This window comes from Bradyrhizobium sp. 164 (genome assembly GCF_023073715.1).
In the GTDB taxonomy this organism is placed as follows: domain Bacteria; phylum Pseudomonadota; class Alphaproteobacteria; order Rhizobiales; family Xanthobacteraceae; genus Bradyrhizobium.
The window spans coordinates 1-54,223 of record NZ_JADPKA010000108.1; the positions used below are offsets into that span (position 1 = coordinate 1).

Annotated in this window: 60 protein-coding genes, 1 tRNA gene and 1 pseudogene (1 of these 62 cut by a window edge); 35 read left to right on the forward strand and 27 right to left on the reverse strand. The window is 64.3% G+C overall.

The genetic code is table 11. The features are described from left to right. Positions 1-260 precede the first annotated feature (260 nt). The 5 genes from IVB01_RS32455 to rpmH form a co-directional block, all read right to left on the reverse strand. Positions 261-626 carry a DUF423 domain-containing protein gene (locus IVB01_RS32455; protein WP_247281526.1) on the reverse strand — a complete coding sequence of 122 codons (366 nt, stop codon included), beginning with the start codon at positions 624-626 and terminating at the stop codon, positions 261-263. Next, entirely contained in the window at positions 626-1,279 is a 654-nt protein-coding gene (gene yihA, locus IVB01_RS32460) for a ribosome biogenesis GTP-binding protein YihA/YsxC (protein WP_247281525.1), read from the reverse strand. The genes IVB01_RS32455 and yihA overlap by 1 nt, the downstream gene beginning before the upstream one ends. A gap of 140 nt (positions 1,280-1,419) precedes the next feature. Beyond that, a complete protein-coding gene (gene yidC, locus IVB01_RS32465) occupies positions 1,420-3,288 on the reverse strand; it encodes a membrane protein insertase YidC (RefSeq protein ID WP_247281532.1) in 1,869 nt (622 codons plus the stop codon). Beyond that, on the reverse strand, positions 3,288-3,680 hold the full coding sequence (gene rnpA, locus IVB01_RS32470; RefSeq protein ID WP_247281524.1) for a ribonuclease P protein component: 393 nt from the start codon (positions 3,678-3,680) through the stop codon (positions 3,288-3,290). Before rnpA ends, yidC begins: the two co-directional genes overlap by 1 nt. Positions 3,681-3,708: 28 nt before the next feature. Beyond that, complete coding sequence (rpmH, locus tag IVB01_RS32475; RefSeq protein WP_212501943.1) at positions 3,709-3,843, reverse strand: 50S ribosomal protein L34; 135 nt, start codon at positions 3,841-3,843, stop codon at positions 3,709-3,711. Between the two features lie 407 nt (positions 3,844-4,250). On the opposite strand from rpmH, the gene IVB01_RS32480 reads away from it, so the two are divergent. From IVB01_RS32480 to queD, 3 genes are all read left to right on the forward strand, one after another. Beyond that, positions 4,251-5,696 (forward strand): HAMP domain-containing sensor histidine kinase, encoded by a 1,446-nt coding sequence (locus IVB01_RS32480; RefSeq protein WP_247281531.1) that lies wholly within the window; start codon positions 4,251-4,253, stop codon positions 5,694-5,696. A gap of 264 nt (positions 5,697-5,960) precedes the next feature. Further along, positions 5,961-6,037: transfer RNA gene (locus IVB01_RS32485), tRNA-Arg, on the forward strand. A gap of 4 nt (positions 6,038-6,041) precedes the next feature. Next, positions 6,042-6,461 carry a 6-carboxytetrahydropterin synthase QueD gene (gene queD, locus IVB01_RS32490; protein WP_247281523.1) on the forward strand — a complete coding sequence of 140 codons (420 nt, stop codon included), beginning with the start codon at positions 6,042-6,044 and terminating at the stop codon, positions 6,459-6,461. An 84-nt stretch (positions 6,462-6,545) separates the two neighbouring features. Here queD and IVB01_RS32495 read toward each other — a convergent pair whose 3' ends face one another. Further along, the gene (locus tag IVB01_RS32495) at positions 6,546-6,872 is read right to left on the reverse strand and encodes a hypothetical protein (protein ID WP_247281522.1); all 327 of its coding nucleotides are present in this window, start codon (positions 6,870-6,872) and stop codon (positions 6,546-6,548) included. 244 nt (positions 6,873-7,116) lie between these two features. Here IVB01_RS32495 and IVB01_RS32500 point away from each other — a divergent pair, with 244 nt between their 5' ends. The 3 genes from IVB01_RS32500 (at position 7,117) to IVB01_RS32510 (ending at position 8,226) form a co-directional block, all read left to right on the forward strand. Continuing rightward, positions 7,117-7,275, forward strand: coding sequence for a hypothetical protein (locus IVB01_RS32500; RefSeq protein WP_247281521.1), 159 nt, complete (start codon positions 7,117-7,119; stop codon positions 7,273-7,275). A 266-nt stretch (positions 7,276-7,541) separates the two neighbouring features. After that, on the forward strand, positions 7,542-7,760 hold the full coding sequence (locus IVB01_RS32505; RefSeq protein WP_247281520.1) for a hypothetical protein: 219 nt from the start codon (positions 7,542-7,544) through the stop codon (positions 7,758-7,760). Positions 7,761-7,770: 10 nt separating this feature from the next. Then, the gene (locus IVB01_RS32510; RefSeq protein WP_247281519.1) at positions 7,771-8,226 is read left to right on the forward strand and encodes a hypothetical protein; all 456 of its coding nucleotides are present in this window, start codon (positions 7,771-7,773) and stop codon (positions 8,224-8,226) included. A 167-nt stretch (positions 8,227-8,393) separates the two neighbouring features. Here IVB01_RS32510 and IVB01_RS32515 read toward each other — a convergent pair whose 3' ends face one another. The 7 genes from IVB01_RS32515 to IVB01_RS32545 all read right to left on the reverse strand — a co-directional run bounded on the left by IVB01_RS32515 (position 8,394) and on the right by IVB01_RS32545 (position 13,022). After that, the gene (locus tag IVB01_RS32515; protein ID WP_247281518.1) at positions 8,394-8,822 is read right to left on the reverse strand and encodes a hypothetical protein; all 429 of its coding nucleotides are present in this window, start codon (positions 8,820-8,822) and stop codon (positions 8,394-8,396) included. 18 nt (positions 8,823-8,840) lie between these two features. Next, complete coding sequence (locus tag IVB01_RS32520) at positions 8,841-9,194, reverse strand: hypothetical protein (RefSeq protein ID WP_247281517.1); 354 nt, start codon at positions 9,192-9,194, stop codon at positions 8,841-8,843. Between the two features lie 58 nt (positions 9,195-9,252). Then, positions 9,253-9,759, reverse strand: coding sequence for a hypothetical protein (locus IVB01_RS32525; RefSeq protein WP_247281516.1), 507 nt, complete (start codon positions 9,757-9,759; stop codon positions 9,253-9,255). A 232-nt stretch (positions 9,760-9,991) separates the two neighbouring features. Then, positions 9,992-10,351 carry a hypothetical protein gene (locus IVB01_RS32530; RefSeq protein WP_247281515.1) on the reverse strand — a complete coding sequence of 120 codons (360 nt, stop codon included), beginning with the start codon at positions 10,349-10,351 and terminating at the stop codon, positions 9,992-9,994. 114 nt (positions 10,352-10,465) lie between these two features. After that, positions 10,466-10,810: a DUF1236 domain-containing protein gene (locus tag IVB01_RS32535; protein WP_247281514.1), complete on the reverse strand. Its 345-nt coding sequence runs from the start codon at positions 10,808-10,810 to the stop codon at positions 10,466-10,468. Positions 10,811-11,157: 347 nt separating this feature from the next. Beyond that, positions 11,158-12,180: an LLM class flavin-dependent oxidoreductase gene (locus tag IVB01_RS32540; protein WP_247281513.1), complete on the reverse strand. Its 1,023-nt coding sequence runs from the start codon at positions 12,178-12,180 to the stop codon at positions 11,158-11,160. Positions 12,181-12,836: 656 nt separating this feature from the next. Then, complete coding sequence (locus IVB01_RS32545; protein WP_247281512.1) at positions 12,837-13,022, reverse strand: hypothetical protein; 186 nt, start codon at positions 13,020-13,022, stop codon at positions 12,837-12,839. Between the two features lie 152 nt (positions 13,023-13,174). On the opposite strand from IVB01_RS32545, the gene IVB01_RS35825 reads away from it, so the two are divergent. Next, positions 13,175-13,330, forward strand: coding sequence for a GreA/GreB family elongation factor (locus IVB01_RS35825; protein ID WP_346015511.1), 156 nt, complete (start codon positions 13,175-13,177; stop codon positions 13,328-13,330). 316 nt (positions 13,331-13,646) lie between these two features. After that, positions 13,647-13,874: a hypothetical protein gene (locus IVB01_RS32550; protein WP_247281511.1), complete on the forward strand. Its 228-nt coding sequence runs from the start codon at positions 13,647-13,649 to the stop codon at positions 13,872-13,874. A gap of 271 nt (positions 13,875-14,145) precedes the next feature. Here IVB01_RS32550 and IVB01_RS32555 read toward each other — a convergent pair whose 3' ends face one another. Continuing rightward, complete coding sequence (locus tag IVB01_RS32555) at positions 14,146-14,658, reverse strand: PRC-barrel domain-containing protein (RefSeq protein WP_247281510.1); 513 nt, start codon at positions 14,656-14,658, stop codon at positions 14,146-14,148. 501 nt (positions 14,659-15,159) lie between these two features. Between IVB01_RS32555 and IVB01_RS32560 the strand changes: the two genes are divergently transcribed. Next, complete coding sequence (locus IVB01_RS32560) at positions 15,160-15,972, forward strand: helix-turn-helix domain-containing protein (RefSeq protein ID WP_247281509.1); 813 nt, start codon at positions 15,160-15,162, stop codon at positions 15,970-15,972. Between the two features lie 70 nt (positions 15,973-16,042). Further along, positions 16,043-17,074 carry an MBL fold metallo-hydrolase gene (locus IVB01_RS32565; RefSeq protein ID WP_247281508.1) on the forward strand — a complete coding sequence of 344 codons (1,032 nt, stop codon included), beginning with the start codon at positions 16,043-16,045 and terminating at the stop codon, positions 17,072-17,074. Between the two features lie 297 nt (positions 17,075-17,371). On the opposite strand, the gene IVB01_RS32570 is transcribed toward IVB01_RS32565, so the two are convergent. From IVB01_RS32570 to IVB01_RS32580, 3 genes are all read right to left on the reverse strand, one after another. Continuing rightward, positions 17,372-17,695: a hypothetical protein gene (locus tag IVB01_RS32570; protein WP_247495183.1), complete on the reverse strand. Its 324-nt coding sequence runs from the start codon at positions 17,693-17,695 to the stop codon at positions 17,372-17,374. Positions 17,696-17,865: 170 nt separating this feature from the next. Continuing rightward, complete coding sequence (locus IVB01_RS32575; protein ID WP_027547784.1) at positions 17,866-18,066, reverse strand: DUF6494 family protein; 201 nt, start codon at positions 18,064-18,066, stop codon at positions 17,866-17,868. A 713-nt stretch (positions 18,067-18,779) separates the two neighbouring features. Then, positions 18,780-20,801: a YgiQ family radical SAM protein gene (locus IVB01_RS32580; RefSeq protein ID WP_247281530.1), complete on the reverse strand. Its 2,022-nt coding sequence runs from the start codon at positions 20,799-20,801 to the stop codon at positions 18,780-18,782. A gap of 26 nt (positions 20,802-20,827) precedes the next feature. Between IVB01_RS32580 and IVB01_RS32585 the strand changes: the two genes are divergently transcribed. Further along, positions 20,828-21,067, forward strand: a complete 240-nt coding sequence (locus tag IVB01_RS32585; protein WP_247459098.1) for a hypothetical protein — start codon at positions 20,828-20,830, stop codon at positions 21,065-21,067. Between the two features lie 23 nt (positions 21,068-21,090). After that, entirely contained in the window at positions 21,091-21,228 is a 138-nt protein-coding gene (locus IVB01_RS32590; protein ID WP_247281505.1) for a hypothetical protein, read from the forward strand. Positions 21,229-21,234: 6 nt separating this feature from the next. Here the strand turns inward: IVB01_RS32590 and IVB01_RS32595 are convergent, their stop codons facing one another. Together IVB01_RS32595 and IVB01_RS32600 are read right to left on the reverse strand one after the other, a co-directional pair. Beyond that, positions 21,235-21,951 carry a GntR family transcriptional regulator gene (locus IVB01_RS32595; RefSeq protein WP_247281504.1) on the reverse strand — a complete coding sequence of 239 codons (717 nt, stop codon included), beginning with the start codon at positions 21,949-21,951 and terminating at the stop codon, positions 21,235-21,237. 8 nt (positions 21,952-21,959) lie between these two features. Beyond that, on the reverse strand, positions 21,960-23,372 hold the full coding sequence (locus IVB01_RS32600) for an FAD-binding oxidoreductase (RefSeq protein WP_247281503.1): 1,413 nt from the start codon (positions 23,370-23,372) through the stop codon (positions 21,960-21,962). Between the two features lie 155 nt (positions 23,373-23,527). On the opposite strand from IVB01_RS32600, the gene IVB01_RS32605 reads away from it, so the two are divergent. The 4 genes and pseudogenes from IVB01_RS32605 to IVB01_RS32625 all read left to right on the forward strand — a co-directional run bounded on the left by IVB01_RS32605 (position 23,528) and on the right by IVB01_RS32625 (position 29,072). Further along, a complete protein-coding gene (locus tag IVB01_RS32605; protein ID WP_247281502.1) occupies positions 23,528-24,412 on the forward strand; it encodes a dihydrodipicolinate synthase family protein in 885 nt (294 codons plus the stop codon). Positions 24,413-24,710: 298 nt separating this feature from the next. Beyond that, positions 24,711-25,943, forward strand: a complete 1,233-nt coding sequence (locus tag IVB01_RS32615) for a rhodanese-like domain-containing protein (protein WP_247281501.1) — start codon at positions 24,711-24,713, stop codon at positions 25,941-25,943. 141 nt (positions 25,944-26,084) lie between these two features. Next, a complete protein-coding gene (gene serA, locus IVB01_RS32620) occupies positions 26,085-27,329 on the forward strand; it encodes a phosphoglycerate dehydrogenase (protein ID WP_247281500.1) in 1,245 nt (414 codons plus the stop codon). Positions 27,330-27,411: 82 nt separating this feature from the next. Continuing rightward, positions 27,412-29,072, forward strand: a pseudogene (locus IVB01_RS32625) (tannase/feruloyl esterase family alpha/beta hydrolase). Positions 29,073-29,109: 37 nt separating this feature from the next. Here IVB01_RS32625 and IVB01_RS32630 read toward each other — a convergent pair. Continuing rightward, entirely contained in the window at positions 29,110-30,837 is a 1,728-nt protein-coding gene (locus IVB01_RS32630) for an ATP-dependent Clp protease adaptor ClpS (RefSeq protein ID WP_247416895.1), read from the reverse strand. 234 nt (positions 30,838-31,071) lie between these two features. On the opposite strand from IVB01_RS32630, the gene IVB01_RS32635 reads away from it, so the two are divergent. The 6 genes from IVB01_RS32635 (at position 31,072) to IVB01_RS32660 (ending at position 37,936) form a co-directional block, all read left to right on the forward strand. Next, the gene (locus IVB01_RS32635) at positions 31,072-31,521 is read left to right on the forward strand and encodes a MarR family winged helix-turn-helix transcriptional regulator (RefSeq protein ID WP_247281498.1); all 450 of its coding nucleotides are present in this window, start codon (positions 31,072-31,074) and stop codon (positions 31,519-31,521) included. Beyond that, positions 31,518-32,288: an enoyl-CoA hydratase gene (locus IVB01_RS32640; RefSeq protein WP_247281497.1), complete on the forward strand. Its 771-nt coding sequence runs from the start codon at positions 31,518-31,520 to the stop codon at positions 32,286-32,288. The genes IVB01_RS32635 and IVB01_RS32640 overlap by 4 nt, the downstream gene beginning before the upstream one ends. Before the next feature lie 118 nt (positions 32,289-32,406). Then, the gene (locus IVB01_RS32645) at positions 32,407-34,488 is read left to right on the forward strand and encodes a methyl-accepting chemotaxis protein (protein WP_247448911.1); all 2,082 of its coding nucleotides are present in this window, start codon (positions 32,407-32,409) and stop codon (positions 34,486-34,488) included. 131 nt (positions 34,489-34,619) lie between these two features. Continuing rightward, the gene (locus IVB01_RS32650) at positions 34,620-35,558 is read left to right on the forward strand and encodes a dihydrodipicolinate synthase family protein (protein WP_247281495.1); all 939 of its coding nucleotides are present in this window, start codon (positions 34,620-34,622) and stop codon (positions 35,556-35,558) included. Positions 35,559-35,843: 285 nt separating this feature from the next. Further along, the gene (locus tag IVB01_RS32655) at positions 35,844-37,244 is read left to right on the forward strand and encodes a selenium-binding family protein (protein ID WP_247281494.1); all 1,401 of its coding nucleotides are present in this window, start codon (positions 35,844-35,846) and stop codon (positions 37,242-37,244) included. An 83-nt stretch (positions 37,245-37,327) separates the two neighbouring features. Then, entirely contained in the window at positions 37,328-37,936 is a 609-nt protein-coding gene (locus IVB01_RS32660) for a hypothetical protein (RefSeq protein WP_247281529.1), read from the forward strand. A gap of 3 nt (positions 37,937-37,939) precedes the next feature. Here the strand turns inward: IVB01_RS32660 and IVB01_RS32665 are convergent, their stop codons facing one another. The 3 genes from IVB01_RS32665 to IVB01_RS32675 are packed head-to-tail and all read right to left on the reverse strand — an operon-like array spanning position 37,940 to position 40,521. Beyond that, positions 37,940-38,638 (reverse strand): DUF1045 domain-containing protein, encoded by a 699-nt coding sequence (locus tag IVB01_RS32665; protein WP_247416890.1) that lies wholly within the window; start codon positions 38,636-38,638, stop codon positions 37,940-37,942. Between the two features lie 18 nt (positions 38,639-38,656). Beyond that, complete coding sequence (locus tag IVB01_RS32670; RefSeq protein WP_247281492.1) at positions 38,657-39,853, reverse strand: alpha-D-ribose 1-methylphosphonate 5-triphosphate diphosphatase; 1,197 nt, start codon at positions 39,851-39,853, stop codon at positions 38,657-38,659. Then, on the reverse strand, positions 39,850-40,521 hold the full coding sequence (locus IVB01_RS32675) for a chloramphenicol acetyltransferase (protein WP_247281491.1): 672 nt from the start codon (positions 40,519-40,521) through the stop codon (positions 39,850-39,852). Before IVB01_RS32675 ends, IVB01_RS32670 begins: the two co-directional genes overlap by 4 nt. A gap of 187 nt (positions 40,522-40,708) precedes the next feature. On the opposite strand from IVB01_RS32675, the gene phnC reads away from it, so the two are divergent. The 4 genes from phnC to phnE (IVB01_RS32695) all read left to right on the forward strand — a co-directional run bounded on the left by phnC (position 40,709) and on the right by phnE (IVB01_RS32695) (position 44,321). After that, entirely contained in the window at positions 40,709-41,518 is an 810-nt protein-coding gene (phnC, locus tag IVB01_RS32680; protein WP_247281490.1) for a phosphonate ABC transporter ATP-binding protein, read from the forward strand. A gap of 61 nt (positions 41,519-41,579) precedes the next feature. After that, positions 41,580-42,515: a phosphonate ABC transporter substrate-binding protein gene (phnD, locus tag IVB01_RS32685; RefSeq protein ID WP_247281489.1), complete on the forward strand. Its 936-nt coding sequence runs from the start codon at positions 41,580-41,582 to the stop codon at positions 42,513-42,515. Between the two features lie 76 nt (positions 42,516-42,591). Further along, on the forward strand, positions 42,592-43,476 hold the full coding sequence (gene phnE, locus IVB01_RS32690; protein WP_247281488.1) for a phosphonate ABC transporter, permease protein PhnE: 885 nt from the start codon (positions 42,592-42,594) through the stop codon (positions 43,474-43,476). After that, positions 43,473-44,321 carry a phosphonate ABC transporter, permease protein PhnE gene (gene phnE, locus IVB01_RS32695; RefSeq protein ID WP_247495184.1) on the forward strand — a complete coding sequence of 283 codons (849 nt, stop codon included), beginning with the start codon at positions 43,473-43,475 and terminating at the stop codon, positions 44,319-44,321. Before phnE (IVB01_RS32690) ends, phnE (IVB01_RS32695) begins: the two co-directional genes overlap by 4 nt. Positions 44,322-44,498: 177 nt before the next feature. Here phnE (IVB01_RS32695) and phnF read toward each other — a convergent pair whose 3' ends face one another. Beyond that, positions 44,499-45,230, reverse strand: coding sequence for a phosphonate metabolism transcriptional regulator PhnF (gene phnF, locus IVB01_RS32700; RefSeq protein WP_247281486.1), 732 nt, complete (start codon positions 45,228-45,230; stop codon positions 44,499-44,501). Between the two features lie 158 nt (positions 45,231-45,388). Between phnF and phnG the strand changes: the two genes are divergently transcribed. The 9 genes from phnG to IVB01_RS32745 are packed head-to-tail and all read left to right on the forward strand — an operon-like array spanning position 45,389 to position 52,323. Next, positions 45,389-45,802 (forward strand): phosphonate C-P lyase system protein PhnG, encoded by a 414-nt coding sequence (gene phnG / locus IVB01_RS32705; RefSeq protein ID WP_247448914.1) that lies wholly within the window; start codon positions 45,389-45,391, stop codon positions 45,800-45,802. Between the two features lie 4 nt (positions 45,803-45,806). Further along, a complete protein-coding gene (gene phnH / locus IVB01_RS32710) occupies positions 45,807-46,415 on the forward strand; it encodes a phosphonate C-P lyase system protein PhnH (RefSeq protein ID WP_247281484.1) in 609 nt (202 codons plus the stop codon). Positions 46,416-46,419: 4 nt separating this feature from the next. Beyond that, positions 46,420-47,523 (forward strand): carbon-phosphorus lyase complex subunit PhnI, encoded by a 1,104-nt coding sequence (locus IVB01_RS32715; protein ID WP_247281483.1) that lies wholly within the window; start codon positions 46,420-46,422, stop codon positions 47,521-47,523. Continuing rightward, positions 47,520-48,410, forward strand: coding sequence for an alpha-D-ribose 1-methylphosphonate 5-phosphate C-P-lyase PhnJ (locus IVB01_RS32720; RefSeq protein ID WP_247281482.1), 891 nt, complete (start codon positions 47,520-47,522; stop codon positions 48,408-48,410). The genes IVB01_RS32715 and IVB01_RS32720 overlap by 4 nt, the downstream gene beginning before the upstream one ends. Beyond that, positions 48,403-49,200 (forward strand): phosphonate C-P lyase system protein PhnK, encoded by a 798-nt coding sequence (gene phnK, locus IVB01_RS32725; protein WP_247281481.1) that lies wholly within the window; start codon positions 48,403-48,405, stop codon positions 49,198-49,200. Before IVB01_RS32720 ends, phnK begins: the two co-directional genes overlap by 8 nt. Before the next feature lie 22 nt (positions 49,201-49,222). Continuing rightward, positions 49,223-49,921, forward strand: a complete 699-nt coding sequence (gene phnL, locus IVB01_RS32730) for a phosphonate C-P lyase system protein PhnL (RefSeq protein ID WP_247281480.1) — start codon at positions 49,223-49,225, stop codon at positions 49,919-49,921. 11 nt (positions 49,922-49,932) lie between these two features. Then, positions 49,933-51,090, forward strand: coding sequence for an alpha-D-ribose 1-methylphosphonate 5-triphosphate diphosphatase (locus IVB01_RS32735; RefSeq protein WP_247281479.1), 1,158 nt, complete (start codon positions 49,933-49,935; stop codon positions 51,088-51,090). Continuing rightward, positions 51,087-51,683 carry a phosphonate metabolism protein/1,5-bisphosphokinase (PRPP-forming) PhnN gene (phnN, locus tag IVB01_RS32740; protein WP_247281478.1) on the forward strand — a complete coding sequence of 199 codons (597 nt, stop codon included), beginning with the start codon at positions 51,087-51,089 and terminating at the stop codon, positions 51,681-51,683. The genes IVB01_RS32735 and phnN overlap by 4 nt, the downstream gene beginning before the upstream one ends. A gap of 28 nt (positions 51,684-51,711) precedes the next feature. Continuing rightward, positions 51,712-52,323, forward strand: coding sequence for a pyridoxamine 5'-phosphate oxidase family protein (locus tag IVB01_RS32745; protein WP_247281477.1), 612 nt, complete (start codon positions 51,712-51,714; stop codon positions 52,321-52,323). A gap of 240 nt (positions 52,324-52,563) precedes the next feature. Here IVB01_RS32745 and IVB01_RS32750 read toward each other — a convergent pair whose 3' ends face one another. The 3 genes from IVB01_RS32750 to IVB01_RS32760 all read right to left on the reverse strand — a co-directional run. Further along, the gene (locus IVB01_RS32750; protein ID WP_247416879.1) at positions 52,564-53,295 is read right to left on the reverse strand and encodes a 3-oxoacyl-ACP reductase family protein; all 732 of its coding nucleotides are present in this window, start codon (positions 53,293-53,295) and stop codon (positions 52,564-52,566) included. A gap of 78 nt (positions 53,296-53,373) precedes the next feature. Further along, complete coding sequence (locus IVB01_RS32755) at positions 53,374-53,877, reverse strand: DUF6496 domain-containing protein (RefSeq protein ID WP_247281475.1); 504 nt, start codon at positions 53,875-53,877, stop codon at positions 53,374-53,376. A 68-nt stretch (positions 53,878-53,945) separates the two neighbouring features. Then, positions 53,946-54,223: the 3' portion of an alpha/beta hydrolase gene (locus tag IVB01_RS32760; RefSeq protein ID WP_247281474.1), read on the reverse strand. 505 nt of this gene lie beyond the right edge of the window; the window shows 278 of its 783 coding nt (coding positions 506-783); the start codon falls outside the window, past its right edge — the gene reads right to left on this strand; its stop codon occupies positions 53,946-53,948.

Sequence of the window (54,223 nt, forward strand, 5' to 3'; positions counted from 1 at the left end):
CATCGGCCGCTCCTTCCAACTCAGGAGCCACCTTCAGAATCGATTTCTGCCCAATTCGCAATGCCTTACAGAGAACGCTCACATGCGATTCCCCTGCCCTGGAGGGGGAGGGTCGATCACGCGCAGCGCGAGCGGGGTAGGGTGATCTCTCCACACGGGCGCCGCTTCTGTGGAGAGACTGTCACCCCACCCCCGCGACGCATTTCGTTTCGCTGCATGCGTAGCGACCCTCCCCTCCCAGGGGGAGCGTAAGAAAGAAGCTACGTCTTCACCACCAGCGCCGCCATGCTCACCGCCAGCCAGCCCAACATCATCACCGTTCCACCCGTCGGCGCTGCATACGGAAATAGCCCAGGTCCCGCATATTGCCGCCAGGTGAGATCGCCCGCGAACAGCGCGGCGCCCGCTGCAAGGCCGAACGCGGCAACGAGGCCAATTCCGCCATGCAGAAGGCCGCGCGCGAGCAAGGCGACGGTTGCAAGTATGGCAGTTGCATGAAACAGCAGCATGGCGCTGGCAGATGCCAGCCGGCTCGCATCGCCGCCATGCGCGGAGGCGGCCGCCAGCGCAACGCCGGCGGCGCCCATCAAGCCGGCCAGCCCAATCAGCAGGCGTTGTGCCGTCATCAGGCGGTCCGCTCTTCCAAGAGCTTCGCCATGGCGGCGCGCAGCTCGGCCATGCCGGTCGAACTCCGCGACGAGGTCGCGAGCACGTTCGGGAATGCAGCCGGATGCTTGGCCAGCGCGGCCTCGGTCTCGGCGATGCGCGATTGCAGCTCGGACGCCTTCACCTGGTCGGCCTTGGTCAGCACGATCTGGTAGCTGACGGCGGAGCGGTCGAGTGTCTTCAGAACCTCGAGATCGACGTCCTTGAGACCATGTCGCGCGTCGATGAGCACGTAGACGCGCGCGAGTGAGGCACGTCCCAGCAGAAATTTGTGGATCAACTCGGTCCAGGACGCGACCTGGCTCTTGGGCGCCTTGGCGTAGCCGTAGCCGGGCATGTCGACGAGGCGCAGGTCACTCTTTCCCGGGACCTCGAAAAAGATCAGCTCCTGGGTGCGGCCCGGCGTATGCGAGGTGCGCGCCAGCGCGTTGCGCCCCGTGAGCGCGTTGATCAGGCTGGACTTGCCGACGTTCGAGCGGCCGGCAAAGGCGATCTCCAGCCCCGCCATCGGCGGCAACGTGGCAATCGAGGGCGAAGCCCAGATGAACTGCCAGTCGCGCGCGAACAGCTTGCGCCCGGCCTCGATCAGCTTCGCATCTTTGTCGTCGGTCATGCTCAAGGCCCAGTGCTAGTTCCTCATGGTGAGGAGGCGCGCAAGCGCCGTCTCGAACCATGCAGGCCCGGGAGCCCGTCGCCATCCTTCGAGACGCGGCCTTGCGGCCGCTCCTCAGGATGAGGTTCGAAGTCCTCGGCTTACGTCGCTTTCCTCGCGAACGTCGCCTTGAGATTATCGAACAGCTCCACCTTCACGCCGTTGCGGCGCATGATGTAGCTCTGCTGGACCACCGAGAGCAGGTTGTTCCAGGCCCAGTAGATCACGAGGCCCGCCGGGAAGCCGGCCAGCATGAAGGTGAAGATCAGCGGCATCCAGTTGAAGATGATCTGTTGCGTCGGATCCGGCGGCGTCGGATTCAGCTTCATCTGGAACCACATCGTGATGCCCATGATGATCGGCCAGATGCCGAGCGCGAGATAGTGGCCGAACACGGGAATCGTGGTCGGGTCGAACGGGATCAGTCCGAACAGGTTGAACAGGTTGGTCGGATCGGGCGCCGAGAGGTCCTTGATCCAGCCATAGAAGGGTGCGTGCCGCATCTCGATGGTGACGAACAGCACCTTGTAGAGCGAGAAGAACACCGGGATCTGGATCACCACGGGAAGACAGCCGGCGACCGGGTTGATCTTCTCCTTGCGGTAGATCTCCATCATCTCCTGCTGCTGCTTCACCTTGTCGTCGGGATAGCGCTCCTTCAGCGCCTGAAGCTGCGGCTGGATCGACTTCATCTTCGCCATGGAGGCGTATGACTTGTTCGCCAGCGGGAAGAACAACAGCTTCACGATCACGGTCACGAGCAGGATCGAGATGCCGAAATTGCCGAAGAAGCGATAGAAGAAGTCGAGGCCGAGAAACATCGGCTTGGTGATGAAGTAGAACCAGCCCCAGTCGATCAAGAGATCGAAATGGTTGAGGCCGAGCTCCTTGTTGTAGCCGCCGAGGCCTGCGAGCGGGAAGTTGATGCCGACCACGCCGGCTTCCTTGGCGCCCGCGAACAGCCGCGTGTTGGCTGTCGTCGTGCCGCCGATTGCGACGGTCTGCGCATCTTGCAGATAGTCGGTCTGGTACCGGATCTGGGTACCTGGTTCGGCGACGAAACGTGCCTTGAGCGTTGCGGACGTGTCGGGAAGGAGCGCGGATGCCCAGTATTTGTCCGTAATGCCGAGCCAGGCATTGGTGACCTTGTTGAATTCGAATCCGTGTCCGCCGTTGCCGATCGCAGGGGCCTCGCTGACGGCCTTGTAAGCCTTCTCCTGCAAGCCCTGGTCGCCGAGATAGCCGATGAGGCCTTCATGCAGGATGTAGTAGCCTGAGACTTGCGGCGTGCCGTGGCGCGAGATCAATGCGAACGGAAAGAGCTTGACCGGCGCGTTCCCGACATTGGTCACCTCGTCCTTGATGCTGAACAGGTAGCGGTCGTCGATCGTGATGGTGCGGCGGAAGGTGAGGCCCTGACCGTTATCAAATTTCAGCACCAGCGGCGTGGACGGCGTCAGGCTGTTGGAGCCCTCCTGCTGCCAATCGGTGGTCCGGTCAGGCACCTTCGTGTCGCTTGTCGCGGCCACCCAACCAAATTCGGCGTAATACGGCTCCGCCGTGCCCGAGGGCGAATAGAGGATGATCGGCGGCGACTTCGGGTCGACCGTTTCTCGATACTGCACGAGCGCAAGGTCGTCGATGCGCGCGCCTTTCAAGGAAATGCTGCCGGTCAAACGAGGCGTTTCGATCTTGACGCGAGGGGAGGCGGCAATCGCGGCCTCGCGGCTGACGATCGGCTGGGCCGGCTGGTTCGCGACAGGGGGAGCCGAGGGAGTGCCGCCCGCCTGCGGCGCGGCACCCGGCGTCGCCGACGCCGTCGGCTGCGGTGTGCCTTTCTGGAGCTCGGCCTGCGTCTGCTGCTGGGCGCGCTGCTTCTCCATCTGCGGCACGTTGTAGAAATACTGCCAGGCGATCAGCACCAGGCCGGACAGAATGACGGCGAGGATGGTGTTGCGATTGTCGGTCATCATTCTCTCGTCATCAATCCGGTTTGCGGCTTATCGCGGGGCACGGCCTTCGCCGGTCCCTTGGGCGTATGCCGCGCGGGCTTCGCGAATGCTATGCGCAGATCGTCGAGCATGGTCGCGAAGTCGCGCGAGAGCGCGTCCCTTCGGCCGACCAGCACATAATCATGATGGGGTTGCATCGACACCGGATCTAGCCGCTTCACCAGTTCGCGAAGCCGGCGCCGGATACGATTGCGCTCGGGGGCGTTGCCGTTCTTTTTGGTAACGGTAAAGCCGATCCGGATCGGGCCGCCGTCGTCCCGGCGGCGGCTTTGCAGGACGAACGCGGGACTATTCACCCGCGCGCCATTGGCAACGGCGAGGAAATCCGCCCGCTGCCTCAGCCGATCCATGATGAATCCCGGAAAAAGGGGGTCCGGCTCAGGCGCTCAGACGCTTGCGGCCGCGGGAGCGGCGGGCGGCGAGAACCTTGCGGCCGCCGGCCGTGGCGAGACGGGCACGGAAGCCGTGACGGCGCTTGCGCACCAGTTTGCTGGGTTGATAAGTCCGCTTCACGGGTTTTTCTCCGCTGACCGGGCAATTTGCCTGTAGAATTGATGGTAAAGTCCGGAAGATGCGGCCCAAAACGGGCCCTTTTCCGGCCCCAAGAGAGCCGCTCCCGGTGTCGCACCGGGTCATCGCGGACAATTCGCGCGGCTTATAAGCGAGCGCCTTGTTTTCGTCAACGCCGCACAAGCGCGCGTTTCCAGTGAATATCGCTGTTTGTGCGGGGTTTTTAACTCTTGAGGTAGCGACTCGCTTTATCAGCGCTTACATCTCACCTCGGCAGATTAGCGATCCGTAATTTGACCGGGCCCGGGGCCGGTCGCATCTTGCATCAGCCAAGGCCAACAGGGGCGAATTTCGTGGCAGCCACAGATCGCCAGCCGATCCAGGATCTGGATCAGCCGGACCAGCCGGCGATGCGGCCGCGCGGGTCGCGCGGGCTCGGGCTGTCAGGCAAGCTGCTGCTGCTTACCGTCCCGCTGGTGATGATCGCGGCCAGCCTGCTTTACGTGCCCGCCATTGCCAACTTCTGGGTCAACCGGCTCAACGACCGGGTGGCGGCGGCCAACACCGCGGCGCTGGTGCTGGACGCCGCGCCGCTCGGCATGGTTCCCGATTCGCTGTCGCGGCAGATTTTGAAGAGCATCAATGCCCGCGCCGTCGCCATCAAGATGGGCCAGCAGCGCCGGCTGCTCGCCAGCGACAACCTTCCTACGGCCATCGAGCATGACATCGACCTGCGCGACATGACAGCGTGGGAGGCGATCACCGGCTCGTTCCGGATGATGCTGGAGACCGGCAACCAGGCCATCCGCATCGTTGGGCCGGGCGTCGGCAACGCCCAGTTCATTGAGATCGTGACCGACGAGCTGCCGCTGCGGCAGCAGATGTACCGGTTCTCCCGTAATGTCGTGGTGGTTGCGCTGATCATCGCGGCCCTGACCGCCGGCCTCGTCTATCTCGCTCTGCATTATCTCTTCGTGCGCCCGATGCGGCGGCTCACCGCGAGCCTGGTCGGCTTCCACGAGAATCCCGAGAGCTCGGCGCGGATCATCGTGCCGAGCCAGCGCAGCGACGAGATCGGGGTGGCCGAGCGCGAATTGTCCGACATGCAGCGCGACCTGATGTCGATGCTGAATCAGAAGAGCCGGCTCGCCGCCCTCGGCCTCGCCGTCTCCAAGATCAACCACGATCTGCGCAACCTGCTGGCCTCGGCGCAGCTTTTGTCGGACCAACTCGCCAGCGTGCCGGATCCGCGGGTGCAACGCTTCGCGCCGAAACTGGTGCGCTCGCTCGAGCGCGCCATCGCCTTCTGCCAATCCACGTTGTCCTATGGCCGCGCTCAGGAGGCCGCACCAGACCGCCGCATGATCCTGATCGAGCCGGTGGTGCTGGAGGTGCGCGAGACCGCTGGGCTCGCCAACGACGCCTCGATCGCCTGGGTTTCCGCAATCGAGCGCGGGCTTGCCGTCGATGCGGATCCCGACCAGCTGTTCCGCGTGCTGCTCAACCTCGTCCGTAACGCCGCCCAGGCGCTGGAAAGCCATGCCTCGTCCGGCGAGGGCGGCGTGCAGCAGATCCGGATCACCGGAAAACGCGAGGGCGCGGTCGCCATCTTGGAGGTTTCCGACACCGGCCCGGGCGTGCCCCAGAAAACCCGGGAGCACCTGTTCGAGGCGTTTCAGACCTCCGGCCGCCCCGGCGGCAGCGGCCTTGGCCTTGCCATCGCCGCCGAGCTCGTCCGCGCCCATGGCGGCGACATCCACCTCGTCGAAGGCACCATCGGCGCCACCTTCCGTATCGTCATCCCCGACCGCCCCGTGGAACTGCTCTCCATCCGCAACGAGCGGGCGCGGGCGTAGCCGGCCAGCCGGCAGTCTCCCGTCATTCCGGGACGGCCCAAAGGGAGGGCCACGGAATCTAGAGGTTTCGGCGCGAGATTCCGCACTTCTCGCTTCGCGAGCCCAGGAATGACCATGCTGGCGGTCATCTCCTTGCAAAATCTCCCCATCCCGGATCTTGCCAACAGGGACAAGAGCGGCTAGTCAGAGCGCTCTTTCGCACCCCTCCCGGCCTTCCGGGAGATGCGTCGCGGGTCATGCCCGCCATCGCTGCTTGCGAAAAACGCGCCCGTAGCTCAGCTGGATAGAGCATCAGACTACGAATCTGAGGGTCGGACGTTCGAATCGTTCCGGGCGCGCCATTCCTTGACGCCGGGCAGGCAACCGGCATCCGAGATCGCGGATTGGCCGCGCCCTGTCGGGAACCAAATGAAGATATCGCAGGCATTCAAATTCGAGGCGGCGCATCGGCTGCCGAAGGTGCCCGAGACGCACCGATGCAGCCGGCTGCATGGTCATTCCTACCGAGTAGAGGTTCAGCTCGAAGGATCGGTCGACCCGCGCACGGGCTTCGTCGTGGACTTTTTTGATCTCGAGAAGTGCTTCGCCGACATCGTGGGCGCGTTGGACCACAGGTGCCTGAACGACGTCGAGGGGCTCGAGAACCCGACGGCCGAAAACATTGCGATCTGGATATGGGACCGGCTGGAGCCGAGCGTGTGGCAAATCTCGGCTGTCCGCGTTTACGAAACGGCGGACTGCTGGGCCGAATATCAGGGGCGGTGACGCGCGACGGCGCCGTGGTCAAAATGCGCTCGACATCGCATCCCGAACCGCAGCCTCGCTCGGCTGGGATACGCGTGGCGGCATTCACCGCAGCCCCTGTTCGTCGATCAGGATGCGGTGGATCTCGATGCGTTCCGGCAATTCGATCAGGAATTCCGGATCGCGCGCGAGATGATGCACCTTGGTCGGCTCGCCCTTGGTGAAAGCCGTCATGGCCTCGACGTCCGCCCAGTAGGAGATGGTCGTGAACCACGTCTCCTCATCGCGGTCCTCGCGCAGCTGCTGCACGCCGAGCGCCGTCTTCAACAGCGGCGGAATGCCCTCCGCCTGCAGATAGGTCTGGTAGGCGTCAGCGATGTCGCGGCGGGTACGGCCGCGCCAGATGCGGGCGATGGTCGGCTTGGTCGGCATGGTGGACTCCTTCAGGCGAACGCCGTGCTTCGCATTCTCGTTCCAGCGTCTCCATGTCACGGCCCTCGACAGCCGCCCTGGAACTTGGTGCCACATCATTGATCTGAAGCAATGATGGTCTTCGGCACAAGTGCTCTTCTGAACATCAGCTGACCGCCGCCTGTAATCTGTTTCACACGCAAACGCGCTCAATGACGCTACACGAACCAGACCGCGCTCCGCGCGGCCTGGTCCGGAGCTGGCGATGATGGCTGCACTGGCAAAAGCACTCTCCCGTGCAATGAGAACCACCATCGACGTCGAGACCCTGAAAATCCTCATGATCTTCGCGGGAGCGTGGGCGCTACTCTTCCTCGTTGCCGCCATGATCTACGGACAGGCGCTGAAGGCCGCATTATTCTGAGGTCGCGCGAGTAAATCGCCCTTCGCCGCGAGACGAGCCCTCGTCCTGAGGGCCCGCCACAGGCGGGCGTCTCGCGCGCGCCAGCGCCGGCCCTTCCGGAAACCTATTGATGATCGATTGCAGCCTGCCTCAGCGCCGGCGCGACGTGGGTGAGCCGCCGCGTCGTCGGTCAGCGCGTCGCGCTCTCGGATTGATGCCGGGCTTGCCGCCCCGCAGGAACTTCCACTTTTTCCCGACGTTGAGCAGGCGGCTCCCACGGTCCACCGATGAAGAACTTTGCCAATACCGAGTTTTCCCCTGAGGTGATCGAGCTGATGACCACCGCGCTGGAAGCTGCGATTGCGACCCTGCCGGAGCCCGTGCATTCCTCGCACGTCAATGCACTCGCCGAATCCATCCTGCGCACGGCCGGTGCGGGTGAGCGCAACCCCGCCGCCTTGCAGAGGATCGCTTTGATGGAATTGCAACTGGCGCCGCGTCATTGATGAGGCCGACATGAGGACAGCAGCTGCTGTGGTCATCGCGCTCTGTGCGACATCGTCTGTTGCCGGGGCAGACAGCTGGACGACCTACCGGATTCCGGAATCCGGGACGTCGGCCGACATTCCCGCCTCGCTTTTCACCGAGCCCGCCGGAAAACCCGACGGATACGGCCAGCAATTTCGCACGGCCGATGGCCGCGCCGATCTCACCGTGCAAGCTGTTCCCAATCAAGGTCTCTCGCCCGCCGAATTTCTCGCCAGGAAAAATCCGCCGTCCGGGATCATCTACAAACGGATCACACCGAGATTTTTCGTAGTCTCCAGCATCAAGCGCGGCAAGATCTGGTACGACCGATGCAATTTCTCGCGGCGCTACGTGCATTGCGTGCTGATCAATTATCCGGCGGCCGAGAAGCGGCAATGGGACGGCATCGTGACGCGCATCAGCCACAGCCTGAGTGCCGGTTGACCTGGGCCAACACAACAAAAAGGCTGCCCGAGCGACTCGGGCAGCAGGTCGTGAGGATGGCGCGTTTTCTAGCGAGGTGGATACCGGTCCGCGCGACGAAAACGCGTCAAGCCAAGGAGCTTCAAGACAAGGAGCTTCGGTTCTGATTCCACCAGAACCGATATGCTCTAGCGAGCCGTCGTCGATGTCGTCGACATGGTCGGCTTCGAGCCCGGTACATGCGACATCGTCTTGGTGGTCGAGCCGACCTCTTCGCCGGCCTTGACCTTGGTGCGCGTATGCGAGCGGCTGAACGTGCCGCCTTCATGGGCCTGCGCCCGCGCGTTGGAATTCAGCACGGGCCCGTTGCCCTTGTTCGTGCTGACGCCGGTCTGGGTCTTGCCGTCGACGGAAGCGGCGCTTCCACCGGCCGCAATCGAGGAGCCGGTGCTGCCGGTCGGCGACGTTGACGTGCCGCCGGTGCCGACGGTGGAGGCGGATGTGCCGCCCGCGGCGGCCGAGCCGCCGCTTCCGCCCGTGATGCTCTTCTGTGCAAGAACCGGCGAAGCGGCAGCGAGCAGGGCCGCGACCGCCGCGGTCGTGAGTAAGTTTCTCATGTTTCAATCCTCTATCAATCAGGGTGACGATGTCGAGATTGTGCAGCCGTTGACGGTGATGGTGCTAGCACTGGTGGAGCCAGGACCGCCCGCCGTCGACGACGAGCTCGAGACGTTGCCGCCGCCGGCCTGCACATGCACCGATGATCCGCCGGCCGAGCTTGAGCTCGACAGCGAACTGCTCGATGAGGTCGACCCGGTCGTGCCCGAGCTCGATGAGCCGACCGCGGTGATGCTTCCGTCTGCATGCTTCTCGACCTTGACCTTGCAGGTCTCGCCTGATGCCGTCTTGCCGGTTTTTTCCATGGTCTCTGCCGATGCAGCGCTGCCCATCAGAGCCAGCGCCATGATCGCAACGATTGACTTGTTCATTGCGGCTCCTCCTCAACATGGACGAAGGGAGCGGCACGTGGCCGCTCCCGGGATGGGACTAATTCTTGTCCTTCTTCCACTCGTCCTTGTTATGGCCCTTGCCCTTCTCGAGGCCCATGTCGCTGGCGTGGCTACCGGACTTGCCGTCGCCCATGCCGGGCGACTTCGACGCGCCGGACTGACCAACGGTCGAGCCGCTGCCGGCCGCCGAGCCGCCGGTGCCGACGCTGGACGAGCTCTTGCCGCTGCCCGCCGACGAACCGCCGGTGCCGAGCGTCGAGGCCGAGCCGCTTCCCGAGCCGCTGCCGGCCGCCGAGCCACCGGTACCCACAGTCGAGCTGCTGGTGCCGCCGCCCGCAGACGAGCCGCCAGTGCCCAGCGTCGACGCAGAACCTGATCCGCTGCCCGAGCCGGCCGATGAGCCGCCGGTGCCGACCGTCGAGCTGCTCGTGCCGCCGCCCGCCGAAGAGCCGCCGGTGCCGACCGTCGAACTCGATTGCGCAACAGCGAGTGCCGTGCCGGCCAACAGCGCGGCCGCAGCCGCAGAAAGCTTCAGGATCCTCATGTCCATTCCTCCAGGGTTTCCAAAAACAAATCGCCAAATCAGGCACGGGATAAATTGGCAAACGCGCAAACGTTCCTTGCGTCGGACACGTTGACGCTTTTGCGCAACCTGAAGTGAAGTTCCGCGCTGCGCGAACACGGCCACGCATCCTTTTATTCATCTGGCGTTCATCTGGAGCGAGTGCGAACGGCTGCGCGCCTCATGCGCCGCGATCACGCTGCATCAGCACATCTCAGAACGCCCCGACCATCACCTGGCGATCGTAGAGTCGACGTGGGGACGCCGAGCGAGCCGCGCGATTTGAACGGAGACCGGCTGCTCGCGTCGCGCCGCGCTGAGGTGCGGGCGTGTTCGTCTCTGGCTTCCGCGGTTCGGCCATCGCCAATGCGTTGCTCGCAACGTGGACCGGCGGCTCGGCGGCGAGCAGAGGCGAAGAGACACTGGCGGCGATCTGAGTGGACGTGTCGAAGACGATTTTTTCAGGCAAGGCTCGTGCGGAGTGGATGCGAATGATGCTTCGGTCGACCTCCGGGCCGACAGAGCGCTCGCCAAGTGGCGGCAGATTGCGATCGAGTGCGAAGAGCAGCGCCACGACCAATGCGCCTGCAAACAGGAAATATCGAATGATGGGCATCGGGCCCCCTACCGCAAAATGAAAGCAGGATGCACGGCGAGCCGCTCCTCCACGGCCCGCCGCGCGGCGGAGTTAATCCACCTCCTGGACCACCATGCGGGTCTCGGGGTCCACCAGCATGACCCGGTTGCCCGAATAGACGTAGCGATACTTCGTCAGCGACGGGCCCCAATCGCTCGGCACGCTCGCGAGCTCGACATCGCGCGGGACCGGCGAGCCGACCACGATCTTTTCGCGCGTCTCGACCGGACGGATCTTGTGCTCGGTGACGTAAGATCGAATCTTGGTGCGGTATTCCGGCTCGATCTGCACGGTCGCGCCGTGTCCGGCGCCGGTCGTCGTGGTGACGGTGGTTTGCGCCATCGCGCTCGTCGACACGAGCAGAGCGGCGGCCGAAATCAGCATGAACTTCTTCATCGCATTCTCCCTCGCCGCTTCATGCGGCGCTGCGATGAACTCGCCATCAGCTCGGCCGTTCCGCAGGAACGCGGAACGTTTGCCGTTTTTTCCTGTTTCTTCCCCGGGAGCAGTTATTCGGAGGAGAGGATAATGCCTGTATTGATTCTCTGGGCCGTGCCGGCGATCCTGGTTGTCGGCGGTGGCATCTATCTCATTGGCCACATGCACTGAATGCAAAGGCCCCGGTTTCTGAATGCAAAGAACCCGGGGCTGCATATCTGCAGGAAATCCTCGCCGACCTCGTCAGCCCTACGTTTTCAAAAACTGAACGGCATCGTACGAGTGACAGCTGGCGGTCGTTTGCCTTACCGCCACCCCAGCGCCGGTGCCACCTGAGTCAGGATCGCCTCGAGCGCATGCACGCAGTAGGCGACGCCGAGCTGGTTCGGAATCGTCAGCAGCAACGTGTCCGCTTCCGCGATCGCCTCGTCCTGGCGCAGTTGCTCGATCAGCACGTCAGGCTCCGCCGCATAGGAGCGGCCGAAGATCGCGCGGGTGCGCGGGTCGATGAAGCCGATCTGATCCTCCCCTCCGCGTTCCCCGCCAAAATAAGCGCGGTCGCGATCGTCGATCAGCGCGAAGATGCTGCGGCTCACCGATACGCGCGGCTCGCGGCTGTGCCCCGCCTCTTTCCACGCCGCGCGATAGGCGCGGATCTGCGCCGCCTGCTGCACATGAAAAGCCTCGCCGGTCTCGTCGTTCTTCAGCGTCGAGCTCTGCAAGTTCATGCCGAGCTTTGCTGCCCACACCGCGGTGGCGTTCGAGCCGGCACCCCACCAGATGCGTTCGCGCAAGCCTTGCGCATGCGGCTCGAGGCGCAACAGCCCGGGCGGATTGGGAAACATTGGCTGCGGATTGGGCTCGGCAAAACCCTCGCCGCGGAGCAGGTCGAGGAAGACTTCCGCGTGGCGCCGGCCCATGTCGGCATCGCTCTGGCCCTCGGCCGGGCGATAGCCAAAATAACGCCAGCCGTCGATCACCTGCTCGGGCGAGCCGCGGCTGATGCCCAGCTGGAGCCGCCCACCGGCGATGAGGTCGGCGCTTCCTGCGTCCTCCACCATGTAGAGCGGGTTCTCGTAACGCATGTCGATCACGGCCGTGCCGATCTCGATCCTGCTGGTCTTGGCGCCGACGGCGGCGAGCAGCGGAAAGGGTGATGCGAGCTGCCGGGCGAAGTGATGTACGCGGAAATAGGCGCCGTCCAAGCCGAGCTGTTCCGCCGCAACCGCAAGCTCGATCGATTGCAGCAGCGTGTCCGCGGCCGAGCGGGTCTGCGACTGCGGCGAGGGCGTCCAGTGTCCGAAGGACAGGAATCCGATCTTTTTCATGGAGGCAAAGTAAGTATGATCGCAGGAGTTTGCGATACGCCGGCTGGAGGAAAGTTGGACAAGAGGGGAAGCCGTGTACCCGCAAGTGCCGCCCTTTGGGAGGAAGCAGACCTAAGCAGACAACGCCGTCATGTCGCTTTTTGACCCATCGCAGGCGTTCGGGCCTCTGGGGCCGGCGTCGCGTTTTGACGCTGAACAGACGACTAAATGTTGCCGACGGCGACGCATTTGGAAAACGACTGTCGCCCGACAGCGCAGAGCCGAGGCCTCGTCATCGCTCTGCATGGTCTCGCCATGCGTGCGCAGCGTCTAGCGCCGCTTCCCAATAAGACGATGCGGGCATCCGGTGCTCACGTAAAATTACCGCCAAATGCCGGATAGAAGCTAGCGCACCGGCACGGTGCGGGTCATCTTGCTGTGCTGGCCTAAGGTCTTGCAGTAGATTGTTGAGCAGTATTGCTGCTCGATCTTCGCAGGTCTCCCGCGCTTCTTGCAATATCAGCAGCGCGTAACGCGCCTCTACATACTGGCTCATTATCGTCGCCTGAATTCAACCGACGGAGACCGAAAATCTTGCCTCTGTGCTGGTAATGTCCCTTACCTGCCGCAGAAGAGGCGCAGACCGGAGCACCGGTTGTTGCTTTCCGGCAGCGGCCCTATTTCGCAGGCAATTGGCGCTTTCCATGAGCCTCCCCGCGTTCGCACTTTCCTCCAGTTCGCTCCGCCTTCTGCTCGGCTAAAAGCACTTGCGCTCGCAACTGTTCCAGCTCGGCAAGTTGAAAGGCGAGCGCTTCAAGGCGGTCGTGAAGAACTACAACTTCGTGCGCGCGGCCGTAGTGCATGCCAGCCCCTCTTCATTTAAGACTTGGCCCGTTCGCTGGACCCGGGAAAATCTGGCAACTTCGGCCATGGCGCGCATTTACATACAGCAAGGTGTATCGCACCAAAGGCCAGTTAGCCGGGGGCACCCGCCGCATCGCATGCTTCGCGTCTGATGCTGGAGGACCTGGACCAATCCTTCGCTATGCGTGTCTCGGTTCTTACGCCGGCTGGAACTGCGTTGTTCGGCTTATCGGTTGGCCAGGCCATCGAGTTCCAAACGCCAGGCCCAAACAGCTGGTCCTTGAGGGTACTCGGCGTGTTGAACTGAAGGAGGCGTCGGTATGCGCGGTGCTTTCAGCTAGAACAGGCCGCCTTAACGGTCATCGGTATCAGCGTCGTTCTGGGTGTCGTGCTCTTCCTGGCAACCTTCTTCAGGGCTTGAAGGTCCAACTGAGCTGCCCCTCGATCTATGATCGAGCTGGGGCCCCCGACCGCTGCTTACCCACGGCTCTTTCCATCCGCGCTTTTAGGAACCCCTCACCCCAGTGTAGCGAAATGGCGCAGGCCGCTGCAGACGGGAACAACCGGAACTTCAGTCGCGCGTCCTCGTTGGCAGTGACTACTTACGAGCTTGAGGAGGATACATGAAGAAGCTGATCGTATGCGGCGCTCTCGCCGCCTTTGCCCTCGGCACACAGGCCGCCAGCGCCGCCGAGTTCTACATCGTTCGCGACGCGACCACCAAGAAGTGCACCGTGGTCGACACCAAACCGACGACTACCACTACGACTATCGTAGGCGACGGCATCTACAAGACCAAGACGGAAGCCGAGTCCGCCGTGAAGACCACCAAGGTCTGCACTGAACAGTAAAACGGTTCTTGCAGGGCCTAGCCGGCCCGGTGAAAAACGTTCTGATGCAATTGGAGGAGAAGATGCCTGTGCTGATTTTATGGGCCGTTCCTGCCGTGCTCGTTGTTGGCGGCGTCGGCTATTGGTTAGTTCACATGCACTGAGCGAACACCAGCTCGCACGAAAGGCTCGCCCTCAAGCCGGGCGGGCCTTTTTTGTGGTCTGCGAAGCCTCGCTCAGCAGAAAAAAGGGCCCCGGTTGGGGCCCTAATCTTTCGCGAGCGCTCGACCTGCTAGTTGTAGTCCGAATACTTGAACTGCGGGAGCGCCTTCAGCTGCTCCTTGTTGCCGCTCATGACGGCGTGGTCGGGGACCCAATCGTTCGCGCTGCGGTTAGTCGTATTGGTCGAAGCCGCGCCGGTAGTCGTGTCGCGGGAGGTGGTCGAGGTGCTCGTCGAGCTCGTCCGGACAGGCTCTTCGACGAACTTCAGCTTGTCCATCGAGACGGCGATGTCGTGTTCGCCCATGCCGAGAAAGCCCCCGATGCCGATCACCACGGCGTTGATCTTGCCGCTCTTGTCGACGAGCAGTTCGTTGACGTCGCCGAGCTTCTCGTTGGCCTCGTTGTAGACGTTCAAGCCCATGAGCTTCGAGGCTCGCCAATTGCCCTTGAGCGCCATCTTCGCGTCCACCGGTTGGGCGGTGGCAGCCGGCGCAGCGCGATCAGCCGGTTGAGTGGATTGCGCGAACGCAGCGCCGCCGATCACGGCAGTGCCAAGCAGAGCCACGGCAAGAAAGCTTTTCATCTACTATCTCCTCCACGTGAGAACCGCACCCGTTCAGATGCCGGCCTCAACGCCCGGAACTGCCACTTGTTCCCGAACTCGATCCCACCGGAGCCAGCAACCCAGCGACGTTCGGTGGTCACGATTCGGACGGAAACGCCCCTAGCAATGTCGTCAAGATTGCAGCGCAGACCGCCACGAGGACAATTTTTAGCAGCGTTCTCATGCGCCGTACGTCCTCGTTCGAGCTCTCGATAGACGAAAGTGCACGCCAGACCAGATGCGAGCAAGGCATTGCAGTGATTCCTACTACCATAAGCCCCTCCCAAAAAGCGCATTCTTCAAAGCACGATCTATGAATGCGTGAGCAAAAATGGTGCAAGTTGCGGAAGGTGCCTGCGGCTCGGCCTCTCGCGGCGCCCAAGTGCGGAAGTTCGAGGTGGAGGCCAGCGCGCCAATCCATGATAGTGTCCATGGCGGGTAACGGGGCTCGCCCGCCGGCCTACCGTGCTCAGATGAGGGATGTCGATGGATCTCAGGCGTACGGAGCCTCATCCGAAACTGAGGAACGTCGTTCGCTCCTTCGAAGAACGCCGCGCGACGCTAGGCTCTCACGTGCTGGCATTTCCGCTGACGGCACGTCCGCATCAGATTATCGATATTTACCTGGGCGATCCATTACGTCTTCGCCTCGATGGCGGGCGCCTCGCGACCGCGCCGGAGATGGTCGTCGTCGGGCCCCAGGGCGCGCGCCGGATTCATCTCTATGCTTCGGGTCAGTTACATATCTTCAACATTCTGCTGCAGCCGGCAGCTCTGCACCGGCTGGTCGGAATCGGAATGACATACCTGATCGACGAAGGCGTCCCGGCACGCGACGTGCTCGGAAACCGCGCCGCGCTCCTCCAAGACGCCGTACGATCGGCGCAGGACTTTTCTTCGCGTGTCGCCGCGGCAGAACGATGGTTTGGCGCCATGTTGGAAGGCCGTGCCGCGGAGGATGGAATTGGCGTCACGTCCCGCCGTCTCATGTCCGCCCGGGGTAACATCCGGATCGCCGCATTGGCCTCGCAATCGGGTCTGAGCGCCCGCCAGTTTCAACGTCGCTTCACGATGCAAACGGGCCTTCCCCCAAAATTGTACGCGCGCACGGCGAGATTTGATGCCGCCTTGACGATGCATCGCAATCAGCCGGCCAAGCCGTGGACGCAAATCGTCCACGAGGCCGGCTACTTCGATCAGGCGCACTTCGTCCGGGAATGCTACGCGCTAGTCGGCCTGCCACCCCACCAATTCATCGGCGATTGGGACAACATCCTCTCGCCCGATGGCTGAAAAATACAAGCCATGAAGCCTCAGCCGTGGTTTGCTTGCCAGTAGGCAAACGCGACTCAGGGGTCCCACGATGGCAAGCAACGGCGGCAGGATGGCACGCAATTTGGTGGTTAGTGCCGCGATGATAGGCTTTGCACTGGTGGCTTGCGTTTCAGACGCGTCGGCTCAGCAGCAAGAACGTGCGGGCCGCCCCGGTGAAATCGTGGTGACGTTGCTCGGCACCGGCGGCCCCGAGCCAGGCACGGCGCGCTTTGGGCCGGCCACCTTGATACAAGCCGGTGGACTCAATCTGCTATTCGATGCGGGCCGCGGCGTGACGGTGAGGTTGTATCAGCTCGGGATACCCGCAGGGAAAGGCATCGATGCCGTCTTTCTCACCCACTATCATTCCGACCATGTCGAAGGTCTGCCGGACCTCTGGATGACCGGATACATGTTCGGACCGTTCGGCTTCCGCAGCCGACCATTGCGACTGTTTGGGCCATCGGATGGCACAGGATCGGGCGGAGCGGCGAGAATCGCCAAAGGGCTCACCGAGGCGTTTGCGGACGATGCGCGGATACGAATGGCCGACGAAAAAATCCCGGCCGTCGCCACCCAAATCGACGCGCATGACTTCCAGGCTGATCGGGTCGTGTTCGAGGAGGCCGGCGTCAAGGTGACGGCATTCGCCGTCAATCATGGTGACCTGATCAAGCCGTCAGTGGGATATCGCGTTGATTATGGCGCGAAGTCGGTCACGTTGTCAGGTGACACCAAGTTCGATGAGAATCTCATCAAGTTTGCGACGGGCACGGATCTTCTGATCCATGAGGTTTTTGCCACGTCCGCGAAACTGGCAGAGTTGCCGTACATGAAGCCAGTCGCGGACCATCACACGTCGCCCGAACAGGCCGGCGAGGTGTTTTCCCGGGTCAAACCGAAGCTCGCCGCCTACACACATGTCATACTCCTCGGTGTGAGCCAGGATGTACTCGTGTCGCGGACCAAGGGCACATATGCGGCTCCGTTTCAAGTTGGCGACGACCTTATGCGGTTCGAGATTGGCGACAGCGTCGCCGTCAAGAGATGGAATCCGGAGTTTCGCGGATATTCCGATTAGATGCGCAGGAACTAATCCTTGACGATCCGCTGCTGGCGGTCTGCCGGATGAGCCCGTCACGAGGGACACTTAACAGTAAGCTGCCCTGGCTGCGCGACTACTTTGAGCAGAACCTCAGGTTAGACGGCGCTATTCGTGGGCCAAAAGGGGAGCTGGCGAACATTTGAATTGGTCAGACTTTGGGCAATCTCGTGACTTGAAGCGAACGTGGTAGCGCGAAAAGATCCCCGCATCGTTCGTCAGCTTTTGGGCCATCTGCGAAATTGAGCATCGGCGGACCAAAGTCCGGTCATTACATTAGAGCGGGCCTGATTTGCTCAACCTGAGTTCTTCGCACTTTGACCCGAAGCGGAAGTTCCGCGTTTCGATGCGCAACGTATTACCATGGGCTCGTCGCAAGCCGGAAGGATCAACTTGGGGGGCGCCGCCGATTGCAAGGATGCATAAGTGATCAGTATGAGCAATGGCATCCCAACCGGCAAAACTTATCTCGGGTTCGCCTTGCTCTGGCAGGTCGTGTTCTTCGTCGCGTGGATCGCTTGTATCGTCTTTTTTGAGGCTGGTTACTTCGCGACCACAATGGTTGTGATCCTGCTCACCGCGTATGGGTTCTTCCGACATGCCAGATCGATTGGCCGTCGCGCAAAGCAAGGCATTCGGCGGCCAACGCCTGAGCTTCGCCGATGGCTCTCGATCACGTCAGGGCGCCGAGACGCAATCAACGGCGGTCCTCGCTATTAAACGGCTGGTTCTGGCCCTGAACGGACGTTGGGTCGCAGCGTGTGCCCTCGTCAGAGTGCGACTGTTTCCTCGACAACATGTTTCAGCGGCGTCCCCTCAGCGGACAGGGTCATTCGCAGTTTGAGCTCGCCACCTTTCACCGCCCCGCTACGCACTAGGTTCTCGATTTCACGCTGCGATGTAACTCCGACATGCTTCAGAAACTTACGGATAGCCATATTGAAGCGGTCTTCATCGAACTCGGCGGTCATGGCTTTTCTCCCTGATCGGCTGGACAAAGTCTAACACATTGGCGATCCCGTGTTTACAGCCCCCCAAGTCCCGGACTAGGGATCAATGATCGGGACGTTCATTCGCCGCTTGCTTCTGGGCATCGTGGCGAGTTCAAGGTTTGACGACACGAGTAAGCCGCCTCGCTTCGCGGCGTCGCTCGTCAGGACGTCGCCGTTGGGCCCTTAGCTGACTTGCAAAGGCGAACCGGCCAGGTCTGCTTTCGAAGGCAGAACGGAGGCGCCTGCCTGGGGGCTGATCGATAATAAATGCACGCGCTAGCGCATCCGGATTTGGTGCCGGCCGTGTTGACGAAGCCGTGACGGCTCGGGCGTGGACCACCCAGTCGCGAAGGGTGAAGCCGGTGTCACACGGTGCTACCGTCCGGTGCTAATTCCCCGGGGAAGTATAAATCCCCCTGCAACGCGTCGATCAGGCGTGTGACAGCCTGCGCGTGGGACGCGGTGTGAAGCTCGAGGATATCGATACGGGCAGAGACCGGGCTCGCTCTATTCCACGTGCCCGATGATGCCATCATGCGCCTGTGTTGCCCGACGGGGCAACGACTTTTTGCCCGACGGGTCAACATCTCTCTGCAAAGTGTCTAAGCCATTGATCCCGCTAAGGGCGCCTACTGCGCATGGGGTTGTTTTTGACATTCTTGTTGCGGGGGCACGAAAGCTCACTCGTCCCGCTACTTCACCACCCGCACGCCCTTGGTTGTAAACCGCTGCGTCCTGACGCCGGGGCGAACCGGGCGCTTCGTGCCGGCGGCCTTGCCGGTGCCGGGGGGCTGGTGCGCGGGGACGAGCTGGTGGGGCTGCGAGCCGATCAAATCGGCGCGGCCCATCTCCTTCAGCGCCTCGCGCAGCACCGGCCAATTGTCGGGGTCGTGGTAGCGCAGAAATGCCTTGTGCAGGCGGCGCTGGCGCAGGCCCTTGATCGCCTCGACCTTGTCGCTGCCGCCGTGGCGGACGCCGCGCAGGGGGTTGACGCCGGTGTGGTACATCGCGGTGGCGGTCGCCATCGGCGAGGGCAGGAAGGTCTGCACTTGATCTGCGCGATAGCGGTTCTTCTTCAGCCAGAGCGCGAGGTTCATCATGTCCTCGTCGGTCGTGCCGGGATGTGCCGCGATGAAATAGGGGATCAAATAGTATTTCTTGCCGGCCTGCTCGGCGGCTTCATCGAACATCCGCTTGAAGCGGTTGTAGGCGCCGATGCCCGGCTTCATCATCTTGTCGAGCGGGCCGCGCTCGGTATGTTCCGGCGCGATCTTCAAATAGCCGCCGACGTGATGGGTGACGAGCTCCTTGATGTATTCGGGGCTCTCCACCGCGAGGTCGTAGCGCACGCCGGAGGCGACCATCACCTTCTTGATACCACGGGTCTCGCGCACCTTGCGATAGAGCCGGATCAGATCGTCATGCGAGGTGTTGAGGTTCGGACATATCTCGGGGAAGACGCAGGACGGCCGCCGGCACGCCGCCTCGACCTTCGGATCCTTGCACGCCATCCGGTACATGTTGGCGGTAGGGCCACCGATGTCGGAGATCACGCCGGTGAAGCCCGGCGTCTTGTCGCGGATCTTCTCGATCTCGCGCAGGATCGAGCCCTCCGAACGGTTCTGGATGATGCGGCCCTCATGCTCGGTGATCGAGCAGAAGGTGCAGCCGCCAAAGCAGCCGCGCATGATCGTCACCGAGAATTTGATCATCTCCCAGGCGGGGATCTTTGCATCACCGTAGGACGGATGCGGCGCGCGCGCGTAAGGCAGGTCGTAGACCGCGTCCATCTCCTCGGTGGTGAGCGGGATCGGCGGCGGGTTCAGCCAGAGATCGCGATCGCCGTGACGCTGCACCAGCGGCCGCGCATTGCCGGGATTGCTCTCCCGATGCAGCACGCGTGAAGCGCGCGCATAGGCCTCGCGGTCCTGCTCGACCTGTTCAAGGGCCGGCAGGCGGATCACCGTGGCGCCGCGTTGGCGCGATGCGCCCTCGTCGGCGGAGTCGAGATCGTCGGCGTGCAGCTCGGTGTAATCCGCAGGGACCTTGCGGAACAGCGCGACGCCCCTGATGTCGTCGAGCTCGCGCGGCGCCTCGCCGGCGGCGAGCCGCTGCGCCACTTCGACGACGGCGCGCTCGGCATTGCCGTAGAGCAGAAGGTCCGCCTTGGCGTCGGCCAGCACCGAGCGGCGCACCTTGTCGGACCAGTAATCGTAATGTGCGATCCGGCGCAGCGAGGCCTCGATGCCGCCGAGCACGATGGGCACGTCCTTGAACGCCTCGCGGCAGCGCTGAGCGTAGACGATGGTGCAGCGGTCCGGCCGCTTGCCGCCTTCGCCGCCGGCCGTATAGGCATCGTCGTGGCGCAGGCGGCGGTCCGCGGTGTAGCGGTTCACCATGGAATCCATGTTGCCGCCGGTGACGCCGAAGAACACGCGCGGCTTGCCCAATGCCCTGAACGGCTCCGCCGAGTGCCAGTCCGGCTGCGCGATGATGCCGACGCGAAAACCTTGCGCCTCGAGCAGCCGGCCGATGATCGCCATGCCGAAGCTCGGATGATCGACATAGGCATCGCCCGTCACCAGCACGATGTCGCAAGCATCCCAGCCGAGCGCATTCATCTCGGCACGGCTCATGGGGAGGAACGGCGCCGGCTTGCGCGGGCGCGCCTGTGCCATCAGGGGCTTTTCGGCGGTGACGATCTGGGTGTCCATACGGATAGGCATAGGGGTCCGGGCGGGTGAATTCAACCAATCGATGCGTGGCCTTTGCCGATGTCTCGCCGATGCAGCTTGGCGGCATCGTCATGACGAGTCGAGCGGGGAGTTCCATCCTCGCGGCCGCGCTGATCGGGTGTCGGCCGCGGGAACCAATCGCCGCTGCGGACATTCTGGTCCAGGGTTCTAACCGGGCCCGTGTCGCGCGCGCCTCCACCATCTCGGCGTTCGTGACGTCGCCTCTGGCGATGGGGGAATTGTGAGCACCGTCATAGAGAACTTGCTGATGCGGAAGCAGAAGCTCGTGGAACAGCTCGAGACAGCGCAGTCGGTCGAAGACCGCGACAGGCTTGAGCACCAGCTCGAACAGATCAACACCGCGCTGGATTTTCTGGACAGGCCGGGACCGGAGGAGGAGCCGTGACGGCGCTCAATCCATCCTCGGCCCCTCCATCTTCATCTTCACCGCCTCTCCTTTCAGCGCCTCTAATTTCAGCGCCTTGGCATAGACCACGCCCGAATTGGTGATGTGCGTCGTCATCAGCGCTTCGAAGGAGGCTTGCTCGCCGCGTGCGAACAGATCGAGCAGTCTGCGATGCTCGTCGAAGGACGAGCGGGTGCGCACGTCGATCGGCGAGGTCAAATTGGTGCGGAGCGCGGCGACGCGGCCGGAGACGAGCTGATAGGATTCGGCGAGGTAGCGGTTGCCGCAATGGGCGAACAGCGCCTCGTGAAAAGCGGCGTCGGCGCGGCCATAGGCGATGTTGTCTCTTGCCGCGATCGCCGGCTCCATCGCGGCGATCGCTGCGCTGATCGCGGCGACAGCACCGTCGCGGTCGTGGCGGAAGGCGAACTCGGCCGCCTTCGGCTCGAGCGCGATGCGGAAGGTGCAGAGCGCATGGATGTCCTCCGCGCTCGGCGTGAACACGAAGCTGCCGACCTGCGGCCGGATCACCACAAGGCCTTGCGCCTGCAGCTGGCCCATCGCCTCGCGCACCGGCGTGCGGCTGACGCCGAAGGAATTTGCCACCATCTCCTCGGAGATGGCGGCGCCGAGCGCGAACTCACCGTCGATAATGGCCTGGCGCAGCCGCTGCATCACCCGCTGCGACAGCGATTTCGGCGTATCGAGCTTCAATGACTTCATGGGCTCGGTCAGATCACCTTGCCGGGATTGAGCAGATGCTCGGGATCGAGCGCGGCCTTCAGGGTGCGCATCAGCGCGATCTCAGGCTCGCTCCTGGCGTGATCCAGCCATTTCTTCTTCAGCGTGCCGATGCCGTGCTCGGCGGAGACGCTGCCGCCCATCTCGCGCACGAGACCATAGATGATCGCGTCCATTTCCTCCTTCGGCTGCTGCGCGACGGAGAGACCCCCGACCCAGGAGACGAGATGCAGGTTGCCGTCGCCGATATGGCCGTAATAGACGCTCTCGCAGCCCTTGATGCCATCAGCGAGTGCGGCCTTGCAGCGCGTCGCGAACTCGTCCATCCGCGCCACCGCCAGTCCGATGTCGTAGGAGATGTGCGGCCCCAGCACGCGGCCGAACTCGGCACAAATGTCGCGCACGCGCCAGAACGCTTGCGTTTGCGCCAGCGATTGCGCCACCGCCGCGTCAGTCAGCAGCCCGCGCTCCATCAGCTCTTCGAGCCAGGTCTGGAAGCGCGGCGCGTCGATACTCTCGTCGGTGCCTTGCGCCTCCACCAGCACGTAGAGGCCGTGGCCAGCTGCGACCGGAGGCTTCACGCCGGCGCGAATCGTGATCACGTCCCAATAGTCCGGCCACATCACCTCGAAGGCCGACAGCAGCGGCCCGAGCCCGCTGCGTGCGGCGCCGAGCAGCGCGATCACCGCGGCATAGTCCTTCAGCGCGCAGAGCGCAGCCATGGTCGAACGCGGTTTTGGAAACAGCCGCAGCACCACGCGGGTGATGATGCCGAGCGTGCCTTCCGAGCCGATGAAGAGATGCTTCAGATCGTACCCGGCGTTGTTCTTCATCAGCTTGTTGAGGGTGGTGATGATGGTGCCGTCGGGCAGCACCACTTCGAGCCCGAGCACCAGCTCGCGCGTCATGCCGTAACGGATCACGCGGTTGCCGCCGGCATTGGTCGAGAGATTGCCGCCGATGGCACAGGAGCCGCGCGAGCCGAGATCGAGCGGAAAGAAGAAGCCGGCCTCATCTGCGGCCTTCTGGATCGTCTCCAGCGGCGTGCCTGCCTTTACCGTCATCGTTGCCGACGCAGGATCGATCTCCTCGATGCCGGTCATGCGCTCGAGCGAGATCGCGACCCAGCCTGTTTCGGGCGATGCGCCGCGGCACAGCCCGGTCAATCCGCCCTGCGGCACGAAGGGAAGCCGCGCCTGCCGGCAGACCAGGATCGCATCGGCAACGCCCTGCGCATCGAGCGGACGGATCACCGCGCGCGGCGTTTGCGGCAGGCTCGCGCTCCAATCGTTGCAATTGCGCGCCGGCACGTCGCTGCCGGTCAGCACCGCGGCCGCGCCGAGCTTGTCGCGCAACGCGCCGAGCAACTGGTCCGGACGCTCAACCGGGTTCGCCATATCCATGCGAGACCTCCTTGGGGCGCCGACGGGCGCGGGTTTGCATTCGCCTTGTATGTAAGGTACAAGGCGAAAATGTAAAGCAAAACAATGCTTCGACAGGCGCTGAAGATCTGATGGATCAGAGGCTTAGTCCGAAGCCGCAGCAGAGGATGATGTTGATGATGGAGGCAATTCGCGGGTTCTGGGTGGCATCAGTGACGCCCCTGGCGACGGACGGCAGCGTGGATTCCACAAAGCTCGCGGCTCATGCCAAGCAACTCTTCAGTAGAGGGATCGACGGTGTCGTGCTGTTCGGCACCACTGGCGAGGGCACCTCGTTCACTGCCGCCGAACGTATCGCGACCATCGAAGCCGTGCTCAAGGCCGGCGTCGCGCCGGAGCGTATCGGCATCGGCGGCGGCTTCCCCGCCATCACCGACGGCATCGCATTGACGCGCGCCGTGCTCGGCCTCGGCCTGCGTCACGTCCTGTTGCTGCCGCCTTACTTCGATCGCAACGTCACCCCTGAAGGCATCGAGGATGCCTTCGCCGCGATCATCGACGGAGTCGGCGACGATCGCCTGCGCGCCTCGCTCTATCACATTCCACAGGTCTCGGGCGTCGCGATCCCGACCAGCGTCGCTGCGAATCTGCGCAAGCGCTACGGCAAGGTGGTTGCGGGCCTGAAGGACTCCAGTGGCGACTTCAAGGAATTCCAGGCGTTCCGCAACGCCGCGCCCGACCTCGCCATCACCGTCGGCAACGAAGCCGACATCGCCCGTGCGATCGCCGCCGGCGGCGCCGGCACCATCTGCGGCATGGCCAATGTCGTGCCGGAGCTGGTCAAGGCCATGGTCGACGGCAAGGATGTCGAAGCGCGCATGCAGGCCGCGATCGACGTCGTGGACAAGACGCCATCTCTGGTCGCGACGCTGAAGGCCATCCTCGCGGCGCAGACGGGCGATGCCAGCTGGCTGCGTGTGCGACCGCCGCTCCGCGCGTTGTCCGACGGCGCCGCGTTCCAGCGGAAGCTCGACGCGTTGATGGCGCCTGCCATCGCCTGAGATCCCACGTAATCGCGGTACACTGCCGCGGTTCGCGTGACGAGACGTTCGGCGAGAAGATCATCGCCGGCATCTGCGACGACCATCGCGATGCGATCCTGGGTTGGCCGGCAAGTTCGCCTCGATGAGCGTCGTGGCGCTGATGCCGTTGTTCTCGGTCACGGCATCGCAAGTTGCGGCGACCGGCGCAGCCCCCGCTCGGGCAGCTCGTTCCAGGCGAGTGACCGCGACGCGAAGGCTAGCCAAGCGCGCGACAATCGTTCAAAGCCCATGGCCTGTTCTCGTCAAGGTTCACGCCATGAAGCGCCGTACCGTCACTCCCGCCGAGATCCGCCGCGCGTTGCTGTTGCGCGAAGAAATCGCGTTGCTCGATCTCAGATACGAGGCGGCGTTCGCGACTGGTCATCCGCTGTTCGCTGCTAACATGGCTGCCGACCGGATCGCGGTCGAAGCCGAGGTCAGGCTGCCGCGCAAGGACGTGGCGATCGTGCTCTATGACGATGGGGAAGAGCTGGTTGCGACCGGCGCCGAACGTCTGGCCGCGCTCGGCTACAGCAACATCAGCGTGCTCGATGGTGGGCTGAGGGCCTGGCGCAAGGCCGGCTACGAGGTGTTCGAGGACGTCAATTCCTATTCAAAAGCATTTGGCGAGCTGGTCGAGGCGCGCCGCCACACGCCTTCGCTCAGCGCCGACGAGGTGGCAAGACTCATTGCCGAGAAGGCCAACATCGCCATTCTCGACGTTCGCCGCTTCGACGAATATGCGACCATGAACATTCCGGGCTCGGTCAGCGTGCCGGGCGCGGAGCTGGTGCTGCGCGCGGGCAGCGCCGCGCCCGATCCCGCCACCACGATCATCGTCAATTGCGCCGGCCGCACGCGCTCGATCATCGGCACCCAGTCGCTGATCAATGCCGGCGTGCCCAACCAGGTGTGCGCGCTGCGCAACGGCACCATCGGCTGGACGCTGGCGCGGCACAGGCTCGATCACGGCGCCGACAGGCGCGGCGGGCTCGGGCCGTTCGAAGGCGGCCCGGCCAATGCCCGCGACGTCGCCTATCGCGCCGGCGTTCGTCATATCGGCGCGAGCGAGGCGGCGGCGCTTGTCGCGCGGACCGACCGCACGCTCTATCGCTTCGACGTGCGCGATGCCGAGGAATATGCGGCCGGCCACCTTCCCGGCTTCCGCCACTATCCTGGCGGCCAGCTCGTTCAGGAGACCGACATGGCCGCACCGGTGCGTGGGGCGCGCATTCTCCTGACTGACGACAAGGGCGTGCGTGCCGACATGACGGCGTCCTGGCTCGCGCAGATGGGCTGGGAGGTCTATGTGCTCGAAGGCGGCTATGACGGTGCGCTCGAGATCGGCCCGCCGCGCGTATTGCCGAAGCCAGATCCGGCACATCGTTACCGCCGCCCCTATGAAGGCACCGACGTCGCCGAAGGTGCGATGCAGGCCTATCTGAACTGGGAGTATGGCCTGGTCGAGCAGCTCCGCCGGGACGGAACGCACGGGTTTTATGTGATCTGACTCTGTTACCCTTCACCCTCTCGGGATGGCGGAATTGCTGACGCAAGCATGGCGGGCTCCCGCCATCTTCTCAGGCCCTATTGTGCCGCGCACCGTCCGCGGTCTATGAGCTGCGGCAACGTTGCTACTTACGGAGATACAATGCCAGCCCCCGGCCAAAGCCCCGAGCGGAATGCGAAGGCGCTGCTGCTCGAAGGCGTCAATGATAGCGCAGTCGACCTGTTCAAAAGCGCGGGCTTCACAAATGTCGAGCGCCTGACCAAGGCGCTGGACGGCGAGGATCTGCGGCGGGCGCTCAAGGGCGTGTCGCTGCTCGGCATCCGCTCGCGCACCCAGGTCACCGATGAAGTGCTTGGGGCCGCCGACCAGCTTCTCGCGGTCGGCTGCTTCAGCGTCGGCACCAACCAGGTCGATCTGACCGCGGCGCGCAAGCGCGGCATTCCCGTGTTCAACGCGCCGTTCTCCAACACGCGCAGCGTCGCCGAGCTCGTGATCGGCGAGATCGTGATGCTGCTGCGGCGGATCTTTCCGCGCTCGGTGTCGGCGCATGGCGGCGGCTGGGACAAGTCGGCGACCGGCAGCCGCGAGGTGCGCGGCCGCACCCTTGGCATCGTCGGCTACGGCAATATCGGCTCGCAGCTCTCGACGCTCGCCGAGGCCATGGGCATGCGCGTGATCTATTTCGACCGCACCGACAAGCTCCGTCACGGCAACACCGAGCCGGTCGAGAGACTGGAGGAGCTGCTGGCGCAGAGCGACGTCGTCAGCCTGCACGTGCCCGAGACGCCGGAGACCGCCGGCATGATCGGCGAGAAGGAGCTGCGGGCGATGAAATCAGGCTCGTTCCTGATCAACAACAGCCGCGGCACCGTGGTCGATCTCGATGCGCTCGCGCGCGCCTTGCGCGACGGCCATCTCGCCGGCGCGGCCGTCGACGTGTTTCCGGTCGAGCCGTCCTCGAACGCGGATCGCTTCAACAGCCCGATGCAGGGCCTCGAGAACGTCATCCTCACGCCGCATATCGGCGGCTCGACCGAGGAGGCGCAGGAGCGGATCGGCGGTGAGGTTGCGCGCAAGCTGGTCGACTATTTCATCACCGGCTCGACCATGGGCGCGGTGAATTTCCCGGAGGTGCAGCTGCACTTGCGACCCTCTGGCGCGCGCTTCAGCCACGTCCATCGCAACGTACCCGGCATGCTGCGGCGCCTGAACGAAGTCTTTCTCCAACGCGACATCAACATCGCTGCGCAATATCTGGAGACCGCCGGCGATCTCGGCTACGTCGTGCTCGATGCCGACTTGGCCGGTCAGGATTCGGCAGCGCTGCTCCAGCAGATCCGCAGCCTCGAGGGCACGGTAGGCGCGCGGCTGGTGTTCGAGCACTAGCGCATCATTGACGGCCGGCGGTAGGTCGCCTTCAATGCGGCCTCCTGACGGATCGAACGAGAACAGAAAACAGGGGGAAACCATGGCGCAAATGCGTGCGAAGCTCCGTGCGCTGCTCGTAGGGACGGCGGCTGCATTGACTGCGGGTAGCGCCTCGGCGGCGACGCTGACAGACGACGCCGAGACGGTCTGCAACGGTCTTGTTGGCGGCACTGATGCGGTGAAGATCGATTCCGCGACATTGCTGGCGCCGTCGCAACTCGCCGTCGCCGAGCGCGGGCCGACCCCGTCGGGGCGCATCACGCCGGCCAATCCGCGCTTCTGCAAGGTGCTCGGCCACATCGATCCCGCCGACCCAAGGCGCCGCCGATCAAATTCCAGGTCAACCTTCCCGTCGAATGGAACGGGCGCTCGCTGCAATATGGCGGCGGCGGTTTCAACGGCGTGCTGATCACCGGCCTTGCGCTGCCGCCGGCCTATCCCTTCGACAAGCCGTCGCCGCTCGCGCGCGGCTTCGTCACCTATGGCACCGATTCCGGCCACGAGACCAAGCAGGGCGAGCCGCCGCAGCTGTTCGCGCTCAACGACGAAGCGTTCGAGAATTTCGCCCATCGCGCCTACAAGAAGGTGCGCGATGCTGCGGTTGCGCTGATGCAGCGCGCCTACGGCAGGAAGCTGGACAAGATGTACTTCATGGGCTCGTCCGAAGGCGGCCGCGAAGGTCTTACCATGGCGCAGCGTTATCCCGACGATTTCGACGGCATCTTCGCCCGCGTTCCCGTCATCAACTGGGTCGGCTTGCAGCATGCCGGCACCCGCTCGGGCCTCGTGACCATGGGCGAGGGCTGGATCAATCCGGCGCAGGTCAAGCTCGTCGGCGATGCCGTGCGCGCGGCCTGCGACAAGGCCGACGGCTCCGACGATGCGCTGGTGCAGGATCCCGTTTCCTGCAAGGCGGCGTTCAAGGTCGAGACGCTGCGCTGCGCGGCGGGCGAGAGCGGCGATCAGTGCCTCACTGACGCGCAGATCAAGGCCGTCAACACGCTGCACGCGCCCTACAAATTCCCGTTCGCGCTCGCCAATGGTCTCGACGATTATCCGGGCTGGGGCGTCTCCGGCGAGGACACGCCGGCAATCGGCCCGACCGGCGGCTGGGTCGCATGGTGGCTCGGCACCGCGCCGCCCGCGCAGCCGCCTGCGCCCAACAACGGCATCGCCTGGATCTACGGCGCCGGCGGCATCCAATATGTATTCGCGCGCGATCCCAAGCTCGACGTCACCACCTACAAGGTGGAGGAGCACAAGGCGCGGCTGATCGAGGTCTCCACGCTGATGGACTCGACCGATCCCGATCTCAGCCGCTTCCGGGTGCGCGGCGGCCGGCTGATCATGCTCGAGCACATGGCCGACTATGCGCAGAGCCCCTATGCCGGCATCCGCTATTTCGACAGCGTCGAGCGCAAGCTCGGCAAGGCGGAGACCGCGGAGTTCGCGCGGCTCTACACCGCGCCCGGAGTCGACCATGTCGGCTCCGGCGCGCCGGCCAATGTCGACATGCTGAGCGTGCTGGTCGACTGGGTCGAGCAGGGCAAGGCGCCCGGCGATCTCGAAGTCGCCGAGCAGAAGGTCGAAGCGCCGTCGTTCGCGACGCTGCGCGCGATGCCGCTGTGCCGCTGGCCGGCCTGGCCTCATTACAAGTCGGGCCCGGTGACGGAGGCCTCGAGCTTCACCTGCGCGCCGTAAACGCTCAGTCCAAGCCCGCCACTCCGGTGGGTAGGCGTTATCTCGTCGCCATCGCCTGTGCGCCTCCGAGCAATTGCGCATTGAGCCTGCCGCCGGAGAACAACATGTCGTCGAGCGCCTCGTCGATGTCGGCAGACACGACGGAATTGCCACCGTCTCGCGCGAGGCTCCCTTGCGCAAGCCGTCGCATCAATTCCTTGATGAAGGCACAGCTCGTGCCCTCACTGCGGCGGGCCGCTTCTGCGATGATTGCATCGTCGAGCGGCAGCCCCTTGCCGTAGAGCCGGACCAGCTTGCCGCGGCCGGTCTCGTCCGGCAGCGGGACTTCGATGGCCTGATCGATGCGGCCCGGGCGGCCGGCGAGGGCGCCTTCGAGGTCCTCAGGCCGGTTGGTGGTCAGGACGAACAGGATGTCCGCGTCCTCCTTCAGCCCGTCCATCTCGTTGAGCAACTTGTTCAGCATGGATTCTTCGCACGGCCCCATGTCGTCGCGGTCGCGGGCGATGAGATCGACATCCTCGATAACGACCATCGACGGCTGGAGCAGCCGTGCCAGACTCATATAAGCGCCGAGAAGCTCGATTTGCTCGGCGGTGATGATCAGTGTCGTGTGCCCGGGCAAATGAGTTGCCAGATAGCGGATCGTATGGGTCTTGCCGGTGCCCGGCGGTCCGTAAAGCAAGATGCCCTTACGTGTCGACTGGCCGAGCCGGCGCAATTGATCTCGGGTGTTGACGAAAGTCAGAACGTTGCGATTGAGCAGCCGCAGGGTCTGTTCGGGCAGGATCACCTCATCGCGCGCAACCGGCGGCAGCCGATGCACCGTGATGCCGCGCGAGCGGCCGCGATAGTCGGAATCGGCGTCGAGGGACAGGATCTTGCCGCGATAGCTGCGCGCAGCTTGCACGGCCTGCTCCAGCTCGCCAAAACACTGCTGCACGAGTGCCGCGCCCGCGGTGCCTGCCGGCACGAGGATCTCGATCCGAATTCCCGGTTCTCGGCTGTATTCGCGGTGGGCACACAGCAAGACCGCGTAACGAAGGCCATCCTGCTCGCACAGCCAGAGGCCGTTATCGAGACATTTGACCGGGCTCTTCTCGCCGACATCCACGTCGGAATATTGCAGCGGAGCAATCGCGAGCGCATTGCGGCCATCGCGGAGGAGCCGTGAGATCGACAGCGTTTCGTAGCGCTGTTCTTCGTTCAGCCCGAACAGCCGGATCGACTTGCCGAACAGTCCCTCGATCGCTGCCTGGACATCGACCCGCATATGGCCGGGAAACTGGCGGATGGTGGTCACGAGATTGCTACGCGAGACGTTGGCAAAATGCCAGTCAAGCACGTCGCAAGCGTATTCGAACTCCTCTTCCGACTCTTGCGGTGTGTTCACGGTGTCTGCTGCACGAATGCAGTCGCTGCACAGCCAGACCGTGCGGCTCCCGATCCGAACATCGGTCTGTCCCTCAGGCTTGCCGCAGAGTTCGCAGGGGGTCTTAATCTCTTCTAGCGTGATCCTCAGCGGATGTTGGCCGAGCCAGATATATTGCTGAGCCGACTTGAACAGCGCCTCGGCGACCGATTGCGGGTACGGACCGCAAGTGGCCTTCTCCTCCCGCTCGACCCGCGCTATCACCGCGGCCGCTTCACGCTCCGATTTGCCAAAAACCTGGCGGAGCAACCCGATGACAAACTCGTCCGGCGTTTCGTCATCATTGTGAATCACGAGCTGAGCCGGCTCGCGCTCGCCGCGCGCATCCTTCGTCATGAAATGATCCTATTGCAACCAAAACGAGTGAAGAACAAATATGGAACATAAAGGAGGGCGGCCGTCAAGCGCCAACGGGTGCGTCAAATTCCCGATGGAATTTCAATGCGCCATCCCACTCGCCGCCTTCGTGCCGCGTCGGCTTGACGATCGGCACGACCGCGATCGCCATGGCCATGCCGCATCGGCAACCCCTCTTTGACAACGCGGTTGGCCTCGCATTATATATTTCGTATGCGAAATAAGGAAGCCACAGCGAGCCACCATCGCCTGATCTACCTGCTGAGCGTCGCGCAACGCCGGTTGCAGCGCTGGATGGCGGCTCGGCCCGAGAGCGAGGTAACGCCGGCGCAGGCCGGGCTGCTGTTCATTCTCGGCAAGCAGGATGGTGTGCTGATCGGTGAGGCGGGTGCGGCGCTCGATCTTGGCCCGGCCGGCATTTCCGGCCTAGTCGATCGCACGGCAGCCGCCAAACTGATCGAGCGGCGGGCCGATCGCGAGGACGGACGCGCCTGGCGGATCTGGCTGACGCCGAAGGGGCGCAGCGCGCTGGCGCAGGCGAAGGCCAGCGCGGCGGAGGTCAATGCGGCGCTGACGGAAGGATTTACGGCTGCGGAGATCGACATCGTCGCACGCTGGCTGATGTGCATTCAGGACAAGTTTCCAAGAGGAGCAGACGAATGACCGAGCACGTCCGGATCGAGAACAACAGCGGAATTCTTACCCTTACGCTGGCGCGCCCCGACAAGAAGAACGCGCTGACGGACACGATGTACGGCAAGCTCGCCGACAGTATCGAATCCGCCGAGTTCGATCCGTCCGCTCGCGTGATCCTGATCCGCGGCGAGGGCGACATGTTCACTGCCGGCAACGACGTCGGCGAATTTGCCGCGGTTGCAGCGGGCAAGTCGGAAGGCAGCCGCAACGTCGTGCGGTTCATCCAGTCGCTGGCGCGTTGCACCCGGCCGCTGGTTGCGGCGGTGCAGGGCCGCGCCGTCGGCGTCGGCACCACGATGCTGCTGCATTGCGATCTCGTCGTCCTCGCCGACAATGCGCAATTGTCGACGCCCTTCGTCAGCCTCGCGCTGGTGCCGGAAGCGGCCTCCAGCCTGTTGATGCCGGCGCGGATCGGCTACGCCCGAGCTTATGAGATGTTCGCACTTGGCGAGACGGTGCCGGCGCAGGCCGCGCTGGAATGGGGCCTCGCCAACCGGGTGGTGCCGCTCGACACGCTCGATGCCGAGGCGCTTGCGCTCGCGCAGCGCCTGGCCCGCCAGCCGGCCGGTGCGCTCATCGCCACCAAGAAGCTGATGCGCAATGGCGAGGCGCTGGTTGCGCAGATGAACGCGGAGGGCGAGCAGTTCACGCAGCGCCTGCGCACCGCCGAAGCGCGCGAGGCGTTCACTGCCTTTGCAGAGCGCCGACCGCCGGATTTCACCAGGGTTGCGTGAGGGAACGCGGCCTGCCGGAGGCGCAGCGAGTACAACCCAGGTATTCGATTAAAGTCTTAACCAAACCTTGGCATGTCGCGGTGCAAGGTGGCTGCTCGTCAAGACTAGGCCCCCGACCATGGCAATGTTTAAGAAATCGGTAAGCTCGCTTCTCCTGACTTTGATGGCCCTGCTGGCCGCCGGCGCGCTGGCCAGCACGGCGATCCAGATGTTCGGGGCCTTCGGCCGCTACAGCGACAGTCTGGAGACCGAACGGCTTGCGAACGCGGACAAGGCGATCTTCCAGGGCGTGCTGTCCTTGCGCAACAATCGCGGCGATGCCCAGAGCGCGCTGCTCGGCGAGGACGATCCGCGTGCCAAGCTCGGCGCCGCCGAAAAGGCAGAGCAGGCCGGCTTTGACGCCATCATCGCCGCGCTCTCCACCGTGGAATTCGCCCGGCGCGACGAGCTCGCAAACACCTTGAAGCAGCGCTGGAGCGAGGCCGCGCCGAAATTCCAGCTGTTCTACGAGGAGGCCAGGCTGCCGCGCGGCGAGCGTAAGGTGGAGCGCACCGCCGCCTGGTACGATTCCGTCACGAGAGTGATCGAGACCGCCAATCTCGCCTCCACGGCGGTGTCGAACCGAGCCTGGATGAACGATCCTTTCATCGCCCGCATGATCCAGGCTCGCCGCCTCGCCTGGCAGGTGCGCGACCGCTATGGCATCCAGTGCTCGACGCTGCGCCCGAACGTCAACAGCTCCAAGCCGCTCGACGAGACCCAGAAGCAGACCGTGGCAAGCTGGAACGGCATCATCACCGCCGGCTGGACCGGCATGGAGGAGCTGCTGGCTGCGCCCGACGTGACGGCGGACCTCGCCAATGCGGCCAAGGAGGCACGGGCCAAGACCGATGGAGTTCTCAAGCAGATCGGCGAGCTGACCAAGAACCTCGACGGCAGCGGTCGCCCCGCGATGCCCGCTTCGGAATGGAACGCGTTATGCCAGTCGCCGTTCGCGTCCATCGTCGCCGTCGCGAACAAGGCCCTCGACCAGTCGATCGCGCGCGCAGAGACGGTCCAGAATAAAGGCCTCACCAACCTCATCGTGCAGTCGTTCGCATTTCTGCTCGCGTTGGCCGTGACCCTGGCCGGCGTGTTCGTGGTGCGCAACCGCCTGATGGGCCCGGTGCGCGCCCTCCTCGACGCCATCGCCCGCATCAGCGCGCGCGACTATGCGACGCCGGTGCCGCAATCCCGGCATCCCGACGAGTTCGGCACCATGGCCGCCGCACTCGAAAGCCTGCGCGAGAGCGCGGCAACCGCGGAACGGCTGGGGCAGGAGCGTGAAGCGCAGCAGGCGTTCCAGCTCGCCCGCTCTGGCACCGTCGATTCCGCCTGCCGCAGCTTCGACGACACCGTGCAGGCTGTTATCCAGAGTGTTGCGGCCTCGACGCGGGAGCTCGATGACACCGCCAGCGGCGTGCGCTCGCTGGTCTCGCAATCGAGCAGCCAGACCGCGGCGGTCTCCTCCGCGGCCGAGCAGGCCACCAACAATCTCGAGACCATCGCAGCGGCGACCGAAGAGCTCTCCGCGTCCGTCGGCGAGATCTCCGCGCAGGTGCAGGCCAGCGCTCGCGAGGCCCGCGAAGCCGTGTCGCAGGCCGCGCAGACCAACGCGACCGTTGAGATCCTCGACCAGACCGCGAGCCGCATCGGCGAGGTCGTGAAGATGATCAACGCCATCGCCGGCCAGACCAACCTTTTGGCATTGAACGCCACGATCGAGGCCGCGCGCGCGGGCGAAGCCGGCCGCGGCTTTGCCGTGGTCGCCGGCGAGGTCAAGAGCCTCGCGGCGCAGACGGCGACCGCGACGGAAGAGATCTCGCGTCAGGTCGAGGAGATCCAGGGCGCGACGGGCCAGGCGGTTGCCGCCATCCGGTCGATCGGCGGCGCCATCAGCGGCATCGACGAGAAGATGACGGCGATTGCCGCGGCCGTCGAGCAGCAGCGCGCGGCCACCACCGAGATCTCGCGCAACTTCCAGCAGGCCGCACAAGGCACCCGCGAGGTCACCGATACCATCGGCAGCGTCGCCAGGCTCAACCGGGAGACCGGCAACGCCGGCACGGTGTTGTCTCACTCCGTCAAGAAGATGTCGGCGGACGCCGATCGTCTCCGCGTCGCGGTCGAGGGCTTTTTGGGAGCGGTGAAGACCGCCTAGTTTCGCTTCATTCCTTGATTCCAACGTCGCGCCTTCGGCATTGCCGCAGGTCGCCGCGGCGGGTACATCTGTGCCGCCTCGCAGCGTGTGCGCGGCGCCAGACGTAAGACACATCAGGGATGGAGAGTTCGATGCCGGTCACCCCACACAAGGCCCAGCGCCCCTATCGCGGCGTGTTCCCGGTCGCGCCCACTATCTTCGACGAGCGCGGCGAGCTCGACCTCGAAGGCCAGCGCCGCTGCATCGATTTCATGATTGACGCCGGCTCGCACGGCATCTGCATCCTCGCCAATTTCTCCGAACAGTTCGTGCTCACCGATGCCGAGCGCGAAACCGTGATGCATACCGTGCTGGAGCATGTCGCCGGACGGGTTCCCGTGATCGTCACCACCACGCATTTCAGCTCGGCCGTCTGCGCGGCGCGCAGCAGGCAGGCCGAGGCGGCCGGCGCCGCCATGGTGATGGTGATGCCGCCCTATCACGGCGCGACCTTCCGCGTCCCCGAGAAGGGCATCGTCGAATTCTTCAAGGTGCTCTCGGGCGCGATCACCATTCCGATCATGATTCAGGATGCGCCGGTTGCCGGCACGCCGCTTTCGGTCGAGCTGCTGGCGCGGCTGTCGCGCGAATTCTCCAACATCCGCTATTTCAAGATCGAGGTGCCCGGCGCTGCCGCAAAGCTGCGCAGCCTGATCGATGCGGGTGGCAAGAACATCGAGGGCCCCTGGGACGGCGAGGAGGCGATCACGCTGCTCGCCGATCTCGATGCCGGCGCCACCGGGGCGATGACCGGCGGCGGCTATCCCGACGGCATTCGCCAGATCATCGATCCCTATTTCGCCGGCAAGCGCGAGGAGGCCAAGGCGGCCTACGAGCGCTGGCTGCCGCTGATTAATTACGAGAACCGCCAATGCGGCCTGATCGCCTGCAAGGTCATGATGCAGGCCGGTGGCGTGATCAGGTCGGACACGGTGCGCCATCCGCTGCAGCCGTTGCATCCGGCGACGCGCGCGGGGCTGCTGGAGCTGGCCAAGGAGCGCGACGCGCTGGCGCTGCGGTGGGGGAAGTAGGGCTCTCCACCGTCGTTGCGAGAAGCGAAGCGACGAAAGTATCCAGACTGTTTCGGCGGAGAAAGTCTGGATTGCTTCGCTTCGCTCGCAACGACGGGGTCCGCCCATTTCGGCTGAAGGCGTCGAATTGGCGCGGTTCGGGTGGTTTCCCGCTGCCCGGCGATGACATATTGTACGTTTGCCAACCAGGCCTGCGGAGAATCTCAGGACATCACCTAACAGCTCTTCTTTTGCCGCTATTTCGAGCCAGGTTGGCGTGAACCGACGGAACAGGGAGGCAGTGCCATGACGATGAGGCCGGATCCCACCTTTCACGCATCGCCCAAGCTTGCGATGGAAGCACCAGCGGAGAACTTTGCCTACACGCTGCTGCTCAGTCCAGATTTCTCAAAACCTGATGCTCTCGCGGTCATCGACGTCAAGCCGGGGTCGCCGACCTACAGCCAAATCGTCCATACCGTGACGATGCCCAACAAGGGCGATGAATTTCACCACTTCGGCTGGAATGCCTGCTCCTCCGCCTTGTCGCCGCTCGCCGGACATGCCTTCATCGAGCGGCGCTATCTCATCATCCCCGGACTGCGCTCGTCGCGGATCTACATCATCGACACCAAGCCAGATCCGACCAAAGCCAAGATCCACAAGATCATCGAGCCCGAAGAAGTCTTCAAAAAGACCGGTTACTCGCGGCCGCATACCATCCATTGCGGGCCGGACGGCATCTATGTGAGCACGCTGGGCGGCGGCGGCAAGGACGGCACCAACGGTCCTCCAGGCGTTTTCATCATGGATTGCGAGACGTTCGAGGTCCTGGGACGATGGGAGATCGACCGCGGTCGGCAGACGTTGCACTATGATTTCTGGTGGAACCTGCCGCGCGACTACATGGTGACGAGTGAATGGGCGTTGCCGCCCCAGTTCGAGAACGGGATCGTCCCGGAAGATCTGCTCGCGAATAAATATGGCCATCGTCTCCACTTCTGGGATCTTCGCGCCCGTCGCAACGTCCAGACCATCGACCTCGGCGCCAATCATCAGATGGCCCTGGAGGTGCGGCCCGCGCACGATCCGGTTCGCGAATACGGCTTCGTTGGCGTCGTGGTCGACACCACCAACCTCGAAGCATCGATCTGGACCTGGTGGCGCGAAGGCGGGACATTCCACGTGGAGAAGACGGCGACGATCCAGCCGGAGCCCGCGCCAAAGGAGAAGCTCCCGCCGCTGCTCCAGGGTTTTGGTGCTGTGCCGCCTCTGGTGACCGATATCGACCTGTCGATGGATGATCGCTTTCTCTATGTCTCGTGTTGGGGCACGGGTGAAATGCGCCAGTACGACGTCAGTGATCCGCGAAAGCCGAAGCTTGCAGGCTCGGTCCACATCGGTGGCATCGCGCGCCGCACGCCTCATCCGAACGGCAAGGCCTTTGCGGCAGGTCCGCAGATGGTCGAGATCAGCCGCGATGGCAGGCGCGTGTACTGGACCAATTCGCTCTATTCCACCTGGGATGACCAATTCTACCCCGACGGAGTTCCGGGCGTGGAAGTCATGGCCAATGTCGGTCGCGACGGCGGTCTCGAGCTCGACAAGGACTATTTCGTGAGCTTCCCCGACGGATATCGTGCGCACCAGATCAGGCTGGAAGGCGGCGATTGTTCGACGGACTCCTTTTGCTACCCGTCGGCCTAGATTGGGGACACGCGAGCCCGGCGCTTGGCTGGCTCTGGCTCGCTCTCGTTGCGAGCGGCTTCTATCACGGGGTCAATCCGGGTATGGGATGGCCGCTCGCCGTGTCGGCCGGGCTCATGGACAAGAGCCCGCGCGCGCTGTTCCGTGCGTTGTGGGCTCTGGCGGCCGGGCATCTTCTGGCAACGCTTCTCGTGCTGCTGCCATTCGCGCTGCTGCTCGTGCTGGCCGAGTGGCAGCGTTCGATCCAGCTAGTCGCGAGCCTTCTCGTCATCGGTTTCGGCGTCTATCGGCTGATCGAGCGACGTCATCCGCGCACGCTGGCACGAATTCCGCCAACGCAATTGGCGCTCTGGTCGTTTGCCGTTGCCATTGCTCACGGCGCCGCCTTGATGCTCGTGCCGATCTATCTCGGTCTCTGCCAGGCCTTCGAACTCGATGCCGGCCATGCGGCCGCCGGCGCGCTGATGAAGGCAAATCTTGTGAAGGCAAGTCTCGGGATGGCGGTGCTGGTGTCTGTGGTGCACGTTGCCGCCATGATCAGCGCGGGCGGATGTCTGGCGTGGCTGGTCTACCGCTATCTGGGATTGAGGCTTGTCTCGCGAAGCTGGTTCAATCTGGATGTGATCTGGGCAACCAGCCTCATCGTGGTTGGGATCGTGGCGCTCGCCTTCAATGTCTCGAGCTGGCGGTGAAGCCTAGCGCGTCAAAGCCCACTCGCCGACGATGCGAAAGCGTGCCTTCGCGTCGTCCTGTTTGAACAGTACGATGCGGTCGATCACGAGCGTCTTGGATCCTAGCGCTGCAAACCTGCTCCGCAGCATCTCCAGAATGGGCCCGCGGCGCTCTGCGTCCAGCCGTCCTGTCAGGGTCATGTGAAAGCGAAATTCTTCCATCACGTAAGGGTAGCCCCAGCGGTCGAGGTAATCGCGCTGCCGCTCGCTCAGTTTCTCGGGCTTGCGACGCGCGCGATCTTCCGCGCTCAGAGGGGCGCGGAACGAGTCGAATTCGCTGACACAATCGGCGGCGAGCTGCTGGAGCGCATCGACCGGCTCGGCCGCGATCACGGCAATGAAGCCGCTTATGGAATCGACGACCGGTCGTATCGCCGGAATCGGTCGCTCCTTACCAGCAAATGCCGCGCAGGCCGCCGCGAGCTCGGCCTCGCTCTTGCCCGGCGCCAGCATCATCGGCGCCTTCAGTGTGGCGTGAAAACCGTATTTGCGGGGATCGGCGCTGATATCGCGCCAGTCCGGCGCGACATCCAGTGCCTCGCGCGGAAACGGCACTTCGTCGCCGGTGTAGGCATCGTAGCCGAGCAGCTCGGCGCCGAAGCGGGAGAGGGCGCTGTGGGCGTCGGCCGCAAAATAGATCGCGTAGCGGGGAAAACCTGTCATCGCCTCAGCATAACCAATTTAAGCCGCAACGACAGCCTCGCGCGGCGCCGCCGCTGCTGCTGTGAGCAGCCGCGTCGCATCGGTGAGATGCACCAGCTTGCCGCCTGATATCACGGCGATTAGCCGCGGCCGCAACTCCACGCTGTCGTCGACCAAAAGAATGTCGGCGCGGCGCCCTTCCGCGATGGCGCCGCGATCGGTAAGGCCGGTTGCACGCGCAGGTCCGGCAGAGACCAAATCCCAGGCCTGCTCCAGCGGCAGCACGCGGTCGGCGGCGAGCCGGAATGCGGCCAGCAGCTGTGCCGGATAGTAATAGTCCGAGGCCAGCACCGAGCAGAGACCCTTGGCGACCATGTCCGACGCCCTGGTCCAGCCGGTATGGCTGCCGCCGCGCACGACGTTGGGAGCGCCATAGACGATGGCGTCGCCGTGGCTTGCTGCCGCCCGCGCTGTCTCCTCGTTGATCGGAAACTCGGCGATCAACGCGCCGAGATCGCGAAACTCCTGGCGCATCGCCGGCGTCGCATCGTCATGCGAGAGCATTCGCACCCCGGCGGCGCGGGCTGCCGCCGCAAGCCGCGAGACCGACGCCGGAACGTCGGTGGCGCGCGCCACCACACGTTCGACCAGCCGGTCAAATTCCTCGCTCGATAGGCCGGTGCGCTCCACCATGCGGTTGCGCTTGCGCGGCTTGGCCATGTCCGCAACCGTGCCGTCCATGTGGTCGTTGAAGGCGAACAGGTCGACGCGGCCTTCCGCGAGCCACTGGCTGATCTCGGTCTCGGCATCGAGATTGTAGGTCTCGTGCCGCAGGTGGAAGCGGGTGTCGGCGGCGAATTGCGGACGCTGCCGCTCGATCGCCTCCATCAGGCCGCGCGCATTGTCAGCGCTGCGCAAGCCAGGCTCCCACGAACAGGTCGTGGCGTGGAACACCGTGGTGATGCCGTTGCTGATCGCCTGACGATCACTGTCGGCGAGCGCGACGTCGATCGGGAAATCGACGCCGGCGCGCGGCATCATCTGGCGCTCGAAGGCATCGCCATGCAGATCGACGATGCCTGGCAGCACCAGCAGGTCGCGGGCATCGATAGCGAGCCGCGCGCGGCCGCGAGGGACATCGACCAACGCAATGTCCGTTCCGGACACGAGAAGTGAGGTTTCGACGAGCCCGGCGCCGATCAGGACCCGGCCGCCTTCAAGGAAAATGTCTGTCACGCGACCGCGCTTGGTTTGCTGGCAGGAGAACCGGTGAAAGAGCTCGCCCGTGCTTCGTATGTCGCGAGGAAATCTTCAATCCCGAGCTTGCGGAAATCGGGCAGCACTTCACGCAATTTGTCGTGATCCCAGTCCCACCAGGCGAGCTTGGCGAGCCGGCCGGCGATCTGCTCCGAGAACCGCCGCCGCACGATGCGCGCCGGATTGCCGGCGACGATGGTGTAGGCCGGCACGTCCTTGGTGACGATAGCGCCCGCCGCGATCACCGCGCCGGTGCCGATATTGCGGCCGGGCAGCACGATCGCGCCGTGGCCGATCCAGACATCGTGACCGACATGGACGTGATGCTGGCGGCGCCAGTCGAAGAACTCGGTGTCGTCGCTTTCACCTTCGAAATAGGCGCTTGAACGGTAGGTGAAATGCGCCTGGGTCGCACGATGCATCGGATGATTGCCGGGATTGATCCGCGTCATTGCCGCGATCGAGCAGAACTTTCCGATGGTGGTGTAGGTGATCTGGGCATCGTTGACGACATAGGAGTAATCGCCCATCGCCACTTCATGCAGTACGGTGCGCGCGCCGACCTCGGTGTAGGCGCCGAGCCTGGCCTCGTGCAGCTTGGCCGAGGGATCAATGGTCGGCTGAATCGAAAGAGCTTTGGCGGCCATGTTGCATCCGAAGCGCGAGGGTGGGGCATTTTTCTTGGAGCGGCTTGATGACAATGCTTTGATGACAACGTCATGACGTGGCGATGACAGGGGATGACGTGTGTTGGATCGCCGCACCGCAACGCGGATGTCACACAAGTGTTAAGCGCCGGCGTTAGCGGTGGGTCCGATTAATCTGGAGCCCTGCATGCTGGTCGTGGAAGGTCTGACGTGTCGCTTCGGCGCAAAGGCCGCGGTGGACGACGCTTCGTTTCAAGTTGCCCCGGGCGGCTTCGTCGGTGTGATCGGACGGTCCGGCGCCGGCAAGTCGACCCTGCTGCGGACCATCAACCGCCTGGCGACGCCGACCGAGGGCCGCATCCTGTTCGACGGCATCGATGTCACCGCGCTGCGCGGCAAGGAGCTGCGGCAGTGGCGGGCGCGCTCGGCAATGATCTTCCAGCAGTTCAACCTGGTCGGCCGGCTCGATGTCCTCACCAACGTCCTGATGGGGCGCCTCGCAACGATGCCCGCCTGGCGCTCGCTGTCGCAGCTCTGGCCCGAGCAGGATAAGGCGCTGGCGATGTCCGCGCTGGAGCAGTTCGACATCGCCGCGCTCGCCGCCCAGCGCGCCGACCAGCTCTCCGGCGGACAGCAGCAGCGCGTGGCGATTGCCCGCGCCCTGGTCCAGCAGCCCGACATCATCCTCGCCGACGAACCGATTGCCTCGCTCGATCCGCGCAACACCAAAATCGTGATGGATGCGCTGCTGCGCATCAACAAGCATTTCGGCATCACCGTGCTCTGCAATCTGCATTCGCTCGATCTGGCGCGCAGCTATTGCGACCGCCTGATCGGCATGGCGCAGGGCCGCGTGGTGTTCGATGGCGCGCCGGCCGCGCTGACCGATCACGTGGCGCGCGAGCTCTACGATCTCGAAGCCGCCGACGTCATGGGCGGCATGCCCATCCCGGCGCCCGAGGGCGTTCCGGCGCTCGGGACGGCCGCGGCGGCCTGAGCCTCGCCTCTTTTACTCAAGTCTTTGCGTCAAGCGATCCCCAACCGATGAAGAGGGTACCATGATCACTCGCAGATTAATCCTTGCCGGCGTCGCCGCGCTCGCCTTTGCCACCTCCGCCTCGGCGGACGACTGGAAAGCCAAATATCCCGAGCTGACCTTCGCGGTCGTGCCGGCGGAGAACGCCTCCGGCGTCACCGAGCGCTGGGCGCCGTTCGTGAGCTATCTCTCCAAGGAACTGGGCGTGAAGGTCACGCTGCGCATCGCCAACGACTATGCAGCCGTCATTGAAGGCCAGCGTGCCGGCAACATCCAGATCGCGAGCTACGGCTCGGCCTCGTTCGCCCGCGCCCGTCTGACCGGTGTCAAGACCGACGCCTTCGCCAACGACATCAACGCGGACGGCTCGACCGGCTATTATTCGGTGTTCTTCGTCAAGGCGAGCAGCCCCTACAAGAAGGTCGATGACCTCAAGGGCAAGAATCTCGGCCTCGTCGACCCGAACTCGACCTCCGGCAACAACGTGCCGCGCTTCGAACTCGACAAGATGGGCATCCCAGATACCGACACCTATTTCGGCAAGGTCGTCTTCACCGGCAGCCACGAGAATGCGATGCTGGCGCTGGCGCAGGGCACGGTCGACGTTGCCGCCAACCAGTGGACCAGCGATGACGATTCCACGCTGGCGCAGATGCTGACCAAGGGCATGCTGAAGAACACCGACGGCTCGGCGATGAAGAAGGACGATTTCCGCATCATCCACAAGTCGGCGCCGATCATCAACGGCCCTTATGCCTACAATTCCGACCTGCCGGAGGATGCCAAGGCCGCCATCGCCAAGGCATTCTTCGATGCGCCGGCCAAGGACAAGGCCGCGTTCGACCGTCTCTCCGATGGCCAGAAGAAGGGCTTTCATCCCGCCACCACCAAGGACTGGGATGGCACGATCGAGCTGATCAAGTTCGTCGATGCGCTGCGTAAGAAGAAGGCGTCCTGAGTTTTTGGGACTATGCACTGGAGCCGGGTCGATGGACCCGGCTCTTTCTCTTTGATCGACCACTTGTTCTGACCAGATGACCGTCGCGGTTTCGATCCTCCCCGAGCAGCAGCTTGCCGTGCTCAACGCCGCCTATCGCCAGGCGGTCGCGCGCAGGCGATGGCGCCTCCTGTTGGGAGCCGGTATCTTTGCCGCTGCGCTTATTCTCGCAGCGATCGGCGCCGAAGTGAATCTGCGCACGCTGTTCACCTATTTCGGCAACTTCATCAGCTATTTCGATCGCATCTTCACGCTCGACAGCGGCCAGCGGGTCTGGACTGATCTCGGCGAGTGGCTCTGGGGCTGGCGCAAATGGTTGAAGATGCTGGGCGAGACGCTGCTGATCTCCTATGTCGGCACGCTGATCGGCGCCACCTTCGCCTTTGCCCTGAACTTCTTCGCGGCGGAGAACACTTCGCCTGCGCCCTGGCTGCGCTTTGCGGTGCGGCGCCTGCTCGAATTCGCCCGCACCGTTCCCGGCATCGTGTTCGCGCTGATCTTCGTGATCGCCTTTGGGTTAGGTCCGATGGCGGGCGTGCTCGCGATCGCGATCCACTCCACCGGCGCGCTCGGCAAGCTGTTCTCGGAGATCGTCGAGAACGCCGACATGAAGCCGGTCGAAGGCATCCGCTCGACCGGGGCGAGCTGGCTGTCTTGCATGCGCTTTGCAATCGTGCCGCAGGTCACCGCGAGTTATGCCAGCTACGCGCTGCTGCGCTTCGAGATCAACGTGCGCGAAGCCTCGGTGATGGGCTTCGTCGGCGCCGGCGGCATCGGCCAGGAGCTCGTCGTTGCCATCCGCAAGTTCTATTACTCCGACGTCAGCGCGATCCTGGTCACCATCATCGTGACCGTCTTCATCATCGACATCACCACCGGATGGCTGCGCGGCCGGCTGTTCGGCAAGGAGGCGCGGACGTGACCGGGCCGCAGCAAGTCGAGACGCGAGAGATCCGCGCCCGCTACCCCGATGTGTTCAACCGGCCGGCCTTGGCGCGGCTTGCAACGCCGGCGATGATCGTCGCGGCGTTCGCGATCCTGATCTATGGTCTGGTCGATCTCGATTTCTCGCCGTCACGGTTCCTCGCAGGCCTCAGCCAGCTCGGCTGGATCAGCCTGATGATGATCCCGCCCGATCCCGGCTCCTCGTTGCCGGTCTATCTGAAGGCGCTGGGCGAGACGCTGTCGATCGCGCTACTCGGCACGACGCTGGCGGCGCTGTTCGCGCTGCCGGTGAGCCTGCTGGCCGCGCGCAACGTGGTGCCGTCGAAGATCCTGCGCTTTCCCGTTCGTCGCTTGCTGGATTCGATCCGCGGCGTCGACACGCTGATCTGGGCGCTGGTGTGGATCAATGTGGTCGGGCTCGGCCCGTTCGCCGGCGTGCTCGCCATCGCCGTGTCGGATTTCGGCGCCTTCGGAAAGCTGTTCTCGGAGGCGATCGAGGGCGCCGACCAGAAGCAGGTCGAGGGCATCCGCGCCTCCGGCGGCAGCGCGCTGCACGAGATCCGCTTCGGGCTGCTGCCGCAGGTCCTGCCTGTCATCGCCGGCCAGGTGCTCTATTTCGTCGAATCCAACACCCGCTCGGCCACCATCATCGGCATCGTCGGCGCCGGCGGCATTGGCCTCCAGCTCGCCGAGCAGATCCGCGTCTTGGAATGGCAGAAGGTGTCGTTCCTGATCCTGATGATCTTGGTCGCGGTTGCCGCGATCGATTTCATTTCCGGCAAGCTGCGCTTTGCGATTATCGGACGAAGGGCTATCGCTTAACGGCCGCAGTCTTCTTCCCTTCTCCCCTTGTGGGAGAAGGGGGCGCGAAGCGCCGGATAATGGCCGTCTCCGCGCATTCAAATGAGAGCCGCACTCGCGGAGAGAACCCGCACCCGTCTCGCCGCTGCGCGGCAAGCCACCCTCTCCCACAAGGGGAGAGGGGAAGAGGGCGGCAGCTCACCCGTTGTCCACCAAAAACTCCACCCGCTCTGCTGCAAACCGCGAGTGCTTGGTCACCAGCGGCTTGCCGTCGAGAGCGTGGTCGGTGGCATCGACCACCAGGATCGGTCGTCCCAGTGCAAGATCGAGCCGGGCGGCGTCAGTCGCGTCGATGATGCCGGCCGTTATCCGGGTCGCGCCGCGGCGGTAGTCGCGAATGCCGTAGTGCTCCAGCAACTTCGTCATCGAGCGCGTCGCGGCGAACACGGCGCCTGCGCCCGGAAACAACTCAGCCGACAGCCAGGTGGTGGAGACGCAGATCGGCGTGCGATCGGCGAGGCGGATCGCCTCGATCCGCAGCAGCGCCGCGCCGGCCTTCAAGCCGAGCTCGCGCGCCAGCTCCCGGGTCGCGACGTCATTGGAGGTCTCGATCAACTGGCCGCGCGGCTCGCGGCCGCCGGCGCCGACGATCTCGGAGAACCGGGTGCGCGAGCGCAGCGGATAGGCCAGCCTCTGCGCCTCGACATAGGTTCCGCTGCCGCGCTCGGCCCGGACCAGGCCGCGCTCGGCCAGCGCGGCCAGCGCGCGCCGCACGGTGTGGCGGTTCACGCGGTAGGTTTCCGCGATCTCCATCTCGCCCGGTAATTTGTCGCCGGCGGCAAAGCGGCCGTCGGCGATACCGCGCTCGATGCCGTCGGCGACGAGGCGCCACAGCGCGACGCCCGACGATGCAGTGTCTTGCATGCTCATATCGCTGGTCAGCCTAGCTCAGAAATCACGCCTTTGTCACGAAACAGTCATGGCGCTCCTTTATGAAGTTGTCTATTATCATAGACAACTTAGAATCGGCAAGTTCGGTGGATTTGGTGACCCAGCAGAATAACCAGCAAGCCCAGCGCAAGGCCGCGATGGCCGTGCTGGCGCACGCGGAGGCGGGCGAGATCGCCGCCCGCCTCCGCGCACTCGCCCTGCCGGCCCATCAAAATCTGCGCGAAGGCGAAAACGGTCTCGTCATGCTGCGCGGCCGGGTCGGCGGCGACGGCGCACCGTTCAACCTCGGCGAAGCCACGGTGTCGCGTGCGGCGGTCCGGCTTGCCAGTGGCGAGGTCGGCTTCGGCTACACGCTCGGTCGCGATAGCGAGAAGGCGCGGCTGATCGCGCTGTGCGACGCGCTGGTGCAGTCCAGCGATTTTGGCGCAGCCGTCGAGCGCGAAATTATCGCGCCGTTGCGCGAGCAGCTTATGACGAGGCGCCAGCAGGCAGCGGCGAAGACTGCCGCGACGAAGGTTGATTTCTACACCATGGTGCGCGGTGAGGGGTGAGATCATGACCACGATTGCAGAACTGCCGCCGGGTTTCGCCGACAGGGTTCTGTCGGCGCAATCGACCTTTCGTTCGGTCATGGATGCGATGGCGCGGCCGGGTTCGGTCCAGCGCATCGTCCCGACAGCCGGAGCGCTTCATACGATGATGCGCGGCACCGCCGCGATCGCGCTGACGCTGTTCGATCACGACACGCCACTCTGGCTCGATGCGCGCATGGCAGAAAATTCCGACGTGATGAAATGGCTCAAGTTCCACACTGGCGCGCCGGTGGTGCAGGACACTTCGATCGCCAGCTTTGCGCTGATCAGCGACGGTGCGGCGCTGCCGCCGCTCGAATGCTTCGCGCTCGGCACCAACGAATATCCGGATCGCTCGACCACATTGATCCTTCAGGTCGATAGTCTGGGCTCGGGACGCAGCGTCGAGCTGCGCGGCCCCGGCATCGATGGCTCCACGACGCTCCAGGCGTCGATCAAGCCGTTCGATCTGTTCGAGCGCCTGCGGTTCAACGAGGCGCTGTTTCCGCGCGGCCTCGATGTGGTGCTGGTTGCCGATGATGCGGTGGTTGCGATCCCGCGCACCACCCGCGTCGCGAACAAGGAAAGCTGACCGCATGTATGTCGCAGTCAAAGGCGGCGAACGCGCCATCGAGAACGCCCATCTCCTGCTTGCAAACGCGCGGCGCGGTGACCCAAGCGTTCCGGAAGTCACGCTCGATCAGATCTCGGAGCAGCTCGGCCTCGCCGTGGACCGCGTCATGAGCGAGGGCTCGCTCTATGACCGCGAGCTCGCCGCGCTCGCGATCAAGCAGGCGCGGGGCGATCTGATCGAGGCGATCTTCCTGGTCCGTGCCTTCCGCGCCACGCTGCCGCGCTTTGGCGCGAGCGAGCCGGTCGACACCGGCGCGATGCGCGTGCAGCGGCGAGTGTCGTCGACCTTCAAGGATATTCCAGGTGGCCAGATCCTCGGGCCGACCTTCGACTATACCCACCGCCTGCTCGATCCTTCGCTCGCAAAAGGCGTTGTGCCGGAAGCGCCAGTGACGGCGGAAGCATCAACGGCACCCACGCCGCGCGTGACGGATATTCTTGGCCGCGACGGACTGATCGAGTCCTCGCCGCAGGCCGAGGACGGCGCCAGCGTCGGCGATCTCACCCGCGAGCCGCTGAATTTTCCGGCGGACCGCGACCTGCGCCTGCAAAATCTGGCGCGTGGTGACGAAGGCTTTCTGCTGGCGATGGGCTATTCCACCCAGCGCGGTTACGGCCGGAACCATCCCTTTGCCGGCGAGATCCGCTTTGGCGAGGTCGATGTCGAATTTTTCGCCGAGGACGTCGGCTTCGCCGTGCCGCTCGGCTCGATCGAGCTCACCGAGTGCCAGATGGTCAACCAGTTCAAGGGCTCGGCGACGGAAGCGCCGTGCTTCACCCGCGGCTATGGCCTCGCCTTCGGCCAGAGTGAGCGCAAGACCATGTCGATGGCGCTGGTGGATCGGGCGCTGCGCGCTCGCGAGCTCGGCGAGGAGGTGCGTGCCCCCGCGCAGGACGAGGAGTTCGTGATGTCGCATTCGGACAACGTGCAGGCGACCGGCTTCGTCGAGCATCTCAAGCTGCCGCATTATGTCGACTTCCAGTCCGAGCTCGGCCTGCTCCGCAAGCTGCGCCAGGAGTTTGCCGAGGCCAATGCGCCCGATGCCATGAAGGAGGCCGCGGAATGAACGCGCCCGCCTATAATTTCGCCTATCTCGACGAACAGACCAAGCGGATGATCCGCCGTGCGATCCTCAAGGCGATCGCGATCCCCGGCTATCAGGTGCCGTTCGCCAGCCGCGAAATGCCGATGCCCTATGGCTGGGGTACCGGTGGCGTGCAGGTGACGGCGGCGATCCTGGGACCTGAGGACGTGCTGAAGGTGATTGACCAGGGCTCCGACGACACCACCAACGCGATCTCGATCCGAAAGTTCTTCGCCAAGACGGCGGGCGTCGCCACCACGACGGCGACGGACGAGGCAACCGTGATTCAGACGCGCCACCGCATTCCTGAGACCGCGCTGCATGAAAATCAGGTGCTGGTCTACCAGGTGCCGATCCCTGAACCCCTACGTTTCCTCGAGCCGCGCGAGACCGAGACGCGGCGCATGCATGCGCTCGCCGAATATGGCCTGATGCATGTCAAACTCTATGAGGACATCGCCCGCTTCGGCCATATCGCGACTGCCTATGCCTATCCGGTCAAGGTGAACGCGCGCTACGTGATGGACCCGTCGCCGACGCCGAAATTCGACAACCCCAAGATGGACAATTGTGCCGCGCTGCAATTGTTCGGCGCCGGCCGTGAGAAGCGCATCTACGCGATCCCGCCCTACACGAAAGTCGTGTCGCTGGATTTCGAGGATCATCCGTTTGAGCCGTACCGTTTCAACGCGCCGTGCGCGCTGTGCGGCGCGGAGAACTCCTATCTCGACGAGATCGTCACCGACGACAAGGGCGGTCGGATGTTCGTCTGCTCGGACACCGATTATTGCGAGGGCCGGCAGGCCGCCGGCCATCACGGCAGCCTGAGCGCCGCACCGTACAAGGAGAAGGCGGGCTCACATGGCTGAACTCGATACGCTCGAAAGCGACCAGCCGCTACTGGTGGCGGAGTCGCTCAGCAAGTCCTTCGGCCGCATTGCCGCGTGCCGAGAGGTGTCCTTTGCGCTCTATCCCGGCGAGGTGCTGGCGATCGTCGGCGAATCCGGCTCGGGCAAGTCGACGCTGCTGCAAATGCTGTCGGGTCAACTCACGCCGAGCGCCGGCCGGGTCTCTTACCGGATGCGCGACGGCGTCGCCCGCGATCTTACGACGCTCGGCGAGGCCGAGCGGCGCTTTCTGTTCCGCACCGACTGGGGCTATGTCCATCAGGATCCTGCGCAAGGTCTGCGCATGGCGGTCTCGGCCGGCGCCAATGTCGGCGAGCGGCTGATGGCGGTGGGATGGAATCATTACGGCCGTATCCGCGACACCGCCTCCGACTGGCTGATGCGCGTCGAGATCGACGTCGCGCGCATCGACGATGCGCCGCGCACCTATTCCGGCGGCATGCGCCAGCGGCTCCAGATCGCGCGCAATCTCGTCACCGAGCCGCGGCTGGTGTTCATGGACGAGCCGACCGGCGGCCTGGACGTGTCCGTGCAGGCGCGCCTGCTCGATCTCCTGCGCAGCCTGGTCGCCGAGCTGCACCTCGCCGTCATCATCGTCACGCATGATCTCGCGGTGGCACGCCTTTTGTCGCACCGCGTGATGGTGATGAAGGGCGGCCGCGTCATCGAGACCGGCCTCACCGATCAGGTGCTCGATGATCCGCGCGAGCCCTATACGCAACTCCTCGTCTCCTCGATTCTGCCGCCATGAGCCTGCCAGCATGAGCCTTGCAATGACTGCCATGATCGACATCACCGACGCCCGGAAGACCTTTACGATGCACCTGCAAGGCGGCATCGAATTGCCGGTCGTGCGCGGCGTGACGTTCCATGTCGATCCCGGCGAATGCGTCGTGCTCTCGGGGCCATCAGGCGCCGGCAAGTCGTCGATCCTGAAGATGATCTTCGGCAATTATCGCTGCGATTCCGGCCGCATCGGCATCCGCCACCGCGGCGCGCTGATCGATCTTGCCGTCGCCGAGCCGCGGCAGGTGCTCAATGTCCGCCGCGTGACCATCGGTTATGTCAGCCAGTTCCTCCGCGCGGTGCCCCGCGTTGCGACCATCGACGTGGTCGCCGAGCCTCTGATCGTGAACGGCCTGGCGCGCCCGGAAGCGCAAGCCCGCGCGGGCGCGCTCCTGCATCGTCTCAATATTCCCGAGCGGCTGTGGCAGCTTCCGCCCGCGACCTTCTCCGGCGGCGAGCAGCAGCGCGTCAACATCGCGCGCGGCTTCATCTCGGATCTGCCGATCCTGCTGCTCGACGAGCCGACCGCTTCGCTCGATGCCGCCAACCGCACTGTGGCGGTCGAGCTGATCGCTGAGAAAAAACGCCAGGGCGTCGCCATGGTCGCCATTGTCCATGACGATGAAATCCGGCATCTGATTGCCGACCGCATCGTCGATGTCACCAGCTTCGCCGCCGCGGCCTGAAGGAAATCGACATGAACGCCAAGCCGAAGGACACCGTCATCGCCAACGCCAGGATCGTGCTGGCTGACCGGGTGATCGATCAGGGTTGGCTTGCTCTGGTCGACGGACGCATCGCCGAGATCGGCGAGGGCAGGGCGCCCGCCGACGCCGAGGATGCTGGCGGCGACCTCGTCATGCCCGGCCTGATCGAGCTTCACACCGACCATCTCGAAGCGCATTACGTGCCGCGACCGAAGGTGTTCTGGAATCCGGTCGCCGCTGTCATCTCCTATGACGGCCAGCTCGCGACCTCGGGCATCACCACCGTGTTCGATTCGCTCCGGGTCTGGCGCGAGGACGGCGCGGAGGAAGTCGATGGCCGCGCCGGCGTGCTCGCCGCCGCGATCACGACCGCGCGCGATGCCGGCCTCTTGCGCGCCGACCATTTCCTGCATCTGCGCTGTGAAATCCCGATGCCGAGCGTCGTCGAGGAGGCCAAGGAGCTGATCGACCGGCCCGACGTCAAGCTGATGTCGCTGATGGATCACACGCCGGGCCAGCGCCAGTTTCGCGACGAGGTCAAGCTGCGCGACTATTATCGCGGCAAGGGCGGCGGCAAGACCGACGCCGAGCTCGACGAACTGTTCGCGAAGCGCTTTGCCTATCAGAAGGCCTATGCCGCGACCAACATGCGCGAGATCGTGACGCTGGCGCATGCGTACAAGATCCCGCTCGCAAGCCATGACGACACCACCGAGGAGAACGTCGCCGATGCCGTGCGCGACGGTGTCGCGGTGGCGGAATTCCCCACCACGCTCGAGGCCGCGCGCGGTCTGCATCACGCCGGCATCGACATCCTGATGGGCGCTCCCAACGTCGTGCGCGGCGGCTCGCATTCCGGCAATATCGCCGCGGTCGATCTCGCCCGCGAAGGCCTGCTCGATATCCTGTCGTCGGATTACATTCCGTCGAGCCTGCTGATGGGTGCGCTGCAGCTGCCCGAGCATGTGCCGGCGATCGATCTGCCGTCGGCGATCCGCACCGTGACCAAAGCGCCTGCCGATGCGGTCGGACTCACCGATCGCGGCGAGATCGCGGTCGGCAAGCGCGCCGACCTGATCCGCGTGCATGTTGCCGGCAGCGTCCCCGTCGTGCGCAGCGTCTGGCGCGAAGGGAGTCGTGTCGCATGAGCGAGACCGCGGCCATGGCGCAGGAGGCAGCGGGCGCGATCGGACCCGGGCGGCTAGTACTTGTGGTCGGTCCCAGCGGCGCCGGCAAGGACACGCTTTTGCGACTGGCGCGGGCGGCGTGCAGTGAGGATCACGACATCGTCTTTCCACGCCGCCTTGTGACGCGGGAATCCTCCGCTGCCGAAGACAATCTCACGCTTGCCCCTGACGAATTCCGCCGCGGTCAGCAGCATGGCGATTTCGCCATGCACTGGCAGGCGCACGGGCATTCCTACGCACTGCCGCTCGAGATCAACGACGATATCCGTGCCGGACGCACGGTGGTCGTCAACGTCTCGCGCACGGTCATCGGCGCGCTGCGCCAAGCCTATGCAAATGTTGTGGTGGTCGCGATCACCGCACCGCCGGACGTGCTGGCGCAGCGGCTTGCCGCGCGGGCGCGGCACAGCGACGGCAATATCGCGGCGCGGCTGTCGCGCAGTGTCGATGACGCGCGGGCGCTTGCCGACATCACCATCCTCAACGCCGGCAGCGCGGAGTATCACAGCCGACAGCTCGTGCGCGTGATCAGGAATGAAGGCTGGCATGAGTAATGGCGGGCACGATCAGGAGAGTGGAAGAATGTCGGTGATCGAAACGGTTGAACAGCTGGAGGCCATCTACGGCGTCACCAACGATGCCTCGACCGTGAAAGTCGCCGACCATGTCACGCCACTCTACCGCATCTACATCGAGAAGGCGCCGTTCGCGGCGCTCGCCACGGTCGGGCCGGAGGGCATCGACTGCTCGCCGCGCGGCGATCTCCCTGGCTTTGTCCGCATTCATGACCCGAAGACACTGATGCTGCCCGATCGCCGCGGCAACAATCGGGTCGATTCCCTGCGCAATATCGTGCGCGATCCCCGGGTGTCGCTGATGTTCCTGATTCCCGGCTCCGGCAATGCGGTTCGTGCCAACGGCCGCGCCCATCTCTCGATTGATCCCGAACTGCTGGCCTCGTTCAAGGTCGAAGGCAAGGCGCCGCGCAGCGTCATGGTCATGAGCGTGGACGAGATCTACTTCCAATGCGCCCGCGCCATCGTCCGCGCCGACCTCTGGAATCCCGACAGGCGCGTCGACCCAAAGACCCTGCCGACGCCCGGCCAGATCCTGGCCGAGATGAGCGAGAACAAGGTCGGCGGCGCGGAGTACGACCGCGCCTGGCCCGCGCGAGCCGCAGCGACGATGTGGTGACTTTTCTTACCCTCTCCCCTTGCGGGAGAGGGTGGCTCGCCGCGATAGCGGCGAGACGGGTGAGGGGTATCTCTCCGCGAGCGACCCTCTCACAGCTGATCTCGCGGACAGATACCCCTCATCCGGCGCCATAGCCGAAGCTTCGCTTCGACGTTCTTGAGAACGGCGGCCGAAGGCCGCCTATGCCACCTTCTCCCACAAGGGGAGAAGGGAAGAACGAGTCCGCGGCGGCGGCTCACCTCAATTGAACGCCATGCCGCCGCTCAGCGCGATGGTCTGACCCGTCATGTAGGCATTGTCGACCAGCAGCATCACTGCCTTCGCCACCTCCTCCGCCGTGCCGAAGCGGCCGAGCGGGATGCGGCTGACGAGCTGTTGCTGGCCGCTCATCATGTCGGTCTCGATCAGCGACGGCGCCACCGCGTTGACGGTGATGCCCTCCTTCACCAGCCGCGCGGCATAACCTCGCGTGAGGCCTTCCATGCCGGCCTTGGACGCGTTGTAGTGCGGGCCGATCGAGCCGGCACCGCGCGCAGCCCCGGAGGAGATGTTGACGATGCGGCCCCACTTCCGGGAGCGCATCGACGGCAGCACGGCCTGCGTGCACAGGAACACGGATTTCAGATTGACCAGGATGGTCCGGTCGAAATCGTCTTCGCTGAGATCATCGAGGCCGCGCGTGATCGCGATGCCAGCATTGTTGACGAGGATGTCGATCGGTCCGAGTCCGGCCGTGACGCGCTCGACCATGCCGGTCACGGCCTCGCGCTGCGAGACGTCGGCTGCGACGACGATGGCGCGGCCGCCCTGCTTGCCGATCTCGCCTGCCAGCTGCTCGGCCCGACCGATCTGCTCGCGGCAGTTGATCGCTACGGCGGCACCGGCCTCGGCCAGGGCGCGACAGACGGCCGCGCCAATTCCGCGCGAGCCGCCGGTGACGAGCGCCGTGCGCCCCTTCAGACTGTCTGTCATGAGAAACTCCGATCCGATCACAGCGGGATCGCCGGACGTCGGCCACTGCCATTCAAGTCAAAAGGCCGCTACATGAATTTAGCGCCGCCGCCGCGCCCTGGTGCGCGCCGCCTTCTTGGCGGCGGCGGAGCGGGTCTTGGCGCCCTTGGTGCGGCTCGCTTTCCGCGCAGCGGCCGAACGTGACGCCGCGGTTCGCCGGCTCGCGGCGCTTTTGGCCTGTTTTGACAGCGCGCTGCGCGACGCCGTTGAGCGCGGCTCCTTCTTCAGGACATTTTCCACGGCGCGCGACACGCGCGGCCGGCGCTTCGGGGTGCGCTTGCCCTGGCCGACCTCATAGGCATATTTGGCGCTGCGGCGCGTCGATTTCTTGGTGCGCCCCTTGCGCGGCGGCGGCAGATCGACGCCGGCGCGGCGTGCCTCGGAAAGGCCGATGGCAATGGCTTGCTTTGTCGAGCGTGCGCCGTGCTTGCCTTTACGAATCTTGTCGATCTCGTCCTTGACGAATTCGCCGGCCTGCGTGCTCGCAGATTTGCCGGCGCGCTTGTCCTGCTTCGCTTTGCGAATGATTTCCTGTCTTGGCATGAGTCGAGTTCCCTTCGAGATGACAGGGATGTCTCACCGCAACGCATAACCCGGACGATTGATCCTTTTCAGTTCCTCAGCGCCGCCAGCAGTTCGTCGGGACGCTCGGCCATGATCATGTGCCCTGCGCCCGGCACGATGACGGTCTTCGCATGCGGGATCGCCGCCGCCAGCGCCTTGCCGGCTTTCGCGGGAGTCATCATGTCCCGCTCGCCGAGAATCAGCGTGGTCGGGACCTTCACGCTCGCAGCCGCGGCAAGTGCATTCGCATAGCCGTTGCAGGCCGACAGATCCCCGAACAGCACGCCCGGGTCGCAATGCTTCAACACGGCCTGCGCGCCGCCAT

Bases quoted from the DNA above. Each gene is read 5' to 3' on its own strand.
- IVB01_RS32520 (WP_247281517.1), bottom strand. From the start codon at position 9,194: ATGAACAAGTCAATCGTTGCGATCATGGCGCTGGCTCTGATGGGCAGC.
- yidC (WP_247281532.1), bottom strand. From the start codon at position 3,288: ATGACCGACAATCGCAACACCATCCTCGCCGTCATTCTGTCCGGCCTG.
- IVB01_RS32540 (WP_247281513.1), bottom strand. From the start codon at position 12,180: ATGAAAAAGATCGGATTCCTGTCCTTCGGACACTGGACGCCCTCGCCG.
- phnF (WP_247281486.1), bottom strand. From the start codon at position 45,230: ATGAGCATGCAAGACACTGCATCGTCGGGCGTCGCGCTGTGGCGCCTC.
- IVB01_RS32555 (WP_247281510.1), bottom strand. From the start codon at position 14,658: ATGAAAAGCTTTCTTGCCGTGGCTCTGCTTGGCACTGCCGTGATCGGC.
- phnE (WP_247281488.1), top strand. From the start codon at position 42,592: ATGACCGTCGCGGTTTCGATCCTCCCCGAGCAGCAGCTTGCCGTGCTC.
- IVB01_RS32600 (WP_247281503.1), bottom strand. From the start codon at position 23,372: ATGGATATGGCGAACCCGGTTGAGCGTCCGGACCAGTTGCTCGGCGCG.
- IVB01_RS32480 (WP_247281531.1), top strand. From the start codon at position 4,251: ATGCGGCCGCGCGGGTCGCGCGGGCTCGGGCTGTCAGGCAAGCTGCTG.
- IVB01_RS32570 (WP_247495183.1), bottom strand. From the start codon at position 17,695: ATGTCGGAAGAACCCATACGCGGTGAGCAGGATCACAACCATTGTGGT.
- IVB01_RS32525 (WP_247281516.1), bottom strand. From the start codon at position 9,759: ATGAGGATCCTGAAGCTTTCTGCGGCTGCGGCCGCGCTGTTGGCCGGC.
- IVB01_RS32645 (WP_247448911.1), top strand. From the start codon at position 32,407: ATGGCAATGTTTAAGAAATCGGTAAGCTCGCTTCTCCTGACTTTGATG.
- IVB01_RS32455 (WP_247281526.1), bottom strand. From the start codon at position 626: ATGACGGCACAACGCCTGCTGATTGGGCTGGCCGGCTTGATGGGCGCC.
- IVB01_RS32500 (WP_247281521.1), top strand. From the start codon at position 7,117: ATGATGGCTGCACTGGCAAAAGCACTCTCCCGTGCAATGAGAACCACC.
- IVB01_RS35825 (WP_346015511.1), top strand. From the start codon at position 13,175: ATGCTGGAGGACCTGGACCAATCCTTCGCTATGCGTGTCTCGGTTCTT.
- IVB01_RS32605 (WP_247281502.1), top strand. From the start codon at position 23,528: ATGATGGAGGCAATTCGCGGGTTCTGGGTGGCATCAGTGACGCCCCTG.
- phnC (WP_247281490.1), top strand. From the start codon at position 40,709: ATGCTGGTCGTGGAAGGTCTGACGTGTCGCTTCGGCGCAAAGGCCGCG.
- IVB01_RS32630 (WP_247416895.1), bottom strand. From the start codon at position 30,837: ATGACGAAGGATGCGCGCGGCGAGCGCGAGCCGGCTCAGCTCGTGATT.
- IVB01_RS32755 (WP_247281475.1), bottom strand. From the start codon at position 53,877: ATGCCAAGACAGGAAATCATTCGCAAAGCGAAGCAGGACAAGCGCGCC.
- IVB01_RS32635 (WP_247281498.1), top strand. From the start codon at position 31,072: ATGCGAAATAAGGAAGCCACAGCGAGCCACCATCGCCTGATCTACCTG.
- IVB01_RS32720 (WP_247281482.1), top strand. From the start codon at position 47,520: ATGAACGCGCCCGCCTATAATTTCGCCTATCTCGACGAACAGACCAAG.
- IVB01_RS32545 (WP_247281512.1), bottom strand. From the start codon at position 13,022: ATGCACTACGGCCGCGCGCACGAAGTTGTAGTTCTTCACGACCGCCTT.
- phnK (WP_247281481.1), top strand. From the start codon at position 48,403: ATGGCTGAACTCGATACGCTCGAAAGCGACCAGCCGCTACTGGTGGCG.
- IVB01_RS32550 (WP_247281511.1), top strand. From the start codon at position 13,647: ATGAAGAAGCTGATCGTATGCGGCGCTCTCGCCGCCTTTGCCCTCGGC.
- IVB01_RS32675 (WP_247281491.1), bottom strand. From the start codon at position 40,521: ATGGCCGCCAAAGCTCTTTCGATTCAGCCGACCATTGATCCCTCGGCC.
- serA (WP_247281500.1), top strand. From the start codon at position 26,085: ATGCCAGCCCCCGGCCAAAGCCCCGAGCGGAATGCGAAGGCGCTGCTG.
- IVB01_RS32640 (WP_247281497.1), top strand. From the start codon at position 31,518: ATGACCGAGCACGTCCGGATCGAGAACAACAGCGGAATTCTTACCCTT.
- IVB01_RS32560 (WP_247281509.1), top strand. From the start codon at position 15,160: ATGTCGATGGATCTCAGGCGTACGGAGCCTCATCCGAAACTGAGGAAC.
- IVB01_RS32735 (WP_247281479.1), top strand. From the start codon at position 49,933: ATGAACGCCAAGCCGAAGGACACCGTCATCGCCAACGCCAGGATCGTG.
- yihA (WP_247281525.1), bottom strand. From the start codon at position 1,279: ATGACCGACGACAAAGATGCGAAGCTGATCGAGGCCGGGCGCAAGCTG.
- IVB01_RS32750 (WP_247416879.1), bottom strand. From the start codon at position 53,295: ATGACAGACAGTCTGAAGGGGCGCACGGCGCTCGTCACCGGCGGCTCG.
- rnpA (WP_247281524.1), bottom strand. From the start codon at position 3,680: ATGGATCGGCTGAGGCAGCGGGCGGATTTCCTCGCCGTTGCCAATGGC.
- IVB01_RS32565 (WP_247281508.1), top strand. From the start codon at position 16,043: ATGGCAAGCAACGGCGGCAGGATGGCACGCAATTTGGTGGTTAGTGCC.
- IVB01_RS32495 (WP_247281522.1), bottom strand. From the start codon at position 6,872: ATGCCGACCAAGCCGACCATCGCCCGCATCTGGCGCGGCCGTACCCGC.
- IVB01_RS32745 (WP_247281477.1), top strand. From the start codon at position 51,712: ATGTCGGTGATCGAAACGGTTGAACAGCTGGAGGCCATCTACGGCGTC.
- IVB01_RS32595 (WP_247281504.1), bottom strand. From the start codon at position 21,951: ATGAAGTCATTGAAGCTCGATACGCCGAAATCGCTGTCGCAGCGGGTG.
- IVB01_RS32615 (WP_247281501.1), top strand. From the start codon at position 24,711: ATGAAGCGCCGTACCGTCACTCCCGCCGAGATCCGCCGCGCGTTGCTG.
- phnN (WP_247281478.1), top strand. From the start codon at position 51,087: ATGAGCGAGACCGCGGCCATGGCGCAGGAGGCAGCGGGCGCGATCGGA.
- IVB01_RS32580 (WP_247281530.1), bottom strand. From the start codon at position 20,801: ATGGACACCCAGATCGTCACCGCCGAAAAGCCCCTGATGGCACAGGCG.
- phnG (WP_247448914.1), top strand. From the start codon at position 45,389: ATGGCCGTGCTGGCGCACGCGGAGGCGGGCGAGATCGCCGCCCGCCTC.
- IVB01_RS32535 (WP_247281514.1), bottom strand. From the start codon at position 10,810: ATGAAGAAGTTCATGCTGATTTCGGCCGCCGCTCTGCTCGTGTCGACG.
- IVB01_RS32660 (WP_247281529.1), top strand. From the start codon at position 37,328: ATGGGATGGCCGCTCGCCGTGTCGGCCGGGCTCATGGACAAGAGCCCG.
- IVB01_RS32665 (WP_247416890.1), bottom strand. From the start codon at position 38,638: ATGACAGGTTTTCCCCGCTACGCGATCTATTTTGCGGCCGACGCCCAC.
- IVB01_RS32655 (WP_247281494.1), top strand. From the start codon at position 35,844: ATGACGATGAGGCCGGATCCCACCTTTCACGCATCGCCCAAGCTTGCG.
- phnL (WP_247281480.1), top strand. From the start codon at position 49,223: ATGACTGCCATGATCGACATCACCGACGCCCGGAAGACCTTTACGATG.
- IVB01_RS32505 (WP_247281520.1), top strand. From the start codon at position 7,542: ATGAAGAACTTTGCCAATACCGAGTTTTCCCCTGAGGTGATCGAGCTG.
- IVB01_RS32590 (WP_247281505.1), top strand. From the start codon at position 21,091: ATGCGGAAGCAGAAGCTCGTGGAACAGCTCGAGACAGCGCAGTCGGTC.
- IVB01_RS32510 (WP_247281519.1), top strand. From the start codon at position 7,771: ATGAGGACAGCAGCTGCTGTGGTCATCGCGCTCTGTGCGACATCGTCT.
- IVB01_RS32515 (WP_247281518.1), bottom strand. From the start codon at position 8,822: ATGAGAAACTTACTCACGACCGCGGCGGTCGCGGCCCTGCTCGCTGCC.
- IVB01_RS32575 (WP_027547784.1), bottom strand. From the start codon at position 18,066: ATGACCGCCGAGTTCGATGAAGACCGCTTCAATATGGCTATCCGTAAG.
- phnH (WP_247281484.1), top strand. From the start codon at position 45,807: ATGACCACGATTGCAGAACTGCCGCCGGGTTTCGCCGACAGGGTTCTG.
- IVB01_RS32715 (WP_247281483.1), top strand. From the start codon at position 46,420: ATGTATGTCGCAGTCAAAGGCGGCGAACGCGCCATCGAGAACGCCCAT.
- phnD (WP_247281489.1), top strand. From the start codon at position 41,580: ATGATCACTCGCAGATTAATCCTTGCCGGCGTCGCCGCGCTCGCCTTT.
- IVB01_RS32650 (WP_247281495.1), top strand. From the start codon at position 34,620: ATGCCGGTCACCCCACACAAGGCCCAGCGCCCCTATCGCGGCGTGTTC.